Origin of the sequence: Homoserinibacter sp. GY 40078 (assembly GCF_008017545.1) — a bacterium.
Classification (GTDB): domain Bacteria; phylum Actinomycetota; class Actinomycetes; order Actinomycetales; family Microbacteriaceae; genus Homoserinibacter.
In genome coordinates this window covers 1326295-1382886 of record NZ_VRTZ01000001.1, presented here as the reverse complement: position 1 = coordinate 1382886, position 56592 = coordinate 1326295, and the positions used below count along the sequence as shown (strand labels likewise).

The following is a 56592-nucleotide window of genomic DNA, read 5'->3' as shown; positions in this document are numbered from 1 at the left end:
GAGCCTCTCGCATCCGCTCCGATCGATGTCGTCGTCGCGCGTGTCGGGCCGGCCGTGCAATGGCACCTCACCGGCTTCGGCCCGGTTGACACGTCGGAGGCGCCGGGCGAATAATTCATCGCATGGTGAATTATTCGGAGGCGGTCGTCGCGACCGGCCTCGTGATCCGCCGCGGGCGGGTCGAGGTGCTGCACGGGATCGACGTCCACGTGCCGTCCGGGCAGATCGTGGGTCTGCTCGGGCCGAGCGGATCGGGCAAGACCACACTCATGCGCACGATCGTCGGCGCACAGCGGATCACCGCGGGTGAGGTGCGCGTCCTCGGTCGTCCGGCGGGCGAGCGGTCGCTGCGGTCGGCGGTCGGATACATGTCCCAGTCACCCGCGATCTACGACGACCTGACCGTCGAGCAGAACCTCGACTACTTCCGGCGCGTCCTGCGAGCACCACGCGCGGACGTCGCCCGGGTGATCCAGGAGGTCGGGCTCGGCGAGGTCGCGACCCGCATGGTCGCGAACCTCTCCGGAGGCCAGCGCAGCCGGGTGTCGCTCGGGATCGCACTGCTCGGTACGCCGCGTCTGCTCGTGCTCGACGAGCCCACCGTCGGGCTCGATCCCGCCCTCCGCCAGGAGCTGTGGGAACTGTTCCGACGGCTCGCCGACAGCGGCGCTACGCTCCTCGTCTCGAGCCACGTGATGGATGAGGCCCGGCGCTGCGACCGGCTGCTCCTCGTGCGCGACGGGCGGATCGTCGCAGACGACACCCCCTCCGGTCTCCTCACCGCCACCGGCGCGACCGACCACGATGACGCGTTCCTGCGCATCATCGCCCACGAGACGGAGGCCGCGGCATGAGCCCCCGGCTGACGCTCGCGACGGCCGGGCGCATCCTCACGCAGGTCCGTCACGATCCCCGCACGATCGTTCTGCTTCTGGTCGTGCCGGCGCTGCTGGTGGGGCTCATCGCCTGGATCTTCGACGACACACCTGTCTTCGACGAGGTGGGTCCGGCCATGCTCGGCCTCTTCCCCTTCATCGTGATGTTCCTCGTGACGAGCATCACGACCCTCCGCGAGCGTCGCAGCGGCACCCTCGAGCGCCTGCTCGCGCTGCCGCTCGGAAAGGGCGACCTGATCGGCGGATACGCCCTCGCCTTCGGACTGCTCGCGACCCTGCAGGCGCTCGTCGCCGTCGCCTGGGCCGTATGGGTGTGCGGGCTGAGCGTCGAGGGCGAGGTGTGGCTGCTCGTCGTCGTCGCGGTCGTGAACGGGCTGCTCGGCACGATGCTCGGGCTGCTGGCGAGCGCGTTCGCCGCGAACGAGTTCCAGGTGGTTCAGTTCATGCCACTCGTCGTGGCACCGCAGGTGCTGTTGGGCGGCATCTTCCTCGCGCGCGACGAGATGCCCGACGTGCTGCACGCGATCTCCGACTGGCTGCCGCTGTCGTACTCGGTCGACGCGCTGTCGCTCGTGAGCTCCGAGTCGGACGCGACCGGAGACGTGCTGCTCGACCTGCTCGTCGTCGGCGTCTTCGCACTCGGTGCGCTCGTGCTCGCGGCGCTCACCCTCCGGCGACGCACCCGATGAGCGGATGACCGGCGCCGCACATCGGGTGGGCGCCGGTCATCCCGGGGGTCAGGCTCCGAGCACGCGGTCAAGGTACGCGTTGCGGAAGGTGCGATCCGGATCGAGGCGGTCGCGCACGGCGGTGAAGTCACCGAAGCGCGGGTAGCGATCCGCGAACACGGCGGCATCGAGGTAGTGCATCTTGCCCCAGTGCGGGCGCCCCTCGTGAGCGAGGAAGATCTGCTCCGCGGCCCGGAAGTACTCCTCCGGGTCGTCCTTCACGTACCGGTGGACCGCGATGTACCCGGACTCGCGCCCGTGGGCGGTGGAGAGCCAGTTCTCGTCGGCGGCCACAGCACGCACCTCGACCGGGAACGAGATCGTCCAGCCGGAGCGATCGATGAGCTCCCGCAGTTCGCGCAGCGCCGACGGCACCGCGTCGAGCGGCATCGCGTACTCCATCTCACGGAAGCGCACGTTGCGGGGCGCGGTGAACACCTCGTAGGAGTGGTCGGTGTACTCCCGATCGCCGTAGACACGCGTGGCGAGACGGTTGATCGCCGGCGTCAGCTTGGGCGCCATCCGCCCGATGTTGCAGGTGAGGGCGAGCGCGCCGTTCGACATGAGGCGTTCCTCGAACCAGTTCGCCACCGGGCCCACGGGCGAGCGGCCCGCCTCTGGGGCGAGGCGCGAGTTCGTCTTGGTCATGACGCGCGTCGTGTGCGGCCACCAGTAGAGCTCGAAGTGGTCCACGGCCTCCACACGCGCGCGGAACTCGTCGATCACGTCGAACGGTTCCGGGTGCTCGACAGCGCGCAGCAGGTAAGCCGGCACGCATTGGATCGTGAGTTCGACGAGGATGCCGAGCGCGCCGAGACCCAGCCGCACGGCCGGGAGCAGCTCCGGGTTCGTCTGCTCGTCGACGACGAGCACCTGGCCGTCGCCCGTGACGAGCACCGCTCCGGTGATCGTCGTGGCCAGGCCGCCGAAGGCGAGACCCGTGCCGTGGGTGCCGGTGGAGGTCGCACCCGCGATCGACTGCCGGTCGATGTCGCCCATGTTCTGCAGAGCGAGACCGTGCGGAGCGAGCAGCTCGGGCAGCTGGTGAAGCCGCGTGCCCGCCGCGAGCGTCACCCGGCCGCGTTCGGTGTCGACGGCGCGGACGCCCTGCATCCGGTCGAGGTCGACGAGGATGCCGTCGGTCGCGGCGATCGACGTGAAGCTGTGACCCGCTCCGACGACCTTCACGGGGAGCCCCCGCTCGCGGGCGGCACGGACGACCTCCTGCACTTCCGCGACGCTCGACGGCGACGCGCGGAAGGCGGGGGTCGACGCGGCGCTTCGGCCCCAGTTGCTCCAGCCGCTGGACGGACGCAGCACCTCGGAGGTGCGGTCGGGTGCGGTCGCGGTCACAGGAACACCTTTCCCTCGCCGCGGTAGGTGGGGATGCGGTCGAGGATGCGGCCGTCCTCGACGAGCACGAATTCGTCCAGATGCTCGGAGATCTCGCCCGCCTTCACGTGACGGAACCAGACGCGGTCGCCGACCCGCAGGTTACGGGCGGCCTCGCCGCGCACCGGAGTCTGCACCTCGCCCGCCGCCTCCCGCGGCAAGTACGCGAGCCCCTCGGGCCACACGGGACGCGGCAGGCGGTCGTCTCCGGGCGGACCGGATGCGATCCATCCGCCGCCCAGCACCGTCGCGATCTCGGGGGTGGGTCGGCGCACGACGCTCAACGCGAAAGCCGCAGCCGGAGCGGGTCGGAAATGCTCGTATCCGTCGAACAGCAGGGGGCCAAAGAGCCCCGAACCCGCCGCGATCTCGGTGACCGAAGGGTCAGCGTGAGTCGACTCGAGCGAGCCGGTGCCTCCCCCGTTCACGAACTCGAGGGGAGCGATCTCGCGCACCGCGGCGACCGCGGCACCGCGCCGCTCCCGGAGCTCCGCGGCGGATGCCCGCTGCATGGCCCGGATCGCGACCTTGCCCGGTCCGCGGTTCCCGACGCCGGCGATCTGCGCCTCATACGCCATCATGCCGACGAGCCGGAACCCCGGCCGACGGTCGATGGCCGCCGCGAGCGCGGAGGCGGCAGCCGCGTCGCGCACAGGCGAACGCCGCACACCCACGTGCCCGAGGATCGGGTTGCGGAAGCTCGCGTCGAGCTCGAGGCAGACCCGGATCGTGGCACGCGCGTCGGGCGGGACGACCGCGTCGACGAGGTCGAGCTGCTCGACCGAGTCGATCATGAGGGTCACCCGCGAGGCAAGCCGCTCGTCGGCCGCGAGCTGCGCGATCGCGGCGCGGTCGGCGGTCGGGTAGCCCACCACGACGTCGTCGCAGATGTCGGCGAGCCACAGCGCCTCGGGCAGTGTGTAGGCGAGGATGCCGCGATAGCCCGGAAGCGCGAGCACGGCATCGAGCACGGCGCGTACCCGCACCGACTTGCTCGCCACGCGGATCGTGGTGCCCTGGGCGCGCTGGAGCATGTCGTGCGCGTTCGCGGCGAGCGCCTCGACCGAGATGGTGCCGTAGGGCGGATCGAGCTCGGCGGTCGCCTCGGTGAGCCCAGGCCACCACGACGACGACTCACGCCACGGGCGTTCGGTCTGCGGAGAGAGCTGGATCACGGCGCCTACTTCACATCCCGCACGAGCGAGACCACGAGCGCGCCGAGCGTCGCGGCGAGCGCCGCCAGCATGAACAGGCCGCGGAATCCGCCGAGCGATGCGACGACCCAGGCACCGAGCAGCGGCGCGAGCGCCTGCGGGACCTGGAACGCGATGTTCATGATGCCGAGGTCCTTGCCGCGGTCGTGCGGATCGGGCAGCACCTGCGTGGCAAGCGCCTGGTCGACGGCGAGGAACGCGCCGTAGCCGAGCCCGAGGAGCCCGCCCGCGACGAACGTGGCCTCGTAGCTCGTGACGAACACGAGCACGAACGCCGCGATCGCCTGCGCGAGCGAGCCCCAGATCACGAAGATCTTGCGGCGGGCGAGCCGGTCGGAGAGGTACCCGACGACGAGTGCCGAGATGACGACGCCGATGAGGTACACGACGATGAGCGGAAGCAGGGCATCCTCGGCATCCTCGATGCCGATCTCAAGTCCGAACGCGAGGTAGTAGAGCAGCAGACCGGTGCCGAGGGCGTTGCCGGTGTTGACGAGCACGCGGCTCGCGAGGGTCCACGCGAAGTCGGGGTGCTTGCTCGGCGAGATCCACATTCCGCGCAGCAGCGCGCCGACCGTGGCCGGGGGCCGCTCCTGCTTCGTGATCGGAATCTCCTTGGCGGCGATCAGGATCGGGATGACAAGGATCACGAGGCCGATCGCCATCGCGAGGTACCCGGGGAGCGTGTTGACGAAGACCTCGGTGATGAGCAGCACGCCGAGGATGATGCCGACCGCCTGCGGTGCCGACATCCACCCGGAGACAAAGCCTCGCTGGCGTACCGGCACGAGGTCCGAGATCAGCGCCGTGAGAGCCGAGGCGAGCACGCAGAACCCGACGATCGCGAGCGACCAGAACACGGCGATGAGCTCGATGCCGTGCACGAGCCCGAGAGCCACGAGCGACAGCGCGAACAGCGCGGCACCGCCGATGACCCACGGACGCCGGCGACCGAGGCGTGAGGTGGTGCGGTCGGAGAGGAAGCCGGTGACCGGGAACGCGACGATGGCACACGCTCCCGCGATGCCGGAGATCACCCCGAACGCGACGACCGACTGGGTCCAGTCGCCGCCGCCGTCAATGCCCAGCTCGGTATCGACCTGCACGGGCAACAGCACCTGGAAGGGGCCGAGTTGCGCCATCCAGACGCCCAGCCAGGCGGCGGCGAACGCGGTGACCCAGGCGCCCGAGACGGCGCGCTGCGGTTCGGCGAAGGCTGCCGAGGTCGGGGTGGTGCCGATCCGTGGTGCGGTCATGCTTCCTCCAGCGGTGTGGTGCGGGGGGCGGATGGGACGGGGACAGGGGCGGGGGCGGGGTGCGCGAACGGCGCCAGAGCGGCCGTGGCGAGGTCGAGGGTGCGGTCGGCGGCTGCGTCATCGCGATCCGCGAGCCAGCCGAGGGTGACGCCGTCGGTGATCGTGACGACGAGGCGCGCGAGATCGGAGACCGGAGCACTCCAGCGGATGCCGAGGTGCTGCTCGGCCGCCGTCAGCAGCGCTTCCGCGGTCGCGTGGTAGCGGGCGTACTGGGCGGCGGGAAGGTCGGCGAGCTCGGCGGTGCGGAGCGCGTACTGGGTGAGCTCGAACATCGCCTGCTCACGCCCGGGGGCGGTGCGCACGTGCTCGAGGTAGGCGCCGAGGGTGCGACGGAGGACGGTGGGCACGTCATCTGCGCCGGCGAGCAGTTCGGCGAGAGCGGCGTCGGATTCCCCTTCGACGACGAGCGCGACGACGTCGCGGAGCAGCTCGTCGCGCGACGGGACGGCGTAGTGGAAGCTCGAGAGCGGCATCCCCGCCTCCGCGACGATCGCGCGGGTGGTGGCGGCGTGGACCCCGTCGCGGTCGGCGACGGCGAGGGCGGCGCGGGCGAGCGCGACACGGCGCTCGGCGGCGGGCATCCGGGCCACGCGACTCCCCTCATCCTGTTCACGTGAGCGTCGGGGCCCGCGCGAAGTTGGACAAGTGTCCCAGACACCCGACTCCCCCCGCTACTCCCCCATTCGAGTGAATCCGCCCGACCGCGCCCTGTCCCCCTGTCCCCCAATCCCGCGAGATGTCCGTTTTGGCACATTTCGCGCGGCGAAATGTGCCAAAACGGACATCTCGGCGGGCCCGGGTGGCGAGAATGGGGGCGCGCCCTCGTAGCCCAATCGGCAGAGGCAGGCGACTTAAAATCGCCTCAGTCTGGGTTCGAATCCCAGCGAGGGCACTGGCGACTTGCGCACCAGGCCGTGCATCACCGGCGCCGCTGAGCGCCGCTGACCCACCCCCTTACCCCGCGAGATGTCCTTTTTTGCACATCTCGGCTTGCGAGATGTGCAAAAACGGACATCTCGGCGGATGGGGGGCGACGACCGGGAGCGCTCAGCGCTCCTCGTGCTTGAGGGCGATCCCGAGAGCGAAGAACGTCGGCGCCCACTCGCCGACGAACAGACCCCAGCGGTCGGACTGGTCGCGCGGCTCCTTGCGCCCACGCGAGACCAGCCACGACACGAACGACAGCCCGATCGAGAGGAACCCCGCGCTATATGCGTGACTCGACCGCAGTCCCCAGTCGTGCAGCATCGTCACCGGATTCCAGTCGGTCGCAGCCGCCGCCTTCTTCACTTCGCGCTTCGTGTCCATGACGTCACGATGCACCGGCACACGGAAAGCGTCACCCCGCTTGACGGCCGGGCCCCTCCTCGCGAGAATCCGCCCTCGCCAACCCGGCGGGCACCCAGTGTGGACATCACCTCCTGACCTCATCCCGCGAGATGTCCTTTTTTGCACATCTCGGCTTGCGAGATGTGCAAAAAAGGACATCTCGGCGGATGGGGGTCACATGGCGGCGGGCATGCGAACGGGCCCGGGCGATACGTCGCCCGGGCCCGTTTCGTCGTGCGCTAGGCCTTGGGGCGCGACGCGAAGGTCTCGAACGCCTCGCGCGGCACGTCGCGGGCGGGGATGCCCACGAGGTCGCGCCGAAGCAGGAAGTTCAGGATCCAGTTGCCGAAGACGCGGATCTTGCGCTCCCAGAACGGGATCGCCAGGCCGTGGTACCCGCGGTGCATGACCCAGGCCACGAAGCCCTTGATGGCGAGCTTGCGCCACTGATACACGCCCACGTAGAGGCCGAGGCCCGCGACCGCACCGAGGTTCTTGTGGAAGTAGTCGACCGGCGCCTCGTCACGCATCACCGCGGTGATGTTCTTCGCGAGCCGCTTGCCCTGGCGCACGGCGTGCTGCGCGTTCGGCACGCAGAATCCGCCGACGCCCGCACCCGTGAGGTCCGGAACCGCAGCGACATCGCCGGCGGCCCACGCATCCGGGACCACCTCGCCGTTCTCATCCACGATCCGAAGGTCGGCCTTCGCGCGAAGCCGTCCGCGTTCCTCGAGCGGCAGGTCGGTGCCGCGCACCACGGGGTTCGCCATCACACCGGCCGTCCAGACGATGAGGTCCGACTCGAAGGTCTCGCCCGTGGACAGCTCGATGCGGCCGTCGACCGCGCTCGCGAGCTGCGTGTCGAGGTGCACCTTGGCGCCGCGCTTGTCGAGGTTCTTGAGCACCCAGTGGCTCGTCTTGAGCGACACCTCGGGCATGATGCGCCCCATCGCCTCGATGAGGTGGAAGTGCGTGTCGTCGAACGAGATCGTGTCGAACGACGCGACGAGCGAGCTCGCCATGCTGCGCAGCTCCGCGAAGACCTCGATACCGGCGAATCCGCCGCCGACGACGACGACCGTCAGCAGACGGTCGCGCTCCGGCCCGGCGGGGAGGTTCGACGCCTTCACGAAGTTGTCGGTGAGGCGGTCGCGGATCGACGCGGCCTCCTCGATCGTCTTGAGCCCGATCGCCTGGTCGGCGACCCCCGGGATCGGGAAAGTGCGCGACACGGCACCTGCCGTCATCACGATGGTGTCGTAATCCACCGTCCACGGCTCGCCGACGGCGGGCGTGATCTCGGCGGTCTTCGACGCGTGGTCGACCTTCGTGACCTTCGCCGTGACGACCTTGGTGGTCTTCAGGTGACGACGGTGGCCGACGACCGCGTGACGCGGCTCGATCGAGCCGGCCGCCACCTCCGGCAGGAACGGCTGGTACGTCATGTACGGAAGCGGGTCGACCATCGTGACCTCGGCTTCGCCTCGGCGAAGGTGCTTCTCGAGCTTCTTAGCGGTATAGAGACCGGCGTAGCCGCCGCCGACGATCAGAATCTTGCGCACCAGGGGGTTCTCTCCTCGATTGGAAAAAGTCGGGTCCAATCTACCGCCTGCGCGAACGCCGCCTGTACGGACCAATGGCCCCCCAGGCCACACCCGCCACGACGAACACCACGAGCGCGGCTCCGAGGAGCGGAGCGCCGACCTGGCTGAGCAGCAGAGGGCTCGGCAGCAGGACCCCGATCGGGTCGAACGAGTCCTCGGGCACCGATCGCTCGACCGGCGCCGGGCCCGGCGCGATCCCCGCCCCCTCGGCGTCCTGACGGCGGTTCACGCGGATCCACTCGGCGAGGTCGCCCATGGGGTTCTCATCGACCCGGGGCACGGATGCGGTCACGGCCGCCTCCGCGTCGAGGATGCCGAACCCGTAGGCGACATCCGGACCCGGGTCGCCCGCGTCACGCGCCGTCGCGACGAGGCGCTGGATGACGTTCGCGGCGTCGAGCTCCGGATGCGCGGCGCGCACGAGCGCCACGACACCCGCGACGATCGGTGTGGCCCCGCTCGTCCCGTTCCAGCGGACGTACGAGCCGTCCGGCATGACGCCCACGAGGTCCTCACTGGGTGCCGCAACCCCGATCGTGACCCCTTGAGTGGAGGCGAGGTCGCTCGCCCTCCCCTCGCGGTCGACCCCGGCGACGGTCAGCACCCCCGGCATCGTCGCGGGCGCGCCGACCTCGGTCGTACCGGACCCGCGGTTGCCCGCCGCCGCCAGCACGACGACGTCGTTGCGCATCGCGTAGAGGAACGCTTCGTCCCAACTCGGAGGCCAGTCGAGGGTGTTGCGCGTGAGCGACATCGAGATGATGTCGGCCCCGTTGTCGACGGCCCAGCGCACCGCATCGGCGATCTGCGCATCCGAATCGCCGCCCCCGAATCCGATCGAGATCGCGAGCACACGCGCTTCGGGGGCCGACCCGATCACCCCGGAACCGGGTCCGGTGCCCCGGCCCACGGCGAGGGAAGCGACGAGGGTGCCGTGCTCGGGGTCTGACCCGACAGGGGTGCGCCCGTCGGAACTGCCCTCGCCCGAGAAGTCGGCCCCTCCCGCGATCGCGCCCTGCAGATCCGGCGGATCGCCGACCCCCGTGTCGATGATCGCAATGGTCACCCCTGCGCCGCGGGTGGTCTGCCAGGCGTCGCGGATGCCGTAGTCGTCGAGCCAGTACTCGTTCTCGCGCACGAGATCGGCCGTGGATCCGGACGCCGTGGGGACGGCGGATGCGGGGCCGACCGGGCCGACCGCGGCGGAACCGACCGCGGCGAGCACGACCGCGAGCGCGGCGATCGGACGCGCACGCCGCATGTCAGTCCTCGAGCGCGGCGCCCGGCTCGGCGCACGTGCAGCGCTCGGGCGACCAGCTGGATCGGGCGAGTGCGGCATCGCCGATCGGGTTGACCCCGGGTCCCGCGGCGAGCGCGTGCGCGGCGAGCGCGTGCAGGCACTTGACCCGCTCGGGCATCCCCCCGGCCGAGAAGCCGGCGATCTCGGGCACCTCGAGGAGGCTCTCGCGATCCGCGAGATAGGAGGCGTGGGCGGCCCGGTAGGCGTCGGCGACCTCCCCCTCAAGTGTCGCGGCGAGCTCGGTCATCACGCCGGTCGCCTCGAGGGTCGACATCGCCGCGGTCGCACCGGGGTGGGAGAGGTAGTAGAGCGTGGGGAACGGGGTGCCGTCCGGCAGCCGCGGGCTCGTCGCCACGACGGTCGGGTTGCCGCAGACGCAGCGCGCGGCGACGCCGAGCACGCCGCGCGCGGGGCGGCCGAGTTGCGCCGAGATCACGGCGATCTCCGCCTCGGTCGGCGGAGCGAACGGCGGTCGGGTCATCCCTCATCTCCGTCGCCGGACTCGTCCGAGCCGCCCGACTCATCCGGACTGTCGATCTGGGTCGGGCTGTCGAGCTGCTCCGGCGTCGCGTCGGTCAGCCCCGCCGTGTAGACGGATGCGAGCAGCGCGTCCATCCAGTCCACCTGGGTCGACTGGATGGTGTCGCTGATCGGCTGGTCGTCGTCTGTCGCCGCGTCCTCCGCGTCGTCGATCACGAGGTAGCTCGTGTCGCCGGGGAACACGTAGTAGAGCCGGTCGCGCGCCTGCGCCTCGACGTACGCGGGGTCGCTCCACCGGGCAACCTCCGCGTCGAGCTCATCGAGGCGATCCTGGGCGTTCGCCACCTCCTGCTCGAGCTGCGCGATCTGCTGACGCTGCTCGACGAGCGTTTTGAACCGCGGCGCGAGCACCACGAGGGCGGCGACGATCAGCAGGAGAACGGTGAGTGCGAAGCCGGAGAGCCGGAAGTTCCGCAACCACAACGCACCGCGCGAGGGCTCTGCCATCGCGACGGGAACGCGTTCGGTGCGGGACTTCGGGCTCACCCGACCAGGCTAACCGGCGCTGTTGAACGTGGCCGCGCTACGCGCGGGGGAACGCCGAGCGACCCGCGAACACCGCGGCCTCGCCGAGCTCCTCCTCGATGCGCAGAAGCTGGTTGTACTTGGCGACGCGCTCGGACCGCGCGGGGGCGCCGGTCTTGATCTGGCCGGCGTCCGTCGCGACCGCGAGGTCGGCGATCGTGGTGTCCTCGGTCTCGCCCGAACGGTGCGAGAGGATCGCCGTGTAGCCGTGACGCTGCGCCTTGGAGACCGCGTCGAGCGTCTCGGTCAGCGTGCCGATCTGGTTGACCTTCACGAGGATCGAGTTGGCGACGCCGAGGTCGAGACCCTTCTGCAGGCGCTTCGGGTTGGTGACGAACAGGTCGTCGCCGACGATCTGCACCTTGTCGCCCACCGCGGCGGTCAGCGCCTGGTAGCCCTCCCAGTCGTCTTCGGCAAGCGGGTCCTCGATGGTGACGAGCGGGTAGTCGGCGATGAGCGCCTCGAAGTACGAGGTGAGCTCGGCCGAGCTGAGCTTCTTGCCTTCGAAGGCGTACACGCCGTCCTCGAAGAACTCGGTCGAGGCCACGTCGAGGCCCACGGCGATGTCGGTGCCCGGCGTGAAGCCCGCCTTCTCGATCGCCTCGAGCAGGAAGTCGAGAGCGGCGCGGTTGCTCGCGAGCTCGGGAGCGAATCCGCCTTCGTCGCCGAGGCCCGTGGCGAGCCCCTTCGCCTTCAGCAGGCCCTTGAGCGTGTGGTAGGTCTCGACGCCCCAGCGCAGCGACTCGGAGAAGGTCTCGGCGCCGAGCGGCACGAGGAAGAACTCCTGGATGTCGACGTTGGTGTCGGCGTGGGCGCCGCCGTTGATGACGTTGAGCAGCGGCACCGGGAGGGTGTGGGCGTTCGGCCCGCCGAGGTAGCGGAACAGCGGGAGGTCTGCCGAGTCGGCGGCGGCCTTGGCGACCGCGAGCGAGACGCCGAGAAGGGCGTTCGCGCCGAGACGCGACTTGTTGTCGGTGCCGTCGGCCGCGATCAGCTCCGCGTCGACGAGACGCTGGTCGCTCGCCTCGAAGCCCTCGATGGCCGGGCCGAGCACGTCGAGCACGCCGTCGACGGCCTTCTGCACGCCCTTGCCGAGGTAGCGACCCTTGTCGCCATCACGCAGTTCGTAGGCCTCGAACGCCCCGGTGGAGGCACCGGAGGGCACGGCCGCGCGCGCGACCGTTCCGTCTTCGAGAAGGACCTCGACCTCTACGGTCGGGTTGCCTCGGGAGTCGAGGATCTCGCGGGCGCCGACGGCCTCGATAGCAGACACGGGGAACTCCTTCGGAGGTGTGGTGAGCGGGCGAGTGCGCCCGAGCCGATCCTACCGACTCTGCGTGACGCCCCTCCCCCGATTCAGTCGAGCGGGCGCAGCTCGAGGAGGTCGGCGTCTGTGGAGGAGTCGGCACGGACGAAGGCGAAACTCGTGAAGCCCTGCTCGGCGAGCTGCGCCAGCTGAGTCTTCGTGTTCTTCGCCCGAGCGACGAGCCGGGCGCGGTCTCCACGACCGACGAAGGCGGACTGCAACGCGAGCAGGGTCGCGAGCGGCGCATCCGCGTCGTGCACGAGCGCGACCGCCGCGCCGCCGACGGTCGCCGGAACCTCAACGAGGTCGACCAGCCGCTCGAACCCGAGCGAGAAGCCCGTCGCAGGCACCTCGATGCCGAGGAAGCGCCCGATCATGCCGTCGTAGCGCCCACCGCCGCCGAGCGAATACGGCACGCTCGGGTGCGCCAACTCGAAGATCGGGCCGGTGTAGTAGCCCATGCCCCGCACGAGGAAGGGATCGAACGCGAGCGGCGCAGACGCATCCCCTCGGCCGGCCGCGACCGCCTCGCCGAGCGCCACGAGATCGGCCACCACGGCCCGATCCGCACCGGCGGGCAACTCGTCGAGGATCGCCGCCTCCCCGAACTCCGGGGCCTCATCCGGCCGCGGTCGCAGCAGGAAATCGCGGAGGGCACCCACCGCATCCGGATCGGATCCGCGCTCCGTGAGCTCGGTGAGCACACCCTCGGGGCCGATCTTGTCGAGCTTGTCGATCGTCACGAGCACCTGGTCGTGCGCATCCGCCGCGAATCCGAGCGCGTCGAGCATGCCGACGAGCAGCCGCCGGTCGTTGACCCGGATCGACGCCCCCTCGAGCCCCAGCGCGTCGATCGCGGCGAGCGAGGCGACCAGCAGCTCGGCCTCCGCCTGGATCCCCGGCTCGCCGATGATGTCGATGTCGCACTGCACGAACTGCCGGTAGCGCCCCCTCTGCGGGCGCTCGGCGCGCCACACGGGCGCGACCTGGATGGAGCGGAACACGGCGGGCAGCTCGGCCCGGTGGCTCGCATAGAACCGTGCGAGCGGGACGGTCAGGTCGAAGCGCAGGCCGAGGTCGACGAGGTCGAGCACGCTGCCCGCGGTGCGCAGGTCGTCGACGTCGAGGCCCCGACGCAGCACCCCGAAGGCGAGCTTCTCGTTGTCGCCACCCAGCCCGGAGTTGAGCCGCGCGGAGTCCTCGACCACGGGCGTCTCGATCTCGTCGAATCCGTGCGCTCGGTAGGTCTCGCGGATCACGCCGAGCACGCGGTCGCGCCGCGCCTTCTCGGCAGGGAGGAAGTCCCGCATGCCACGGGGGGGATTCACCTGCGTCGCCACCCGTCGATTCTGTCAGGTGCGAGCGGGACCGGCGGTGACCCGGAGTCGGCCGATCACGGGCGGACGACCCCGGGCGGACACCGCGTCATCCCGGGGAGGGATGACGCCGTCGGGCGGTCCCCGTAGGGTCGCCACATGAGCAGTGCTCCACACCACCACCTGCCCGATCCCGATCCCGCGCCCGCGCCCAGCCCAGCTCCGGCCGACATCTCGGTCGTCGCGCTCGCCCGGTCCTTCGGCGACGTACACGCCGTCCGCGACGTCACCCTCACCGCACGGGCGGGCGAGGTCACAGGCCTCGTCGGACCGAACGGCTCAGGCAAGACGACGCTCTTGCTGATGCTCGCAACACTTCTCGTGCCCGACTCCGGCGAGATCCGGATCGGGGGGCTCGACCCGGTCACCCAGAGCGCCGAGGTGCGGCGGATCCTCGGCTGGATGCCCGACGTGCTGGGGGCCTGGCCGAACCTGTCGGTGCGCCGAAGCCTCGAGCTCACGGCGCGCCTCTATGGAATGGACCGGCGGATGGCAGCCGCGCGCGCGGAGGAACTGACCGACCTCGTCGACCTCGTCGAACTCATCGACCGCCCCACGCGCGTGCTGTCCCGCGGCCAGAAGCAGCGGCTGAGCCTCGCCCGCGCGCTCGTACACGACCCGCGGGTACTGCTGCTCGACGAGCCCGCCTCCGGTCTCGACCCGGGGGCGCGGATCGCGCTGCGCGTGCTGCTCCGCCGACTCGCCGCCGAGGGTCGCACCGTGCTGGTCTCGAGCCACGTGCTCGCCGAGCTCGATGAACTCGCCGATCGCTCGGTGTTCCTCGAGGCGGGTGCGACGGTCACCGACGAGCGCATCGCGGCCGCGCGCCGCACCGCCCGGCCCTGGCGCATCCGGTCCCTCGATCCGACGGGCCTGCGCGCAGCCCTGGTCGCCGCCGGTGTTCCGGACGACGCGATCGGCGTGGACCCGCAGGGGCTCGTCGCGCCTGTGGCGAGCGACGAGGCGGCGGCGGCACTCCTCGCGGAGCTCGTGAAGGCGGGGGCGCCGGTGACGGCATTCGCTCCCGCCGTCGGCGACCTCGAACAAACCTTCCTCGACCTGAACGGGGAGGCCGGACGATGAACACGTTCTCGCAGATCTGGACGATCGCCTCGATCGAGCTGAGGCAGCGCGTACGCGGCGTCGCCTGGTACGTGCTGCTCGCGGTGTTCGTCGTGATCGTGCTCGTGGTGACGGTCCTGACGACGCTCGCGACCAGCAACACCGACCAGCCCGGCGCAGTGCTGTATTCGATCATCGTCTACTTCGTGCTGCTGCTCGGCACCCTCGTCGCACCGGCGCTGAGCGGCACGGCGATCAACGGCGACCGGGAGAACGGCACGCTCGCGACGACCCAGGTCACCCTTGTGACGACGACGCAGCTCGTGCTCGGCAAGCTGCTCGCCGCATGGATCACGGCCCTCGGCTTCCTCGTCGCCGCGTTGCCGTTCCTGATCTTCGCGCTCGCGCTCGGGGGTGCATCGCCGGATACCGCCGTGGTGTCGATCCTCGTGCTCGCCGTCGAACTCGGCGTCGTGGCCGCCGTGGGCGTCGGGCTCTCGGGTCTCATCCGGCGTCCGCTGTTCTCGGTCGTGACGACCTACCTCGTCGTGGCGGCCCTGTCGGTCGGCACGCTCATCGCCTTCGGGCTCGGCGGGTTCGTCGGGCAGGAGCGGGTGACGGTCACGAACGAGTACATCGACTGGTCCGTCGACTACGACGAGAGCGATCCGGTGACCGGACTCCCGGAGGATCCGGTGTGCGTCACCGACACCTACGAGCAGCCGGTGCCCCGATTCGACCGCGTCTGGTGGACGCTCGCGGCGAACCCGTACGTGCTGCTCGCGGACGCCGTGCCCATCCACTTCGACACGTACGGCAATCCGAAGGACGTGTTCGGTTCAATCACCTACGGAGTCCGATCCAGCCAGTCGGCGCCCGAGATCGATACCTCGTACTCGGAGTGCGACGGCGAATACTCGCCCAGCGTCGAGCCGCCGTCAGCGCGCGAGGTCATCGAGAACTCGGTTCCGAGCTGGGCGGTGGGGCTCGCGCTCCATCTCGCGCTCGCGGTGGCGCTCATCCTGGGTGCCATCTCACGCACCCACGCGCCCAGCCGACGGCTCGCGGCGGGCAGTCGGATCGCGTGATTCAGGTGGGCGATGGCGTCGCGTCGCGCGCGCTGTCGCCCACCGGGGCCACCACAGCGATCGGCTCGGTGAGCGGGAGCGGCTCGGCCAGCGCGGGCGCCTCGGATGCGGGCTCCATCCGCACGAGGACGATGCCGCCGAGGATGAGGGCCGCACCCGCGAGGGCGACCGGACCGATCGCCTCCCCCAGCACAATCCACCCGACGATGCCGGCGAAGACCACCTCGGAGAGCCCGAGGAACGACGCGACGCGGGTCCCGAGCCTCGTGATCGCGGTGATGCCCGCGACGTACGCGAAGGCGGTGGAGATGACGCCGACGACGAGCACCGGCACCCACCAGGGGGCACGACCGCCGAAGAAGCCGACCTCACCGAAGCTCGCCTCGAGCGGCGTGATCCCCACGACTCCCGCGACCCCCAAGACGAGCGCCGCGATCACGAAGCCGGCCCAGGCGAGGGTGACCGGCGGCATGTCCGCGCCCGGCCGGTCGCCGATGACGTAGTACACGGCGACGCCGATCATCGCGAGCGCCGCGAACATCACACCCAGCGGGTCGAGCGCACCGGACCCACTCGGTCCGATCACGAGCACCAGGCCACCGAGCGCGAGCGCCGCACCGACGAGGACGATCGGATGCGGGCGCCGACGGGTGCGCGCCCACATGAGCAGCAACAGCATGACCGGCGCGAGGTACTCGATGAGAAGCCCGATGCTCACCGGGATGCGCTCGATGGCGGCGTAGAAGGCCAGCTGAGTGCCCGCGACCGCGAGGGTCGCGTAGAGCAGCACGAGCCAGCGAGCGTTCCAGAGCACCCGCATCCGGCCGCGGATTGCCCAGATGCCGGGCACGGCGAGCACGATCGCGGCGACGGTCACCCGTGCGAGGACAGCCGCGGCCGGGCTCCAGCCGTCGGAGAAGAGCGGCTTCACAATGGATCCGCCCGCGCCGAACGCGAGCGCCGAGGAGAGGCCGAGGAGCACACCCGTGAGTCCGCGCGGCGCCGCTGACAGTCTCGCGCGCATGGCTACCCCTTGTCATGGTCTAAGTTGGATTCGGTCGTGACACTAGCGCCCCGCGAAGTCAGGAGTCAAATGCTTTTCACCCATGACACCGAGTTCAATCTGACCTTCCTGCAGGCGTTGGTGAACACGATCGCCGACGCATCCGAGAGCGGTGACGACGAGCTCGCGACGACCGAGCAACTCCGGGGCCTGCTGGCTCGGTGGAAGTTCACCGGACGCGTCGACGCGGATGCGCACGAGCTCGCCGAGGTGCGCGCGGCGCGTGACCGTGCGCGCGAGGTGTGGGGCGTCGGCGACGAGCAGACCGTGACGTGGGTGAATGCGATCCTCGAAGACGCGCACGCCGTGCCGCAACTCGTCGACCATGACGGGCTCGGCTGGCACATCCACGCTGTCGACAGCGGCGCGCCCCTCGCCGAACGCATCCTCGTCGAGGCGGCGATCGGACTCATCGACGTGGTCCGCAGCGGCCGGACCGACCGCCTCCGTGCGTGCGAGGCCGACGACTGCGAGGGGCTCTTCGTCGACCTGTCGAAGAACGGCTCGAAGCGCTTCTGCTCCACCCGGTGCGGCAACCGGATGGCGGTGCGCGCCTACCGGGCTCGCGCGCTCGACTGATCCGGGCGGTCCGAGCCGTCCGAGGGAGCCGGGCGCCCCGACTCCGCATCACGGATCTCGCCCTGCAGTCGGCGGAGCGCGTCGCGGAGAGCGCGCTCGGCATCGAGCCCCTCCGCGCGGGCCGCGACGACGGTCTCGAGCAATCGGTCGCCCAGCTCCGCCTCGGTCGCAGGCACTGCGGCGGCGCGATTCGGTTCGAGCCCCACCTTCTCGGCACGGCCCACGAGCTTCGCAGCGAGCGCGAGCGCCGGCATCGCCTGCGGGATGCCGTCGAGCACGCTCTCGCGGCCCGGCTTCTCAACCGCCTTGAGGCGATCCCAGTTCGCCATCACCTGATCCGGTGTATCCGCCACGGCATCGCCGAACACGTGCGGATGCCGGCCCACCATCTTCGCCGTCATGTGGGCGGCGACGTCCTCGAGGGTGAAGCGGCCCTGCTCCTCCGCGATGTCGGAGTGGAAGATCACCTGATAGAGCACATCGCCGAGCTCCTCGACGAGCTCGCGATCGTCGCCGGCCTCGATCGCATCGACGAGTTCGTAGGTCTCCTCGACGAGATACTGCACGAGCGACGCGTGCGTCTGCTCCCGGTCCCACGCGCAACCGCCGGGTGCACGGAGGTGTGCCAGCACCGCCACGAGCTCCTCGAGCTTCGGATGCGGCGTGGTGGGCACGATCGGCTCGGCGGGCTCGCTCATGCGGTGAGGCTACCCGACCTCGGCGATGGGCCCCGTGGCCGGGTCGGATGGGCCGATCGGACCCTGCTGTTCGACCGCCGTGCGACGCCCGCGCGGGATGGCGATCGTCGATGCGAACAGGAGCACACCCACGACCGCTGCGGCGATGAAGACGGCCGTCGACGCGGCGACGATCGTCGCCGGATCCGTGTCGTCGCCGCCCTGCGCCGCGATCACCGCATTCGCGACCGCACCGAGCAACGCGGCCCCCACGGCCTGCCCGGCGGAGCGGGCGAACATGTTCGCGCCCGTGACGACTCCGCGCTCCGCCCACTCGACGCTCGATTGCGCCGCGACGAGCGTCGGCACCGCCGAGAACCCGAACCCGACGCCGATCACGAACGAGATCACAGCCACCCACAGGATCGAGGGGTAGGGGCCGACGAAGGCGAGTGCAACGGTGCCGAGTGCGACCACTGCGCCGCCGATCATCGACGTGGCCCGGAATCCGATGCGCAGGTAGAGGCGACCCGACACGGACGCGGCGATCGGCCATCCGATGGTCAGGGTCGCGAGCGCGAGCCCTGCGACGAGCGGACTCGCACCGACACCGATCTGCAGATAGGTGGGCACGAAGGCGGTGAGACCGATCATGGCGACACCGATGAAGATGCCCACGAGGTTCGTGGCCCGCAGGAGCGGCCGCTGGAAGACCCAGAGCGGCAGCACCGGCTCCGCGGCCCGACGCTCCACCAGCACGAACGCGACCAGCAGCACCGCACCTGCCGCGAAGATGCCGAACGACGCCGCCGAATCCCACGCCCAGCCGTGCCCGCCCTCGAGCACCCCGAGCAGCAGAAGCGTGAGGGATGCGGTGAGAAGCAGCGAGCCCGCGTAGTCGATGCGATGCTCGCGGCGCTCGAGCTTCTCGCGGTAGTCGCGCGCGAGCAGCCAGATCGCCACGAGGCACAGCGGGATGTTCACGAAGAAGATCGCGCGCCAGGCGTCCCACTGCGCGAACAGCCCACCGAGCGCGGGGCCCGCGACCGCGGCGACGCCCCACACGCTCGCGATGTATCCCTGGATCCGTGCCCGCTCCTGCAGCGTGTAGATGTCGCCGACGATCGTGACCGTGATCGGCAGCACCGCCCCCGCCCCGATGCCCTGGATCGCGCGGAAGGCGATGAGGCTCGGCATGTCCCAGGCGAGCCCGCAGAGGATCGACCCGATGAGGAAGACCGAGAGGCCGAAGAGGATCACGCGCTTGCGGCCGATCGTGTCGGCGAGCTTCGCATAGATGGGGACGGTCACCGACTGGGTCAGCAGGTAGATCGAGAACAGCCACGGGAACTGCGAGAAGCCGCCCACATCCGCCACGATCGACGGGACCGCGGTCGCCAGGATCGTCGCATCGATCGCGACGACTCCGGTGGCGACCATCACCGCCAGCAGGATCGGACCTCGCTCGGACCGCAGCCCGACATCGCTTCTCGTCATCACCGGTATTCAAGCCCTCCCCGCCGACGTGCATTCCCGACGGACGGCAGAATGAATCCGATGGACTCGCGCCTGCTCGCTCTGCTGCTCGTGGTCGTCGCCTTCTTGGTGTGGCGCGCGGTCACCCGTGAGCGTCGCGAGTACGCCCGATTCCGGCGGCTGCGGGCGACCGGAGCGCGACAGAAGGTCATGCGGCGCTGGCTCGCGGAGTCGGTACTCGTCATGGGCGGGCTCTCGGCGGCGATCCTGCTCGCGGCGGGCGACTACGTGCCCGCGGCGCTGGCGGATGCGCAGGTGCCGTTTGCGGGGATCCGGGACTTCCTCGGCACGGCGGCCGGGACGGTCGTCGCGATCGTGGTCGGGGTGGCGGCGGTGGCGCTGCTGGTCGTGCCGGTGCTACTCCTCGGCGGCACCTCCCTCGACGACGTGCCGAAGGTGGGCGACATCGGGGCGCTGCTGCCGCGCACCCGCGGCGAGCTGCCCTACGGGACGGGGCTCGCGGTGTCCGCGGGGGTGTTCGAGGAGCTCATGTTCCGGCTCGCGCTACCGGCGCTGCTGTTCGGGCTGCTGGGCGACGGGCTGCTGTCGTTCCTGCTCGCGACGCTGCTGTTCGGTGCGCTGCACCTCTACCAGAAGGCGGTCGGGATGATCGTCGCGACTGTGCTTGGCGCGATCTTCGCGCTGCTGTACATCGTGTCGGGCACGATCCTGCTGCCGATCGTCGTGCACGTGCTCGTCGACCTGCGTTCGCTCGTGCTGCTACCGCTCGTGCTCGGCCGGGTGTGGGCGATCGACGGGAGGCCGGGCTCTCCCGCTGCGGGCTCGGCGACTATCCGGCCGAGGGATCCGTGAGCGGGATGTCGTCGGCGTGCCGCGCGAGGTGGCGCGCGTAGCGCTCGGTGAGCTGGACCATGAGGTCCGGAGTCTGCCGGTCGAGCCCGAACACGTAGCCGGGGAAGTCGAGGTCCTGCTGGATCTCCCAGATCTCGTCGTGGCGGTCGGGGCTGAGGATGCGCGCCGGATCGCCGACCGCGACCCACGCGATCGGCACCGTCGAGTCCGGCGGCAGCACCGTTCGCAGGTGCACGACTGCGTTGATGCGCACCTCGCTGCGAGTGCCGATCCGTGCCCCGTTGAAGACGCGGGAGCCGGTGGCGAGGAAGACCTCGTCGCCGATCGTCGCTCCGGAGACCGACGCCATCGGGCCGACGAGCACATGCTCGCCGATGTGCAGCGGGTCGGATGCGCTGGACCGCAGCAGCGCGTTCTCCATGACGATGCTCGAGGGGCCGATCGTGATGGGGCCACCCTCCGCGGTGATGACGGCGCCGTGCAGGATCTGGCACCCGGGCCCGATGGTGACGTCGCCGGATACGACCGCGGTGGGTGCGATGACCGCTGTGGCGTCGATGCGCGGGCTGTGCCCGAGGTGTTCGTACCGCATGCCCGCACGCTACTCCCCCGCCCCGGCCGCCCGCCCCCCGCCTGAGGGGTCGCAAACTGTCGGAGACACGGCGGGTCTCGCGCAGTTTGCGACCCCTCCCGGGAGGAGGCGACGCGGAGCGGCGCGGCGATGCGGCGAAGCCGGCCTGCGGCGAAGCCGCGCCCTAGGGGGTGGGGAGGGCGGCGGCCAGCAGGGTGCCCACCCAGGCGATCAGCTCGGCGTCGGAGACGTCCTCTGGCATCGGGACGTTCACGGCGTGCTGCGCCGCGAAGAACTTGACCCCCGGGTACATGCGCGTCAGCCGCACCTGGATCGAATCCGGCGGATCCAGCGGCGCGAGCCGCAGCCGGCCACCCATCGCGACCACCTCGCCGAGCCCCGCCTTCTGCGCGCGACGCCGCAGCCGCGACACCGCGACCAGCTGCTCCACCGCATCCGGAAGCTCGCCGTACCGGTCGGCGAGCTCCTCGATCACCCGATCGAGCGCGTCGTCCGGAGACAGCGGCGCGGCGGCCGTCGACAGCTTCTGGTACGCCTCGAGCCGCAGTCGCTCCGACTCGATATAGCCCTCCGGGATGCGCGCATCCACCGGCAGCTCGAGCCGCAGCTCCGTCTGTCCCTCGGCGACATCGCCGCGGAACACGCTCACCGCCTCGCCGATCATCCGCAAGTAGAGGTCGAACCCGACACCCGCGATGTGGCCCGACTGCTCGCCACCGAGCAGGTTGCCCGCACCGCGGATCTCGAGGTCCTTCAGCGCGATCTGCATCCCGCCACCGAGCTCGTTGTTCGTCGCGATCGTCTCCAGGCGATCCTGTGCCGTCTCGGTGAGCGGCTTGTCGGGGTCGTAGAGGAAGTACGCATACGCCCGCTCCCGGCCACGCCCCACGCGTCCGCGGATCTGGTGCAGCTGGCTGAGCCCATAGCGCTCTGCCTGGTCGATGATGAGCGTGTTCGCGTTCGCGATGTCGATGCCGGTCTCGATGATCGTCGTCGTCACGAGCACGTCGAACCGGCGCTCCCAGAAATCGACGATCACCTGCTCGAGCTGATGCTCGGTGAGCTTGCCGTGCGCGACGGCGATACGCGCCTCGGGCACGAGCTCGGCGAGCTCCGCGGCCACCCGCGAGATCGACGACACCCGGTTGTGCACGAAGAACACCTGACCCTCGCGCAGCAGCTCGCGCCGGATCGCGGCGGCGATCTGCTTGTCGGATCGCGCCCCCACGAACGTCAGAATCGGGTGGCGGTCCTCCGGCGGCGTGGCGAGCGTCGACATCTCGCGGATGCCGGTCACCGCCATCTCGAGGGTGCGCGGGATCGGCGTCGCGCTCATCGCGAGGATGTCGACGTTCGTCTTCAGCTTCTTGAGCGCATCCTTGTGCTCGACGCCGAAGCGCTGCTCCTCGTCGATGATGACGAGTCCGAGATCCTTGAACCGCACCGCGTCGGAGAGGATGCGGTGCGTTCCGATGACCACGTCGACCTCGCCGCGCTCGAGGCCGTCGAGGGTGTCCTTCGCCTCGCGATCGGTCTGGAACCTGCTGAGCGCCCGCAGATGCACCGGGAAGCCCGCGAAGCGCTCCGCGAAGGTCTCCATGTGCTGGCGCACGAGCAGCGTCGTCGGCACGAGGAGCGCCACCTGCTTGCCGTCCTGCACCGCCTTGAACGCGGCACGCACCGCGATCTCGGTCTTGCCGTACCCGACGTCGCCCGAGATGAGCCGATCCATCGGAATCGGGCGCTCCATGTCGGCCTTCACCTCGTCGATCGTCTGCAGTTGGTCGGGCGTCTCGGCGTAGGGGAAGGCCTCTTCGAGCTCGCGCTGCCACGGGGTATCGGGGCTGAACGCGAAGCCCTGGCTCGCCATCCGGGCGCTGTAGAGCTTCACGAGCTCGACGGCGATGTCGCGCACCGCCTTGCGCGCCTTGCCCTTCGCAGCCGCCCAGTCCGATCCGCCCATCTTCGAGAGCGCGGGCGCCTCGCCGCCGACATAGCGGGTCAGCTGGTCGAGCTGATCCGTCGGCACGTACAACCGGTCACCCGCCTGCCCGCGCTTCGAGGGCGCGTACTCGAGCACGAGGTACTCGCGGGTCACCTTCTCGTGTGCGGTGCCGAGCGGGCCGCGCGCGACACGACCGCCGCCCGCGACCTCGCGCGTGACGAGCTCGACGAAGCGCCCGATTCCGTGGGTTTCGTGCACGACGTAGTCGCCCGCCTTCAGCTGCAGCGGATCGACCACGTTGCGGCGACGGCTCGCGAGCCGCTTGGGCTGCCGCGAGTCGATGCCCGCAGCGCGCCCGTAGAACTCGGCTTCCGAGAGGAGCGCGAACCGGGCGTCGTCGAGCTCGAAGCCCGCTTCGACGGACCCCGTGACCAGGTAGGCGACCCCCGGCTCCGGATGCTCGGGCACCTCATCGACGATGCGCGCGGCGACCTCGCGCTCAGCGAGCACCTGCGCGGCGCGGTCGACGAGCCCGTGACCTGCCGCGGCGACGGCGACCGACCACTCCCCCTTCAGCAGCGACGCCACATGCGCGGCGGCGCCGTCCACCTGGCCGGCGAAGCTCGGGATCGCCCGCCCGTCGATGCGGACCACCTCGTCGTCGTCGGCGTCGAACGGGCTCACCGTCCACCATGTGCGGGGGCGCGCCTCGGCGCGCAGAGCGGAGACGGTCAGGAAGTCGCCCGTGTCGAGGCTCGCCTGCAGGTCGATGGGGGCGGATGCGCCCGCCGTCGCCGCCGACCACGCCGCCTCGAGGAACTCGCGATTGGTCTCCGCGAGACTCAGGGCGCGCGTCGCGACGCGCTCCGGCGAGAGCACCACGACCGCGGCATCCGTCGGCAGGTAGGAGGTGAGCGGCACGAGGCGGCCGACGAGCGCCGGCGTCAACGACTCCATGCCCTCCACCGGGATGCCCTCGGCGATCTTCGCGAGCATCGGGGCGATCGCCTCGTACTCGTGCTGCAGCTCGCGTGCGCGGTCGCGCACGGTGTCGGTGATGAGCAGCTCGCGCGCAGGCGGCAGCTCCACGGCGCCCGTCTCCTCCGGGAGCGAACGCTGGTCGGCGACCGAGAACGCGCGCAACTGCTCCAGCTCGTCGCCGAAGAAGTCGGCACGCACCGGATGCTCGGCATCCGGCGGGAAGACGTCGAGGATGCCACCGCGCACCGCGAACTCGCCGCGGCGGGTCACGAGATCGACTCGCGAGTAGGCGAGTTCGGCGAGGCGCAACGCGAGCCCACCGAGGTCGTAGCCGCGACCTCCGGGCGTCAGCACGATCGGGTCCAGCTCGTCGAGACCCGGGGCGAGCGGCTGCAGCGCGGCGCGCACGGATGCGACGAGCACGACCGGCCGATCCCGCGGCCCCTCCTGCCAGCGGCGGAGTTCGCGCAGGCTGCGGAGGCGGCGCCCCACCGTCTCGGCGGAGGGGCTGAGCCGCTCGTGCGGGAGCGTCTCCCACGCGGGGAACGGGAGGACGAGCGCGTCCGGCGCCCAGCATCCGATGGCATCGGCGACGGCCTGCGCTTCACGACTCGTGGCGGTGATCGCCAGCAGCGCCTGACCCCGGCCGGCGGCCCGGGCGCGACGCTCGAGCAGTCCCGTGAGCAGGGGCACGCGCAGCCCCTCGACGGCGGAGAAGTCGCCGTCGGCCGCGGCCCCGGCGAGGGCGTCGGCGTAGCTGCGGGCGCGCGCCAGCACGAAGGTCAACGAGGCGAGTCCCACTCGTTCGAGCTTACGCGGTGGGGCCGACGCTCCGCCCCGCGGACGACGTCAGCCGCGGGGTGCGTGCCAGCGCTGCTGCGCGGCGAGGAGACCCTCGCGCACGAGGTCCTCCGTGGCGTCGGCGGCGTCCGCCAGAAGCGAGGGCAGCGTCTCGCGCTCGGCCTTCGAGAACGGCGAGAGCACGTAGTCCGCGGGATCCTGGCGACCGGGCGGGCGCCCGATGCCGATCCGCACCCGAGCGAAGTCGGCGGTGCCGAGCGCCGACTGGATGTCGCGCAGGCCGTTGTGGCCGCCGTGACCGCCGCCGACCTTCAGCCGGACCGTGTCGAAGGGGATGTCGAGCTCATCGTGCAGCACCACGACGCGGTCGGCATCGAGCCCGAAGAACCGGGCGGCCGACGACACCGGCCCACCCGAGAGGTTCATGAACGAGAGGGGCTTCGCGAGCACGAGCTTCGGCTGGCCGGGGCCGAGCCGCCCCTCGGCGAGGAGGGTGTTCGACTTGTGGCGCGAGAATCGCGCGCCGATGCGCTCCGCGAGCACGTCGAGAGCCATCTGGCCGACGTTGTGGCGGTGCGCGGCGTAGCCGGGCCCGGGGTTCCCGAGCCCGGCTACGAGCCAGGTGTCGTCCAGGCGATTACTCCGCGGACTCCTCGGCGGCCTCCGCCGACTCCTCCACGGCAGCGGCCTCGGTCTCGCCCTCGGCGGCCTCGGCGCCCTCCTCGGGCAGGTCGGACTTCGCCGGAACCGTGACGTTCACCACGAGCACCTCGGCGTCGGTCACGAGCGTGACGCCCTTCGGCAGGGTCACGTCGCCCGCGAGCACGTGGGTGCCTTCCTCGGCGCCCTCGATGTCGATCACGAGGCGCTCCGGGATGTGCGTCGCCTCCGCCTCGACCGTCAGGGTCGTCTGGTCGAGCGCGACGATGGTGCCCGAGAAGGACTCGCCCTCGACGTGCACCGGCACGTCGACGGTGACCTTCTCGCCCTTGCGGATGACGATGAGGTCGATGTGCTCGATGATCTGGCGCACCGGGTCCTTCTGGACGTCCTTCACGAGCGCGAGCTGGTGCTCGCCCGCGATGTCGAGCTCGAGCACGGCGTTCGCCTTGCGGATGAGCAGCATCGTCTCGTGGCCCGGCAGGGTCAGGTGACGCGGCGCGGTGCCGTGGCCGTAGAGCACGGCGGGGATCTTGTCGGCGGCACGGATCTTGCGGGCCGCGCCCTTGCCGAACTGGTCGCGGACCTCCGCGACGAGCTTCTGGTCGTCAGACATGATGTCTCTCCTTGGTGGGGCTGGGCCCCGTCAGATGTGTGGTGTCAACTCGAACGCGCAACAGCGTGAGGAAAGACCTGGGCCTGCCCACCGCGTCGATCACGGATGCCGCACGCGACATCCCTCGCCGAAGTTCGCGGGGAAGTCTACCCGATCGCGCTGGGGGCCTCACCCCGGGCCGTCAGGTCAGTAGAACTCGCGCGTATCGACCACGTTGCGCAGCTCGCGCCCATCGAGCAGACGGGATGCGTTGTCGGCGAACAGCTCGGCGATGAGCCGCGGCTCGTGGGCGCTGATCGCCGCCGTGTGGGGCGAGAGCACGACATTCGGCAGATCCCACAGGGGGCTCTCCGCGGGCAGCGGCTCGACCGCGGTCACGTCGAGCACCGCGAGACCCACGCGGCCGTCCTCGAGCGCCTCGATCAGCGCGGGCTCGTCGACGGTCGACCCGCGTCCCACGTTCACCACAGTCACGCCCGGGCGCACCGCGGCGAGCACCTCGGCCGAGAGCATGCCGCGCGTGGCGTCGGTGCCGGGCAGCGCCAGCACGATCGCGTCGGCCGAGGCGGCGGCATCCGCGAGCTGCTCCACCGGGACGATGCGCTCGACATCCGCCTCCACCTCGCGGCGGTGCACCCCCACGACTCGGCAGCCGAGCGCGGTGAGCTTCGACGCGGTGAGGCGGCCGATCGATCCGAGGCCCACGATGAGCACGGTCGTCTCGCCGAGGAGCCCCAGCTGCTCCCGCGGACCCCACTCCCGCGCCCGACGCTTGCCCTCGAGCCACGGCAGCCGCTTGGCGCCCGCGAGCACCCCGAACACGGCGAACTCGGCGAGCGGGGTGGCGTGCACCCCTGCGGAGGTGGTGAAGACGATCCGCTCGAGATCGTCTTGAGCGAGTCCCGCCGCGCGCACCTGCTGGCCCCCGCCCGCCGGGATCGTGTGCACCCAGCGGAGGCGCGGATTCGCCGCGACGGTGCGCGCGAGCGCCCGGCCCGACTGGTCGGGCACCCCGAAGAGCGCATCCGCCGAGTCGAGCAGCCGCTCATAGCGCTGCTGCTCCTCGGGCGTGCGCTGCTTCACCCCGACCATCCAGTCGATGTCGGGATCGTTGAGCAGGGCCGGCTCGTGGACCACCTCCAGCCGCTCGTCGCGGGCGATCAACGCCACGAGATCCTCAGGCAGAGGCGTCGCGATCACGACGCGCAGACGGTCGGTCACGCTTCCTCCAGATCGGGGCTGCCGCGAGAGGCAGGCACTCCCGCCCGATCCTACGACTCGGGTGAGTGCCCCTCGGGCCACACCGCCACGACCACCTTGCCGGAGCTCGCGGAGTCCTTGGCTGCGGCGAACGCATCCTCGATGCGGTCGGCGGGGAACTCGTGGGTGATGACGGCCTCGATCTCGGGATGCGCATCGAGCAGGCGAACCGCCTCGTCGATCTCGTCGTGGAAGCGGAAGGTGCCGAAGACCCGCAGCTCCTTCGAGATGAACGGCGCGAGGTTCACCGGGCGCGGCTCGTCGGGCACCATCCCGACCTGCACGACCACCCCGGCCGGACGTGCCGCCCGGAACGCGACCGACACGGATGCCGCGACGCCCGAGCACTCCATCACGATGTCGTAGGACGAGGCCGGCACGTCTTCGCTCGTGACGTCGAAGACACGAACCGCACCGAGCTCACGCGCCCGGTGGAGCGGCCCCGGCAGCACATCCGTCGCGTGGACCTCGGCGGCCCCCGCGGCGACGAGCGCCGCGATCGCGAGCAGCCCGATCGGCCCGGCGCCCGTCACGAGCACCCGCTTGCCGGCGACACCGCCGGTCTTGGCGATGCCGTGCAGGGCGACGGCGAGCGGCTCGGCGAGCGCGGCGCGACGCACCGGCAGCGTCGGCGGGAGCACCCGCACCATGTCGCGCGCCACGACGAGCTGCTCGGCCAGAGCACCTTGTGTGTGCGGCCAGGTCGATGCGCTTCCCAGATACGATCCGCCGGGCCAGAGATGCGGCTGGTCCTCGGCCCCCTCGATCGGCGTGCCGAACCGGGCGGGATGCACCGTCACGGGGGTGCCCGGTGCGAGCTCACCGCTCGGGTCGAGATCGACCCGGCCCGAGAGTTCGTGACCGGGGATGAGCGGCTCGCGCACGACGAACGCGCCGTTCGCGCCTTCGGAGAAGTAGTGCAGGTCGGAGCCGCAGATCCCGACGAAGTCGACGCGGATCCGCACCTCGCCCTCACCCGGCTGCGGCACCGGGGTCTCGCGAATGCTCAGGGTCTCACGGGCGTCGATGTAGGCGGCCTTCATCGGATTCCTTACTGTGTGTGGAAGAACTGTGCGCGCATGACGGTCAGACGACCGCGGTCATGCCGCCGTCGACGAACAGGTTCTGGCCCGACACGAAGCTCGAGGCATCCGAGGCCAGGAACAGCAGCGCGCCGTTGAGCTCCTCGAACCGTCCCCACCGCGCGGCGGGCGTGCGCGCCGTGAGCCACGAACTGAACTGCTCGTCGTCCACGAGGGCGCGGTTCATCTCGGTCGCAAAGTAGCCGGGCGAGATCGCGTTTACCTGGATGTCGTGCCGGGCGAGGTCGGCGGCCATCCCCTTCGTCAGCTGGGCGACCGCTCCCTTCGTCGCCGAGTACGGGGCGATCGTCTGCCGGGCGAGCAGCGACTGCACCGAGGCGATGTTGATGATCTTCCCCGAGCCCCGCTCCACCATCCCGGGCGCGACGTACCGCGAGACGTAGAAGACGCCGTCGAGGTTCGCGGCGACGAGGCGATCCCACTCCTCCACGGGGAACTCGGCGAAGGGGCTGCGGTACTGCACACCGGCGTTGTTGACGAGGATGTCCGGCACACCGAGCGTGTCGATCACCTCGGCGACACCGCGTTCGACGGCGGCGTGGTCGGTGACGTCGAACGCGACCGACGAGGTGGTCGCCCCCGTCTCGTCCGCGACCGCGGCGGCCGTCTCGGCGGCCACCGCGGCATCGCGGCCGTGGATGACGACGCTCGCCCCCGCCGCACCCAGGGCCGTGGCGAGCGCGCGGCCGAGGCCGCGGGTCGATCCGGTCACGAGTGCGGTGCGCCCGGAGATGTCGAAGAGCGAGGTCGTCATTCGGGAGATCCCTTCGGATGCTGGGTCAGAACGCGGACGCGAGAGCGAACACGAGAAGCGCGAACACGAAGCCCGTGACCGACTCGAGCGTCTGCTGAACGGTCCACGTCTTGAGCGTGGTCTTGACGTCGAGGTTGAGCAGGCGGCTGACGAGCCAGAAGCCGGAGTCGTTGACGTGACCGGCGAACACCGAACCGGCCGCCGTCGCGAGCACCACCGCGGCGAGCTGGAACTCGTTGAAGCCGGCAAGAGCGACCGCCGGGGCGATGAGTCCGGCTGCGGTCGTGAGTGCGACCGTCGCCGAGCCCTGGGCAACGCGCAGCACCACGGCGATCACGTAGGCGGCGAAGATCACGGGCAGGCCCGAGTCCTGCAGCACATCCGCCAGGGCGTCGCCGATGCCGGAGGCGCGCAGCACGCTTCCGAACATGCCGCCGGCACCGGTGATGAGGATCACCGACGCCACCGGACCGAGCGCCGAGTCGACGAGCTTCTCGAGCGCGGAGCCGGTCGTGCCGCGGCGGGCGCCCAGCACGACGAGCGCGACGAGGAGGGTGATGGCGAGTGCAACCGGCGACTGCCCGATGAACGTCGCGACGAGGTAGAACCACGACTCCGAGTCGATGACACCGGACGAGGCGAGGGCCGAGACACCCGTGTTGAGGAAGATGAGCACGAACGGCAGCAGCAGGATCGCGATGACGGTCGAGACGCGCGGCGGGTTGGTGGGCTGGTCGTCATCGACGGTGCCGAAGAGGTCGGGAACCGGGATCTGGAAGCGGCTGGCGACGAACCGACCCCAGAGGTAACCGGAGAGGTACCAGGTGGGGATCGCGATGACCAGGCCGACGAGGAGGACGATGCCGAGGTTCGCGCCGTAGAACTGGGTCGCGCTCACGGGGCCCGGGTGCGGCGGCAGGAAGACGTGCATGACCGAGAACGCGGCGACCGAGGGGAACGCGAACAGCAGGACGTTCTTCGCGCTGATGCGGCGCGCGATGGCGAAGATGATCGGCAGCATCATGATGACGCCCGCGTCGAAGAACATCGGGAAGCCGAGCAGCAGCGATGCCACGCCGAGCGCGAGGGGTGCGCGCTTCTCACCGAAGACGGCGACGAAACGCTCCGAGAGGGCTTTCGCGCCGCCGGAGTGCTCGATGAGACGCCCGAGCATCGCCCCGAGACCGACGAGCAGCGCGACGCTTCCGAGTGTCGATCCGAAGCCGGTGACCGCGGTCGACACGACGCCGCTGAGCGGAATGCCCGCGACGATACCGGTGAGGAGCGACACCACGATGAGCGTGATGAAGGCGTGCAGCCGGAACACGATGATGAGGATCAGGATGAGCGCGATCGCGCCCGCGGCGATCGCGAGCAGCGGGCCCGCGGTCAACGTCTGTGTCCAGTCGTCCATACGAAATCTCCGTTGAGTTCGAGTCGGGGCCGGGGTGGTCTCCGACGAGTGTCAAGATGGGTTCGCCCGCGTGGAGACCACGCGAACGTCGCGGCATAGCGTCGCACAATAGTCTTACTTATTGCAACATGTAGTGATACTTATCACGAGACGGGACCCGATGGCGGATCGCACGCACCGAACACTCCTCGACGCCCTCGGGGAGCGCATCGCCGCGGGCGAGCTCGCGGCGGGCACGGTGCTGACGCTCGCCGGCATCGAGGCGGAGTACTCCGTCTCGCGCAGCGTCGTCCGCGAGGCCGTTCGAGTGCTCGAGGCGATGGGGCTCGTCGAACCGCGCCGCCGTGTCGGGGTGACCGTCCGCCAGCGCATCCACTGGCACGCTCTCGACCCGCGCCTCATCCGCTGGCGCCTCGCCGGCGCCTCGCGCAACCAGCAGATCGTCGCGCTCACCGAACTCCGCCTCGCGATCGAGCCGACCGCCGCGCGCTTCGCCGCGACCCGTGCCGGCGCCGACGAGCGGGAAGGGATCCTCCGGCTCGCCAGGCGTCTCGACGAGCTCGGCCAGGCAGGTGCAGGCGCGACCGACGAATACCTGCGCGTCGACGTGGCCTTCCACCAGGAGATCCTCGCCGCGAGCGGCAACCTCATGCTCGCCGCGATCTCCGAACCGATCTCGGAGGCGCTCTCGGGGCGACACGCCCTGGGGCTCACCCCGGCCGACCCGACCCCCGAGAGCCTCCACGACCACCTCGCGACAGCCGCGGCCATCGCGCGCGGCGACTCCGCCGCCGCCGAGAGTGCGAGCCGCAGCGCCCTCGAGGGCATCCTCGACGAGGTCAGGCGCCTGCTCTGACCCGCCCCTCGGGCTCCTCGCCCGCGAGCACCGCCAGGATGTTCCGGACGGCGGCACGCGCCGTGCGATCCACCGCCTCGAGCGTGTGCGCCCCCGAGTGCGGCGTCGACACGACATGCGGATGCCCGACGAGCACCGAATCGGTCGGCGGCTCGGTCTCGAACGCGTCGAGACCGACACCGAAGAGCTGACCGTCATCGAGCGCCGCGAGCGCGGCCACCTCGTCGATCAGCCCGCCGCGCGCGGTGTTCACCACGATCGCCCCCGGTCGCAGCAGGGCGATCCGGCGCGCATCGATCACCTCGCGGGTCTCATCGGTGAGCGGCAGGTGGAGGCTCAGCACGTCGCTTCCGGCCAAGACCTCGTCGAGTCCGCCCGGCTCGACGCCCGCTTGGGCGAGCACCTCGTCGGGCACGAACGGGTCGTAACCGCGCACGTGCATCCCGATCCCCGTCGCCGCCGCCGCGACCCGCCGGCCGATCGCCCCGACCCCGAGGACGGCGAGCGTGCGACCCGCGAGCTCGATCCCCGAGCTCCGCGGCCATCCGCCGCCGCGCACCTGCTCGTCGAGACGCGGGATGCGCCGCGCGACCGCGAACATGAGCCCGATCGCGAGCTCGGCGACACCGGATGCGTTGGCACCCGGCGTGATCGCGACCACGACCCCGCGCCGCTCAGCCGCGGCCAGATCCACCCGGTCGTAGCCGACGCCGAAGCGAGCGATCACCCGGAGCATGTCGGCGGCGGCCAGGGCGTCCTCGGCGAACTCGTCGAGACCCGCGAGCACACCGTCGATGCCGGGCAGCATCGCCGCGAGCTCGCTCGCCGTCAGCGGGCGCCCCGCATCGCTGAACACGAGGTCGACGCCCGCATCGCGCAATGGCGCGAGCGCCGGGTGATCCCTCTCGCGGCACAGCGAGGTGGCCGTCACCAGGACGCGCGTCACGCCCCCGTCACCGCCTCGTCGGACGACGGAACCGTGCGCTCATAGGCGTCGAGGTAGCGATCGAGATCCCCGCGCAGCCGCTCGGTGCGCTCGAGATCCGGGGTCAGGATGCGCGCCTCCCCCTCGTCGAAGGCGGGCGGGTCGTCGTCGAGATCGAGCGTGCGCAACGCCATCCGCGTCGCCCCCACGACCGAGCTGTGCTGCCGGGCCGACGTCTCCATCTCGACGCCGAAGGCATCCACCGTGAACTGCGACCAGAACGGCGACGAGAGCACGCCACCCGAGAGCACGATGCGGCGAGGGAAGCCGTTGATCGCCGTGAGCTCCTTGAAGCAGTGGACGAGCGAGAAGGTCACACCCTGCAGCACCGCCTGGTACAGGTCGACCCGAGCGTGCCGGGGCTGCATGTCGAGGAAGCCACCCTGGCGCTGGTCCTGCCAGCCGGGGCTGCGCTCGCCGAACAGGAACGGCAGGAACACCGGCAGGTCGCGACGGTCGTCGCGCAGCAGCGGCTCGATGTCGGCGTAATCGGCTGCCTCGCCGAAGAGCGTGCCCTTCGCCCAATCGACGCAGTTGCCGCATCCGCTCGTCGCCGCACCGCTCAGCCAGCCGATCGGCGAACGGTACGTCCACGTGCTCATCGTGGGAGAGAACGACGGATGCGGCACCGCGAACCGCAGCGCACCGCTCGTCCCCATCGAGAACGTCATATCGCCGGGGCCGTCCGCGCGGTCGCCGACCTGGCTGAGGCCTCCGTCCGGGCTCGCGACGAGCACCGGCACGCCCGGCCGCACGCCGAGCAGGGCCGCCGCATCCGCCCCGAGGGGTGCCGTGTCGGTGCTCTCGTGCAGTTCCGGCAGGCGCACCCGCGGGAGACCGAGGCGCTCGAACACCTCGTCGTCCCACTCGTTCTCGCCCGCCGCCAGCAAACCGGTGCCGGACGCCGACGAGCGGCTCATCCACACCTTGCCGGTCATGCGGGCGAAGATGAGGCTCGCCTGGTCGAGCGCCAGCGCATCGTCGAGGCGCACGCCCTGCTCGGCCAGCATCGCGAGCTTGAACGCCGGATAGATCGCGTTGACCATGCATCCGGTGTGGCCGTAGAACCACGAGGTGAAGTCCTCATCACGCCGCAGACGCGCCGTGAGGCTCTGCGCTCCGGTGTAGGACCACTCCATGACGGGCGTGCGCTGGCGCAGGTCCGACTCGCGCAGCGTGAGTCCGTGCCAGGTGCCGGAGAGCGCGATCGCGTCGATCTGGCGACCCTCGGCGGCCTCCCGCCCGAGCGCCATCAGCTGACCGTAGACACTGTCGCCGTCACGAACGGCGCCGTCCGCGCCGCGGGATTCGAGCGAGCGCGAGCGCACCTCGACCTGCTGGGACTCGGTGTCGAACACCAGCGTCTTCGCGGATGTGGTGCTCGCCTCGAGCGCGAGAATCAACAACTTGCTCTGCCTCCTTGGCCGTCCGCGACGGCCTCGGGCCGCCCCGCCGCGCCAATGATATGCTTAATCACGATGGGCACCAAGAGCGGCGATGATGCGCTGAACGCACTCGCGACACACCGCCTCGTGCCCGTGATCGCGCTCGACTCAGCCGAGCAGGCAGACCCCCTCGCAGCGGCCCTCGTCGCAGGCGGGCTCCCCGTCGCCGAGGTTACCTTCCGCACGGCGGCGGCCGCCGAATCCATCCGGATCATGTCCGAACGCGGCGACGTGCTCGTCGGCGCCGGGACCGTCATCACCCCTCAGCAGGTCGACACGGCCGTCGACGCGGGCGCGCAGTTCGTCGTCTCCCCCGGGCTGTCGGCGTCGGTCGTCGAACGCTGCCGCGAGCGCGGCATCCCCGTGCTCCCCGGAGCGGTCACCGCCACCGAAGTGCAGGCCGCCCTCGAGCTCGGGATCGAGACCGTGAAGTTCTTCCCCGCCGGCACCTCCGGCGGAGCGCGCGCCATCGCCGCGCTCAGCGCCCCCTTCGGTTCGGTGCGTTTCGTGCCCACCGGAGGCATCGGCGTCGCCGACCTCGGCGACTACCTCGACATCCCGCAGGTGATCGCCGTCGGCGGATCGTGGATGGTGCCCGCCGACGCCATCCGCGGCGGCCAGTGGGACCGGATCTCCACCCTCAGCGCCGACGCCGTCGCCGCCGCACACCGCGCGCGCCCGTAGGCTAGACGTCGCTCCCGCACGAAAGGACCCCACTGTGACCCAGGCCAACATCGGAGTCGTCGGACTCGCCGTCATGGGGTCGAACCTCGCCCGCAACCTCGCCAGCCGCGAAGGCAACACGGTCGCGATCTTCAACCGCAGCTACGAGAAGACCCAGACACTGCTCGACGAGCACCCCGAGGCCGGCTTCCTGCCCGCCGCCGACTACGCCGAGTTCGCCGCGACGCTCTCGAAGCCGCGCACCGCGATCATCATGGTGCAGGCCGGCCGCGGCACCGACGCCGTCATCGACGAGCTCGTGAAGGTCTTCGAGCCGGGCGACATCATCGTCGACGGCGGCAACGCACTCTTCACCGACACCATCCGCCGCGAGAAGGCCGTGCGCGAGACGGGCATCAACTTCGTCGGCGCCGGCATCTCCGGTGGCGAAGAAGGCGCGCTCAACGGGCCCTCGATCATGCCCGGCGGATCCGACGAGTCGTGGGTCACCCTCGGCCCGATCCTCAAGTCGATCGCCGCCGTCGCCGAAGGCGAGCCGTGCGTCACCCACGTCGGTCACGACGGCGCGGGCCACTTCGTCAAGATGATCCACAACGGCATCGAGTACGCCGACATGCAGCTCATCGCCGAGGCGTACGACCTCATCCGCCGCGGCACCGGCAAGAGCCCCGCCGAGATCGCCGACATCTTCGCCGAATGGAACCGCGGCGAACTCGAGAGCTACCTCATCGAGATCACCGCCGAAGTGCTGCGTCAGGTCGACGCCGAGACCGGCGCACCGCTCGTGGACGTGATCCTCGACCAGGCGGGCGCCAAGGGCACCGGCGCGTGGACCGTGCAGTCGGCACTCGACCTCGGCATCCCCGTCTCCGGAATCGCGGAAGCCGTGTTCGCCCGGTCGCTGTCGTCGAAGCCCGCACAGCGCGCCGCCGCTGCCGAGCTCCCCGGGCCGTCGGATGCCTGGACCGTCGCCGATCCCGACGCGTTCGTCGAAGACGTGCGCCGCGCGCTCTACGCCTCGAAGATCGTCGCCTACTCGCAAGGCTTCGACGAGATCGTCGCCGGCGCCGAGCAGTACGGCTGGGACATCAAGAAGGGCGAGATCGCGAAGATCTGGCGCGGCGGATGCATCATCCGCGCCCAGTTCCTCAACCGGATCACCGACGCGTACGACGCGGACCCCGGACTCGTCGCCCTCCTCACCGCGCCGTACTTCCGCGACGCGCTCGTCGACAGCCAGGAGGCGTGGCGGCGCGTGGTCGTCGCAGCCACCCAGGCCGGCATCCCCAGCCCCGCGTTCTCGTCGTCGCTCTCGTACTACGACGGACTGCGTGCCGAGCGGCTCCCCGCCGCCCTCGTGCAGGGACAGCGCGACTTCTTCGGCGCCCACACCTACAAGCGCATCGACAAGGACGGCACGTTCCACACCCTCTGGTCGGGCGACCGCACCGAGGTGCAGGCGGTGGATTCGCACTGATTCTTTGGCGCCGCGATAATCCGCGGCGCTGCGCCGGGCGCGCGCACGAGCGCGGTCGCGCACGCGCCCGGGGGTGCGCACATAGGCAACAAACGAGGGCGAAGCCGCTGATTCGTTTGGCGCCGCGATAATCCGCGGCGCTGCGCCGGAACCGCGCACGAGCGCGGTCGCGCACGCGCCCGGGGTGCGCACAGAGGCGACAACTGACGGCGAAACACCGCGGTAATCCGCGGCGCTGGGTCGCGCGGCTACCAGGTGGGGTTGTCGGCGCCGAAGGCTCGGGGGGCGCGGTCCCAGCCGACGCGGGTGCCGGGCACGTCGAACGGCGGGGGCACGATCCGCACCGGACCCCACTGCGCCTGCATCAGCTCCCCCTCCTCCGGCTCGGGCGCGGCGAACCGCGCCGCACGAGGCAGACCGCGCGCTTGCTCCAGCAGCAGCGCCGTCCGGGCCAACGACAGCCGCGCCTCGCGACCCGTACCATCCGTCACCCGCGCGACCAGCCCCGCAAGCACCGCGGCAGCCATCAGATATCCGGTCGCCTGATCGAGCGCCTGCACCGGCAACGGCACCGGCCGGTCCGCGGCCGCAGCGCGCATGCCCGCATCCGCGATCCCGGACGACATCTGCACCAGGCTGTCGAACCCGCGCCGCGCGGCCCACGGTCCCGTGAACCCGTACGCGTCGAGCGACACATCCACGAGACCCGGCCGCGCCTCACGACGCACCTCCAGCCCGAGTCCCAGCCGTTCGAGCGCATCCGAGCGATAGCCGTGCACGATCACGTCGGCGCGACCCAGCAGCCGCACAGTTCGCGCGAGCGACTCCGGATCGTGCACGTCGACCCGTGCCGTGCGCTTACCGAGCGTCATCTCGTGGGCGAGCGCCGGCTCATCCCACGCCGGCGGGTCGATCCGCAGCACCTCCGCGCCGAGACCTCCGAGCATCCGCGTCGCCACCGGACCTGCGAGCACCCGCGTCAGATCGAGCACGCGCAGACCCCCCAGCGGACGCTCCGCAGTCGGACGCCAGTCGGATGCCGCTTCGCCGTGGGTGTCAGCCCACGCGACGAGCGGCTCCGCTGCCACAGCCTGGCCCTGCGGGTGACGCTTCCACTCGTCGACGGTGTGCATCACTGCCGCGCATCCGCCCTCGTCCACGACCTCCGTCTCGAGCTGCTCGGCCTTCCAGATCTTCACGGCGCGGGCGATCTCGGCGCGCTCCGCATCCACCCCGAGCACCCGCAGCGCGGCCTGCCGATGTGCGGGGGCGTTCGTGTGCAGGCGCACCCACCCGTCGGATGCCTCGTAGTCGCCCGCGATGGCATCCCACGGCTCCGGCGCGAACCACCCCACCGGTCGCACGCCGGCGCGGAACCATGCGTCGGCGAGTTCCCGGCGCACCGTCGCGCCGCCCTCCCCCACACCGCACGCCGCGCGCAGGGCGACGACGCCGGCCCCGACCGCGGCGACCGACGCGGCGGCCAGATCGGAGACCGGGTAGGGCGACTCGAGGGTCGCCGTTCCCGTGACGTTGACGGCGGCGACATCGAGGCCGAGCGCCGCGCCGATCTCGTTCCGCAGTTGCGCGTCCGCTGAGCCCGCCATCCCCCGACGCTACGCCGCACGCCGCGCGGCCACCACCGCCCGAACCGCGAACCCAGCCACCAACACGGATGCGGCCACGAGCAGCGCGGCGGGCGGCGCCCACAACGCGAGACCGATGCACGCCACTGCGCCCACCGCGGCGATTGCCCGACCCGCGGCGCCGCCGAGGCGCCAGGCGAGGGTGTGCGAGATGGCGTAGTAGCCGAGCACGGCGCCGGCTGACGCGCCGATCAGCACCGCTGACGGCAGCAGCAGGGCGGCAGTCGCGGCGACCACCGCGACGACCGCATCCGCCCGGATCGGGGTGCCGGTGCGCGGATGGATCGGGGCGAGCGCGCGGGGCAGCTCCCCCGCCTGCGCCATCGCCTGCGCGGTGCGACTGAGGCCGGCGAGCACTCCGAGGGCCGAGCCCACACAGGCGACGACGACGGCGATCACGACGACGGGACGCCATCCGGGCCCAGCGAGATCCGCGAGTGGTGCCGAGCTTGCAGCAAGCCCAGCGGTGCCGAGCCCGAGGAGCAGGATGACGGCGGTCGCCCCGGCGAGGACCGCGACACTCACGAGCGAGACGGCGACCGCGACCGGCAGGGTGCGACGCGGGTCGCGGACCTCGCCGCCGAGCGTCGCGACGCGCGCGTACCCGGCGAAGGCGAAGAAGATGAGCGTCGCGGCGGGCAGCAGACCGGCGGGTGCGTCGGGCCAGTCGAGCGGATGCGGGTCGGAGATCCGGGTGACTCCGACGAGGTCGGCGGCGAGCAGGAGGGCGACGACGATGCCTGCGGTGATCGTGCTGGCGACGGCGGTGCTGCGGACGCCGCTCGCGTTGACGGCGGCGAGGGCGAGGATGATGCCCGCGGCGAGGGGACCGGTGCCGAGCGGACCCGCGGCGTCGGGCGCGAGGTAGTCGGCGGCGACCCGCGCGATGGCGGCGGCGGATGCCAGCTTGCCGACGAGGAAGAGGGCGCCTGCCGCGAAGGCGAGCCGGGGCGCACCGAGCGCTCGGCCGAATGCGAAGACACCGCCGGACTCCGGATAGGCGCGGGCGAGTCGGGTGGTGCTGGTGGCGTTGAGCGTGGCGATGAGGAGGGCGATGCCGAGAGCCGCGAGGATCCCCGCTCCGGCGTGTGCGGCGGCGGGTGCCCAGACGGCGAACACGCCGGCACCGAGCATGGCGGCGAGTCCTACTCCGGTCGCGGTGGGCACCCCGATGATCCGCCGATAGCTCACGGGCGGATGCTAGCGGGGCCGGGTGAACGCGCAGGTGGAAGACTGTGGGGGTGCAGCCGGACGACGACGAGATCCCGCCGGAGCTCGCGGGCTACGAGCCGGGCGAGGGCGGCGCGTTGCGGGGGCGTCGGATGCGGCAGATGGCGCGTCTCGTGGTGGTGCTCGCGGTGGCGGGGCTCGTGCTGCCGGGGGTGCTGATCGGGATCGGGACGGCTGCGCGCACGGCGGACCTCGCGTGCACGGTGGTGGGGGCGTCTCGGGCACCGGATGCGGTCGCGTTGGAGGCCCGGTTCGAGCTCTCGGGTGGCGACGGGCCCGGCTGGTATTGCTGGGCGACGGAGTTCGGTGGGCGTGAGATCCAGCTGCAGTTCTTGGGGTTCATCCCCGAGGTGCGGGTGGTGGAGTCGCCGGGGAACCCGGTCTAGCTCAGGCGGCCCCGTCGAACATCGAGGTGACCGACCCGTCGTCGAACACCTCGTGGATGGCGCGGGCGACGAGCGGCGCGATGGGGAGCACCGTGAGCCGGTCCCAGCGCTTCTCGACGGCGAGGGGCAGTGTGTCGGTGACGACGACGCGGTCGATGAAGTCGGACTGGAGGATTTCGACCGCCGGGTCGGAGAACACCGCGTGGGTGGCGCCGACGATGACGTTCGTCGCCCCGTGCGCCTTGAGCGCCTCGGCCGCCTTCACGATGGTGCGGCCGGTGTCGATGAGGTCGTCGACGATGAGGCAGGTGCGCCCCGCGACGTCGCCGACGATCTCGTGGACGCTCACCTGGTTGGGCACGAGCGGGTCGCGCCGCTTGTGGATGATCGCGAGCGGCGCGCCGAGCTTGTCGCTCCAGATGTCGGCGACGCGGACGCGGCCCATGTCGGGGCTGACGACGGTGAGCGTGGACGGGTCGAGGCTGCCCTGGAAGTGCTCGAGGAGCACCGGCATCGCGAAGAGGTGATCGACGGGGCCGTCGAAGAAGCCCTGGATCTGGGCGGCGTGGAGGTCGACGCTCATGATGCGGTCGGCGCCTGCGGCCTTGAACAGGTCGGCGACGAGTCGGGCCGAGATCGGCTCGCGGCCGCGCCCCTTCTTGTCTTGACGGGCGTAGGGGTAGAAGGGCGCGACGACGGTGATGCGCTTGGCGCTTGCGCGCTTGGCCGCGTCGACCATGATGAGCTGCTCCATGAGCCACTCGTTGATCGGCGGGCAGTGGGACTGGACGATGAAGACGTCCGCCCCGCGAATCGACTCGCCGAAACGGGCGTAGATCTCGCCGTTGGCGAAGGTGCGCGCGTCGGTCTCGACGAGTTCGGTTCCGAGTTCGTTGACGATGTCGACGGCCAGCTGCGGATGCGCCCGCCCCGAGACGATGACGAGCCGCTTTTCTCCGCTGATCTTGATGCCGGACACTGTCCCCGTTACCCGCTCTTCCTTGGCGACTCGCCCACACGAGTCTAGTCGGTCGGCACCCGGCTCCCCGATTGCGTTGTCGTACGGCGCCGCTCGGCCCCCACCGAGTCCGGCCCCGTGGGCATCCGCTGCGGTCATGCGCTTGCCCGGAGTCGGTCGGCGGCGGGGCTGTGGGCGGGAAGCGGCGTACCGCGCACGACGCCGTGCTCGTCGGGGCGCTGAAGCTCGTAGTCCGCGCCGTGGCGCACGATCCGCCAACGGCGGTTGTGCAGCAGCAGGTGGCAGAACCGGCACAGCAGCACCCCGGATTCGACGTCGGTGCGACCCCGGTGCTCGTCCCAATGGTCGATGTGGTGCGCCTCGCACCAGGAGGGTGGTCGGCCGCACATGCGGCATCCGCCGTCGCGTGCCGCCATGGCCGTGCGTTGAGCTGCGGTGAAGAGCCGTTGGGTTCGCCCGAGGTTCAGGACCTGGCCCTCTGAGTCGAAGAGGATCGGTACGGCACCCGTGCTGCAGATGTAGCGCTCCGCCGTGCTGATCGACACCGGCTCGTGCTGACCCTCGAAATACGCGGCGCCGACGCGGTGGCCCGCGGGGCCGGCGGGAGCTTCGAGGTCGGTCTTCGTGACCAGCAGGCGAACAGCCGGGGGTCGGGCCCCGGGCAGGTGCTGCCCGTCGACACGGGCGCCGAGCTGCACGAGCTCGACGAGAGCATCGAGCGCCAACTGTTCGGTGGTGCGCTCCTCGCGTACGAGCTCGTCGGCACGCTGCACGTCGCCGGGGTCGACGAATCGCGGCCCGCCCCGCCGGGGCGAGGTCACGGCGTCGAGCACAGGCACCACGATGGCCGCCGACTCCGGGTCGAGCAGGGCGCTCACGCGCGTCATGCCGTCGAGCTGGCGAGTGACCCGCAGGAAGCGCCGGTCGTGAAGTTCGTGCTCACGCCGCGCGATTCCCGCGGCATCGAGGTCATCGCGCACGCGGGAGGCCCGGACAGCGAGTTGTTCGAGCGTGAGGGTCGAGGCGAGGGCGACGAGACGCTCCGCGGCGGCAGCGAGCGCAGCCTCGATCGCGACGCGCGATTCGTGTGACTCAACGGACGCCGCTCCCGCAGCGGACAACCGAACCCGAACGACATCCGCCGCCTCGGGCGAAAGCGCCGCCCGGGCGACGGCTTCACCGACGATCGACGCCCAGCGCGGCACGGATGCCGCCGCTCCACCACGAGCCGCCTCCCCCGCCGCTGCTGCCGACCCGCCGAGGAGTTCACCCGTCTTCACGAGCGTGCGCGCCTGACGCGCGGACCCACCGGTCAGTGCCGAGATCAACCCCTCGGCCGTGCGCTGCCCGCGGGATTGAGCGAGCCCGTCGTGCCCCAGCTCGCGCCGGGAGCGATGCGCGATCTCGGCAGCGAGCTGAGCCGCGAGAGCATCGAGCCGACGACGGACCTCGGCGATCGCGCGTTGGCCATCGATCAGCTCCCCATCGCGCATGCCTGCGACCTGGGGCAGCGCGAAAGGCGCCCCGAGATCGCCGACGACGGCGAGGTAAGCGGTGAGGGATGGCATACGTCGATCTTCTCAAGGATCGAACATATGTCCGAGGGTTTGGGCGAATCTCCGGATAAGTCGTCGGCCCAGCGGGTGGGGAGGAGTGGCGGACGCTACTCCGCGGTCGGCGCAGCTTCTCCCGCAGCCGCCGCAGCAGCCGCATCCGCAGCAGCCGTCCCCGGCCGGTTCGCCGCGACCCACCCTTCGAGGTTGCGCTGCGGCGCGACGTTCATCGCGAGCGAGCCCGCGGGCACGTCCTTCCGCACGACCGTCCCCGCACCCGTGTACGCCCCGTCGCCGATGGTCACGGGCGCGACGAACACGTTGTGCGATCCGGTGCGCACGTGCGACCCGACCGTCGTGCGGTGCTTGTTGACCCCGTCGTAGTTCGCGGTGATGGTGCCCGCCCCGACGTTCGAGCCCTCCCCCACCTCGGTGTCGCCGATGTAGGAGAGGTGCGGCACCTTCGATCCGCGTCCGATATGCGCGTTCTTTGTCTCGACGAAGGTGCCGATCTTGCCGCCGCCTTCGAGCTCGGTGCCGGGTCGGAGGTAGGCGAACGGCCCGACTTCGGCGAACGCCTTCACGACCGCGAGGGTCGCATCCGTGCGCTTGATGACGGCCCCCTCGCCGACCTCGCAGTCGACGAGCGTCGTGTCGGGGCCGATGACGGCATCCCGCTCGATCGTCGTCGCTCCCGCGAGGCGCGTGTTGGGGAGGATCTCGGTGTCCTGTCCGATCGACACGGTGAGGTCGATCCAGGTGGTCGACGGGTCGAGGATGGTGACCCCGTTCAGCTGGTGGCCCCGCACGATCATCGCGTTGAGGCGCGCGGCCTGCTCGGCGAGCTGGGCACGGTCGTTGACGCCCGCGACGCGCCAGTTCTCGGTGACCGGCATCGCCATCACGGGGTCGGATGCCGCCCGCAGCATGGCCACGACGTCGGTCAGGTACTTCTCGCCCTGGGCGTTGGCGGTGCCCACGCGCGGCAGGTGCTCGCGCAGCGCGGACACCCGGAACACGTAGCTGCCGGAGTTGATCTCGGTGATGGCGAGCACGGCCTCGTCGGCATCCTTGTGCTCGACGATCGCCGCAACCCCGCCCGCGTCGTCGCGCACGATGCGCCCGTATCCGGTGGCGTCGTCGAGCACGGCGGAGAGGATCGTGGCGCTCGCGCTTGCTGCGCGGTGCTGCTCGACGAGCGCTCCGAGGGTGACGGCGTCGAGCAGGGGCACATCCCCCGAGACGACGACGACGTCGCCGTCGAAGTCGGCGGGCAGCGCCGCGACGGCGAGTTCGACGGCTCGCCCGGTGCCCGGCACGTCGTCCTGGTCGACGATGATCGCTTCGTCGGCGTACTCCTCGACGGCGCCGACGACGGCGTCGCGCTGGTGCCGCACGACCACTTCGATGTGCGCGGGATCGAGGTGGCGCGCGGTCGCGATCACGTGCGCCACCATCGGCAGGCCCGCGATCGGATGCAGCACCTTGGCGCGGCGGGAACGCATCCGCGTGCCCTCTCCGGCGGCGAGGACGATGACGGCGAGGTGCGGATCGGTCATGGGTCCATTGTCGCCCGTCGACCCATCCGGGCCGCGCAATTGCGTCTTGCAACGTGTGCAAATCTGCGGCATGGTGGAACCGCGTTGGCGCGTCTCTCGAAAGGCTCGGGTATGACCACCATCGCACGACCTCGACGTCGAGTCGTCCTGCCAACCGTGTTGGCCGTCGCCGCAGCGCTGTTGCTCGCGGCGTATCCGCCCACCGCGCCCGCCGCATCCGCGACGCAGGCGGGGCAGATCCTCTACTCCCCCAACCTCAGCACCTATCCGAACGGCACCGCGGGTTACCCCCGCGCGATCCGCCTCGACCACGACGGCAGCTCGAACCAGACGATGCTCGCCACCTTCGCGAAAGCAGGCCACGGCGCGGCCGGATCACTGCCGATCTACCGCAGCACCGACGGCGGCTCGAGCTGGAGCCAGGTCTCGACGATCACCTCGCACACCTCCGGGTGGGACATCGAGGCGCCGACGCTCTTCGAAGTGCCACGCAACATCACGGGGCTGAACGCGGGCGACATCCTCGCCGCGGGCACGGCGTGGAGTGTCGGCAACTACACGACCCAGAAGATCGAGGTGTTCCGCAGCACCGACCACGGCAGCACGTGGAGCTACCTCTCCGACTGCACGTCGACCTCCGGCCTGCCGAACAGCTGGGGGCACGGCATCTGGGAGCCCGCGTTCCTGGTCGCCGACAACGACACGCTCGCGTGCGTCATCTCCGACGAGCGTCCGGCGAACAGCAGCACCAACAACCAGGTGATCGGGCACTACACCTCGACGAACGGTGGTGCGACGTGGAGCACCACGCTCACCCAGGATGTCGCCTTCCCGAGCGACAACCTCGCGCGGCCGGGGATGCAGACCTTCGCCGAGCTGCCGAACGGCGACTTCGTCATGTCGTACGAGATGTGTCGCGACGCCACGAACGCTGATCACGCGTGCGAGGTCTACATCAAGTTCAGCTCCGACGGCCTCAACTGGGGCACGCTCGGTACGGCGGGCACCCTCGTGCAGACGACCGACTCGCGCGGCCTGCTGCACACTCCCTACATCAGCTGGGCGCCGGGCGGAGGGCCGAACGGCACGCTCCTGCTCTCGGGTCAGCGCGTGACCGCGGGACCGACCGGAAGCAAGACGGTGCTCGTCGAATCGGGCTCGGTGCTCTTCGCCAACACCTCCCTCGGCTCCGGAACCTGGACCGAACTGGAAGCACCCGTGACGGTCAACCCCACCGGTAGCTACGGCTCGGGGAACCCGTCGTGCCCCGGCTACTCCACCCCGGCGATCCCGCGGGAGGACGGCACGAGCTTCGTCTACTTCGCGGCCACCTGGCGCGGCACCGGCAATCTGTGCGAGCTGCGCTTCGGACTCGGCACGATCCCCGGGCCGACGGGTCAGATCACGGGTCCCGCCGGCAAGTGCGTGGACGTCGACACCAACACCGCGGATTCGGGGCGCGTCGTGCAGCTCTACACGTGCGGCATTGCGACCGGCCAGCGCTGGACCATTGAGGCCAACGGCACCATCCGCGCGTTCGGGAAGTGCCTCGACATCACCGCGAACGGCACGGCCAACTTCAGCCCGGTGCAGCTCTGGGACTGCCTGCCGAATGCCGGTGCTCAGCAGTGGCGACCGCAGGCGAACGGCAGCCTGCTGAATCCGCAATCGGGTCGGTGCCTCGATCTGCCGTCCAACAACACCGCGGATGGCACCGATCTGCAGATCTACGACTGCAACGGGACCTCGGCGCAGGTCTGGTCGCTGCCGGGTCAGCCGACCGGTCCGATCGTGGGGCCCGCGGGCAACGGCCTGTGCGTGGATGTCGACACGAATACCGGGGTGAACGGGCGTGCGATCCAGATCTGGACGTGCTCCGGGGTTCAGGGGCAGCAGTGGAGTCGTTACCCGGATGGCACGCTCCGCTCGTTCGGCAAGTGCATGGATCTCGACGGTTCGGGCACCGGCACCGCCAACTCGACGAAGGTCGAGCTGTGGACGTGCGACGGCAGCGCCGGGCAGCAGTGGATCCCGCAGTCGAACGGCTCGATCCTGAACCCCGGCTCGGGACGCTGCCTCGATCTGCCCGCAGGCAACCTGACGATCGGCACCGATCTGAAGATCTGGGACTGCAACGGCCTGTGGCCGCAGCAGTGGTCGGTTCCGGTCTGATCACCGCACCGATAGTCGTGCCCCGTCTCGTCACCGAGGCGGGGCACGATGCGTTCAGCTGCCGAGCGTGCTCTCGCGCGGGATGACGGCGTGCGGGGCGACGATCTCCGCCGCCTCGGCATCGGGGTCGTCGATCCGCGCGACCACCCGCGCGACCGCATTGCGCGCGATGAAGGGGGTGTCGAGCGACACGGTGCTGAGCGACGGGCGCGCGTACCGCCCCTCCTCGATGTCGTCGATGCCGATGATGGCGACGTCCTCGGGCACCCGGAGGCCCGCGTCGAAGACCGCGCGGAGGGCACCCATGGCGAGCAGGTCGGAGTAGCAGAAGATCGCGTCGGGGCGCGGGTCGCGGTCGAGCAGGGCGCGCGCCGCCTGATAGCCGTCGGCGCGTCGGTAGTGCGCGGCCGCCTCGATCCGGATGGGGGCGAGACCGGCGTCGGCGAGCGCCGCCTCGAATCCGGCGGTCCGCTGCTGTGGGGTCGAATACTGCTCGTCCGGCTGGGCGCCGATCGCGGCGATGCGACGCCGGCCGAGTCCGATGAGGTGCGCGGTCGCGTCGCGCGCGGCCTGGACGTTGTCGATCGCGACGTGGTCGAACCGCCCGTCGAACTCGTGCTCGCCGAGGAGGACGAGGGGCATGGAGCTGCGCTCGTTCATCGCGAGGAGTTCGCCGCGCGTGACGAGCGGGGAGAACAGCACCCCGTCGAAGAGCATCGTGCGGTCGGCACCGGTGAGGAGTTCCCGCTCGCGGTCGTGATCGTGGCCGGTCTGGTCGATCATCACGCGATAGCCGACCTCTGCGGCGGCGTTGATGACATCCCGTGCGAGCTCACTGAAGTACGGCACGTCGATCTCGGGGACGACGAGCGCGAGCATCCCCGTGCGCCCGGTGCGGAGGGTGCGTGCCACCGGATTCGGGCGGTAGTCGAGTTCGGCGATCGCGTCGAGGACCTTCTGGCGCATGCGATCGCTCACGTGCGCGTAGCCGCTCACGACGTTCGAGACGGTGCGCATGGAGACCTGTGCGCGCTCGGCGACGTCCCTCAGCGTTGCAGGCATCGCACCTCCCTGATCCTCACCGATCGTAGCGTTTGCAACGTGTGCAAGCATCCTGTACGGTTTTGCATACGTTGGCAAACGTCCCGCACAAAGGAGTGTCCCCATGCACCAGCGCATCACCCGAGTCGCCGCGCTCGGCGGGCTCGCCGCGCTCACCCTGAGCCTGACGGCCTGCGGCCCGACGATCGGCGACAGCGACAGCACCGCCGATCCGTCGAAGCTCCAGGCCCCCACCGAGGCGTCGCCGTCCGGCGAAATCACCATCTGGGATCGCGAAGGCGATCTCTTCGAGGTGTTCGACGAGGCGATCGCCGCGTTCAACGAAAAGTACCCCGACATCGTCGTGCACCACGAGGCGGTCGACATCGCCGCCAAGCTGCAGAACACCCTCATCACCGGCAGCGACGTGCCCGACGGCGTGTTCCTCGACGACCAGCTCGTCGCCGGATACGCGGACCACCTGTGGGACCTGAGCGACGTGCTCGCGCCCTACGCCGACGACATCGCCCCGCAGAAGCTCGACGTGAACTCGCAGGACGGCGGCATCTACGGCGTGCCGTTCGACCTCGACCCCGGCCTGCTCTTCTACAACGAGACCGCACTCGAGTCGGCCGGCATCGACGCGGAGTCGATCGAAACCTACGACGACCTGCTCGAGGCGGCGCGCGCATACAAGGAGGCTGTGCCCGACGCCGGCCCGATCCACCTCGAGCAGAGCCCGTTCCTCGGCCAGCTGCAGCTCGAGATGTACGCGAGCCAGCTCGGCACCGCGATCACCGACGCCGACGGCGAACTCCGCCTCGACTCCCCCGAGTACGAGCAGATCCTGACCTTCCTCGACACCGTCAGCACCGAGGGGCTCGGCACACGCGCCGAGTACCTCTCGCCGACCGACATCGAGACGCTCGACGCGGGCAAGCAGGTCTTCTACCCCTGGGCCCTCTGGTTCGACTTCGCACCCCAGCAGCTGCTCGAGGACACCTCGGGCGACTGGCGGGCCATGCCGCTTCCCGCATGGACCGACGGCGGCGCGCGATCCGGCGCGATGGGCGGATCGTCGTTCATCATCCCGAAGGACGGCGAGAACTCCGAGCTGGCCTGGCTCTTCTACGAGTTCCTGATGTTCGACGAGGCCGGATACTCCGCCGTGTGGGGGCCGAACTCGGTCTACCCCGAGGGGCTCAACACCTCGATCCCGAGCTACGCGCCCGCCGCCGACCCCAGCACCCCGCTGTTCCAGCCCGTCGACGCGTTCGGCGGCCAGGACCTGTGGGCCATCGCGACAGAGGCGGGAGCCGAGATCCCGGGCGGAGTGCCGACCCCCAGCTGGTGGGCGGGAGCCGTCGACTACCTGGGCAACAACATCCAGCTGATGCTCGACGGATCGCTGACCCCCGAGGAGGTCATCGACAACTCGACGGCCGACATCCAGGCGAACCTGATCGACCGGCAGTAGCCGAGTCCGTCATCCGCTGACCACCACCGAGATCGGGAGCCCCGTGACCACGACATCGCTTCCACGCCCAGCGCGCCCGCGGCGCCGCGGCGCGGGGCTCCCGATCACGCGACGACTCGCGCCCTACGTCTTCGTCGCCCCCTTCGTCGCCCTGTTCCTCGCGTTCGGCATCTACCCGATGCTGTTCACCCTGCGCCTGAGCTTCACGAACTGGCACGGCGCAGGCTCGGCCGAATGGGTCGGCTGGGACAACTACACCTACCTGCTCACCAGCCCGGCTTTCTGGAACTCGCTCGCGAACTCCGCGGTGCTGTGGCTGCTGATCATCCCCGTGCAGCTCGTCATCGCCCTCGCGGCGGCGATCCTGCTCGACAACGCGAAGCTGCGGATGCGGGGCTTCTACCGAACCGCGTTCATTGTCCCGTTCGTCACGCCGCTCGTCGCCGTCGCCCAGATCTGGGTCGTGCTGTTCGACCAGAACTACGGCGCCGTCAATGCGGTGCTCGGCGCCCTCGGGCTGCCCGACATCGCCTGGCTCACCTCGAGCGAGTGGGCGAAGCCGACGCTCGCCCTGCTCTTCATCTGGAAGACCACCGGGTTCATCGTCGTGATCCTGCTCTCGGGGCTGCAGTCGATCGACTCCACCGTCTACGAGGCCGCGGAGCTCGACGGCGCGGGCCGGCTCCGCCGGATCTGGAGCATCACCGTGCCCCTCATCCGACGCACCCTGATGTTCGCGATCGTGCTGCAGACGCTCGCCGTGTTCCAAATGTTCGCCGAGCCGTTCGTCGTCACCCAGGGCGGTCCGTACTCGTCGACCACCACTGCCGGTCTCTACCTCTACAACCACATCACCCGCGGCGATCTCGGCACGGGCGCGGCGAACTCGTTCCTGCTCGTGATCCTCGTGATGGCCCTGTCGCTCGGCATGGTGCGCCTGCTGAGGGCGAAGGACTGATCATGACCCTCACCACTCGGGCCGGCGAGCGCCGGCGCCCGCACATCGGCTCGCACGCGTTCCTCATCGTGCTCGCCGTCGCCTTCCTCGCGCCGGTCGTGTGGGCCGTGCTGTCGGCGTTCAAGCCGGCGAACGACATCATCCGGCATCCGCTCGCGTTCGATCCGAGCACCTTCGGCCTCGACAACTTCATCGGGATGTTCGAGGACGTGCCGATCTGGCACGGCTTCCTCAACACCGCGATCGTGCTCGTGCTGAAGGGCTCCATCACGCTCTTCTGCGCGCCGCTCGCCGCCTACGCCTTCGCCAAGTACGACTTCCCGGGCAAGAACCTGCTGTTCGGCACGGTGCTGCTGACCCTCATGCTTCCAACGATCGTGCTGATCATCCCGCTCCTGCTGGAGATGAAGGAGCTCGGCTGGGTCAACACGTACCAGGCGCTCGTGCTGCCGGGGGCGGTCGACGCGTTCGCGATCTTCTGGATGCGGCAGGTGATCGCCGCCGTGCCCGACGAGCTGCTCGACGCGGGGCGCGTCGACGGATGCGGCGAGTTCGGCCTGTACTGGCGGATCGTCGTGCCGATCATCCGCCCCGGACTCGCGGGCCTCGCCGTGCTGACCGTCATGAACATCTACAACGACTTCGTGTGGCCCGTGGTGGTCGCGAGCTCGGAGCGCATGGCGACGCTGCAGGTCGTGCTGTCGACGCTCGCCTCCACGATCTCCGGCAACAAGATCGGCGCGGACTACGCGACCGTCACCGGCGAGCTGCTCGCGGCGAGCACCGTGGCGCTCATCCCGCTTCTCGTCATCTTCTTCCTCCTTCAGAAGCACTTCATCAACGGCATCCTCGCCGGAAGCGTGAAGGGCTGAGCCATGGAAAGGCACCGCATGACCATCCCCAAGCCCGACTACCCGCGCCCGGATCGCGACCGCTCCGACCGGTGGCTGCCGCTGAACGGCGAGTGGGGGTTCGAGACGGACGAGGGAGCGACGAGCATCACGGTGCCGTTCGCGTGGGAGACCCCCGCCTCCGGGGTGCAGCGCAGCTGGCTCGAGCACGGCGTGTATCGGCGCGAGGTGCCGGCGACGGACTGGCCGCGCACCTACCTGTGCTTCGGCGGCGTGCACCATCACGCCCGGGTGACGCTCAACGGGACGCTGCTCGGGGAGCACGTCGGCGGGAGCGTGCCGTTCGAGTTCGAGGTCACGGGCCTCTCGGGCGAGCTGGTCGTCGAGGTGACCTCCCCCGCCGACAAGCGCGAGATCGTGCACGGCAAGCAGCGCTCGATCCCCCGCGACGACTACGACGGCGTCTCGTTCACCCCGACCTCGGGGATCTGGCAGTCGGTCTGGCTCGAGGGACGCGGGCGGGAGGAGATCCGCTCGGTGGTGGTGCGCGGCGACTCGCTGACCGGGTTCGACGTCAGCGGCGAGGCGGATGCGGCCGAGGTGCGCATCGACGGCGTGCCGTTCCCGGTTGTGGACGGGCGCTTCGCGGCGCGGATCGACGTGACCGAGCCGCGACTGTGGTCGCCGCAGGATCCGCAGCTGTACGAGATCGAGGTGTCGACGGCCGACGACCACGTGGTCGTCACCGCTGGGCTTCGCCGCATCGAGGTGCGGGGCGAGCAGCTCTACCTCAACGGCGAGCGGATCTACCTACGCGGGGTACTCGACCAGGGCTACTGGCCGAGCAGCGGGCTGACCGCGCCGGACGACCAGGCGCTCGTCGCCGATCTGGAGCTCGCCCGCGACCTCGGCTTCACAATGGTGCGCAAGCACATCAAGCTCGAGGAGCCACGCTGGCTGCACTACGCGGACCGGATGGGGATGCTGGTGTGGGCGGAGCCGCCCGCTCCGAGCCGCTGGACCCCGGCATCCGCCGAGGCGTTCCTCGCCCAGCTGCCCACGATGGTGGAGCGCGACGGCAACCACCCGTCGATCGTGGTCTGGGGGCTCTACAACGAGGAGTGGGGTCTCGACTGGGACATCCCCGGGAGCCCCGAACGGGCGGCCGCGGCGGTCGACGCGTACGAGGCGATGCGCGCGCTCGACGCGACCCGGCCGATCGTCGAGAACTCCGGCTGGAACCACGTGCGCACCGACCTCGTCGACTGGCACTACTACGACGAGGACGCCGAGTCGTGGGCGCAGAACCTCGCGGACCTCGCCTCGGGCGAGCGCGAGGACTGGCCGGTGAAGCTCGGCCCGGACTTCATCGTCGACAAGAGCCTCTACGGCTCCGCGGACTTCCCGCGCACCGGCGTGCCGATCGTCAACAGCGAGTACGGAGCCGGGTTCACCAGCCTCGAGCGCGCGTGGCATTCACGCTGGCAGACGCAGGAGCTGCGGCGGCACGACCGCTTCGCCGGCTACGTCTACACCGAGCTGACCGACGTCGAACACGAGATGGCAGGGGCGGTCGACGCGGATCGGCGACCGAAGGATGCGGGCGGGCTCGACTACGCGTCCGTCCACGCCGACACGGTGCTCGTGGTCGACGTGATCCCACGGCACGCGGGCGCTGACATCGAGGTTCCGGATGCGCCCCTCGCGATCGACGTGCACGTCTCGCACCACGGGCCGTCGCCGCTCGCGGGCGTGGTGCACGCGGCCTGGGGCGCGGCGGGCTCGGCGTTCCGGACGGATGCCGCTCCTCTCGCAAGCGCGCCGATCGCGGAGGTCGCGCCGTTCGCGCTGAGCGAGGCCCTGACCCTCGAGGTTCCGCCGCCGGGGGCCGCCGCGCGTCTGCATCTGTGGCTGACGGATGCAGAAGGCGCTGTGCGGGCACGCACCTTCGTGGATGCGGCGCCCATCGAGACTCCGAACCGCCGAGGAGCGCGCCCGGAGTGAGTCGTGGCGCGCGTCGGTTCCGCCAACGTCCGGCGCGCGCCACCCGCTTGCGTCGCGCAGCATCCGCCGACGCGCTCGCGAGGCGTGCGGAGTTCAGCCCCGCGGGGCGAGGAGGCCGTCTATCGCGACGCCGATGATGCGCTCCCGCTGGTCCGGGTCGGCGTACACGGCGCCCGCGACGCTTGAGATGAGCCGAACGGCGTCTTCGATGGTGACATCGGTTCGCACCTCGCCCGCGCGCTGCGCCTGTTCGAGCAACGGCTGACCGGCACCGAACAGCACGCCCCGGCATGCGCTGAGGGTCGGCGAATCCCGATTGATGCCGTCGAGCAGCACGTGCTTGGCGGCGGCGAAGTCGGCGTAGCGCCGCATCCAGGCGACGAAGGCGGCACCGGGCGGCGTGCCGTCGAGCTGATCCGCGTATCCGGCGATCGCGGCGACCTCGCCGAGGTAGACGTTCTCGACGAGCTCGTCGCGTGAGGGGAAGTTTCGGTAGAGCGTGCCGATGCCGACCTCGGCGCGGCGGGCGATGTCTTCGAGGGAGGCGTCGAGGCCGTGCTCGGCGAACGCGTCGCGTGCCGCGACCAGCAGAGCGTCGAAGTTGCGGCGGGCGTCGGCACGTGTCGGGCGACGCTCGTCGAGGAGCTGCTGCGCGCTCGAATGCATGTGGACCTCCTGGGGGCTCCGCGCCGCGCGATCCGGCGCGACTTGCAAAACGGAGGCAGCCTCCGCTACTGTCTAAACGGAGGCGCCCTCCGAACGGAGCCTACCTCCACTCTACTCCGGCGTCATCGATGCCGCATCTGCGCCATCCGCGCACTCACACCGTCGAAAGGCCACCCATGCCTCGCCCTGCCCGACCCCGCCTGGCGTTCGCCGCGATCGCCGCCGCGTTCGCCGCTGTCTCGTCACTGCAGTCGCTGCTCATCCCCGTGCTCTCGGTGCTCGGAGACGACATCCACGCCGACCAGGTCGGTCAGACGTGGATCATCACCAGCTGGCTCATCACCGCTGCGGTCGCCACACCGCTGCTCGGCCGCGCCGGCGACCTCGTCGGCCGTCGCCGCGTCTTCCTGGCCGCGATCGTCGCCGTCGCCGTCGGCACGGTGCTCGCAGCGCTCGCCCCGAACCTCGTCGTCATGCTCCTCGCGCGCGTCCTCCAGGGACTCGGCGGCGCGATCTTCCCGCTCGGGTTCGGGATCGCCCGCGACGCCTTCGAGGCGCGCCGCGTGCCCTCGGTGATCGGCGCGCTCTCCGCGATCCTCGCCGTCGGATCCGGCATCGGCACGGTCATCTCCGGCCCCATCGCCGAGGCGTTCGGGTGGCGCGCCCTCTTCGTGCTGCCCCTCGGCCTCGCGCTGATCGCCGGGGCGCTCGCCTTCCGCATCGCTGATGTCGGGGAGCGCGCGACGGGAGGCATCAACATCTCCGCCGCGGTACTGCTCTCCGGGTGGCTCGTCGCGCTGCTGCTGCCGCTCAGCGCCGGCAACCAGTGGGGCTGGGGGTCGCCGTGGGTCGTCGGCCTGCTCGTGCTCGCGGTTCTGCTCATCGTGGCGTGGATCGCGGTGGAGCTGCGCTCACGCGTGCCGCTCGTGGACATGCGGATGATGCGCATCCCCGGCGTCTGGACCACCAACCTCACTGCTCTGCTGACCGGCGCCGCCATGTTCGGGGTGTGGGCGTTCCTCCCCCGGCTCGCCGAGACGCCGACCTCATCTGGATTCGGGATCGGCGCGAGCGTGAGCCTCACCGGCCTCATCATGCTGCCGATGCTCGTCACGATGGCGACGATCGGGTTCGTCGTCGGGCCGCTCAGCCGCCGGATCCCGTTCCCCGCGCTCCTCGCATCCGGGGCGGCGATCTCGGCGCTGTCGATCCTGTCGATGGCTGTCTTCCACGACTCTGCGTGGCAGCTCGCGATCGCGACGGGAGGTCTCGGCATCGGAACGGGTCTCACCGTGTCGGCCACGCCGAACCTGATCGTGCAGTCGGTACCCGCCACCCAGACCGGAATCGCGACCGGGATCAATGCGAACGTGCGGACCATCGGCGGCGCACTCGGCACCACGATCTTCACCGCCGTAGTCGGCTCGACGGTCGTCGCCGGGCTCCCCGGCGAATCCGGCTACATCGCCGCGTTCGTCGTCGGGGCGGTGCTCGCGGGTATCGGCGCGATCGTGCCGCTGCGGCTGCTCAACGTCCGCCCGCGGCGCCCCCGGGCGCGCGCGATCCCGATCATCGAGACGGGACTGCCCGAGTCCGAGGCCGCCTGACGCGGCCCTCATCGGCGACCGGCACCGACGGCTGGGGTCACCTGCGCGTCGCGCTCGTGGCCTCAGCCGTTGAGCTTCGCCTCGTACTCGCGACCCGCCTGCCGCATCTCGTCCTCCGTGACGAAATCGGAGTCCGGCAGGAGGATGGGGCGCTTGCTCTCGAACCCGCGCGTGCAGAGCACGTCGTCGTGCCAGTCGTCGTTGTAGGTGGGAGCCCAATTGCACGACCAGAGCCCACCGGGCTCCTCCTCGGCGTCGGACGACTGCTGGTCACTCGCCGGCTCGAAGTCGTCGCTCGTGGCGGTGGGATGCGCGGGCCCGGCGAGCAACGGCGGACTCGCGGGAAGCCACCCCGAGTACCAGGCGACCGCCACCACGAGCGCGACCAGAACGAGCGCACCGAACAGGCGTCCGGGCACGCCGGATCCGCCGCGGCGCGGCGATGGTGAGGTGCTGTAGCGGGTCATCGGGTGGACCTCTCGGCACGAATGGTGGTGCCTGGACGCTACCGAGCATCGCTCACGCAAGGGCAGCCCCCGTTCGGGGCGGGGTGCGAAACAGCGAGGAGCTCCGTCGTGTTTCGGAGCGTCGCCGAGATAGACGAGAATCACCCTCATGTCCTACGACTTGACGGTCTACTTCGAGACAGATCCGACCGATGCGCTCATCGAACTGATCGAGGCAGAACCTGATCTCTCTGTCGCAACCGACGGGCCTGGGTGGGTCGTCACCCGGGGCGCAGGAACCTACTGCTGTTCCATCGCGCGGCCCGTGCGGGTCGAAGAGGAGGACCTGCCGGATGAGGTCGTCAGCCGCTCCGTTCGGTTCTCGTTCCAAGTCGACGTGCTCGTGGAGGGCAGTACCTCCGCATCGATTGCACGAACCCGGAAACTCATTCGCGCCATCGTCCGGGCCCTCGGGGGCATGAGCTGGGACCCACAGACCGATGCGATCGATCCGGCCGGTGCTCGGAGGTCGACGACCCCAGAACCTGCGGGGCTCGTCGACCTCGTGGAATTCGGGTGGTATGCACCTTCCCGCATTGACGTCGCATCCCAATATTTGGCATCGGTCGGCCGCTATCTGCCCGAGGCCGCTCCACGCCGCTTCGGATCGTTCGAACCCCTGCAGTACCGCCTCGACCGTGACGGTCCATCCCGATTCATCTCGGAGTCAGCCGACGACGACCTGCTGCACTTCTCCGGGACGAAGCCCGTACTCGATGGCTCGATCGGTGCGGGGAGCCGCGGCACCACCGTGCATCTCAGCGTGCTCGCCGCAAGCCTCCACGAGGCACAGTGGCGCGACCCGCTGCAGGCGTTGTTCCTCGATCTGGCACAACGACTCGATTGCTTCTTCGCCGTGGCCGAGGTCGTCAGGAACTTCACATGGTCGGGCAGTCAGATCCGGGTAGGCCCGGAAGTGGAACGGAAATTCCGCCCCCGCTCGAATGAAGGCTGGATGGGCCTGCCGCCACATCCGGTCTGGTGGGCGTTCCTTGGTTCGCAATACTCGACGCTCATCGACGCCACCACGAACGGGGCCCGGACAATCGGTGCCGGCACGTTCATCGAGCTCTCCACCGAACCCCTCAACCGCGACGCTCTCGCAGAGGCGCTCCCTCGCCGCGGTCTTCTCCATCGAGACCCGGCCCCCTGGATCTCCCCCGACCTGCAGATGAAACCGGTCGAGGGCGAGCACCGTCGGATGCCCCCACCTGCAATCCGCGCGAATGTCATCCCCGACGGACTCGGAGTTCAGATCGCGCCGCCCGGGTACCTCATGTAGTCGGGCCGTGGGCGAGACCGCCGCCGCCCCCGCAACCGATCACTGCTCCGCCCCCAGGATTCGAACCTGGACCTCACGGCTCCAAAGGCCGTCGTGCTGCCGTTACACCAAGGCGGATCGCGCAGAGCGCGCTCTCCATTCTGTCAGCGCGTCCCCCGGTCGACTGTCCACCCGCGCCTCGATAATGGGCGGATGCCTGAGAACGACGAGGTCGACCGGATCGTCGCCGCCTGGCAGCGTGCCCATCCGGGGCTCGACTTCTCTCCGTTGCAGGTGCTGTCGCGGGTCGCCCGACTCGCGAGGCACCTCGATCGCGCGCGCCGGGACGCGTTCGCCAGCTCGCGTCTCGAGCCGTGGGAGTTCGACGTGCTCGCCGCCCTGCGACGGGCTGGAGCGCCCTACCAGGCCAGCCCGAAGACGCTGCTGCAGCAGACGCTCGTCTCGAGCGGCACGATGACGAACCGCATCGACCGGCTCGTGCGGCGCGGGTTCGTGGAGCGCAGCACCGACCCGCACGACGGACGCGGGGTGCTGGTCTCGATGACCGCCGCGGGCCGGGAGGCGGTCGACACCGCCATCCGCGAGCTCGTCGCCCGCGAGGCAGAACTGTTGCGGGGCCTCTCGGCGTCGGACCAGGAGCGGCTCGCGGGCCTGCTGCGCAAACTCAGCCTCGACTTCGACTGACGAGCTCCCCGGTCATCCCCGACCTCACGCCAGGACGACGAACACCAGCGCCAGCGCGTTCGAGACCGCGTGTG

General features: G+C 70.5%; 51 protein-coding genes and 2 tRNA genes (1 of these 53 only partly in view). 20 read left to right on the top strand and 33 right to left on the bottom strand.

From position 1 onward, the window contains the following. The 3 genes in view from FVQ89_RS06625 to FVQ89_RS06615 are tightly spaced (at most 8 nt apart) and all read left to right on the top strand, a layout consistent with a single transcriptional unit that may run on beyond the window. Positions 1-114: the 3' end of a TetR family transcriptional regulator gene (locus FVQ89_RS06625; RefSeq protein WP_255513461.1), read on the top strand. Its footprint begins 519 nt before the window's first position; only the last 114 of its 633 coding nucleotides appear in the window; the start codon falls outside the window, past its left edge; its stop codon occupies positions 112-114. 8 nt (positions 115-122) lie between these two features. Next, on the top strand, positions 123-854 hold the full coding sequence (locus FVQ89_RS06620; protein ID WP_147901050.1) for an ABC transporter ATP-binding protein: 732 nt from the start codon (positions 123-125) through the stop codon (positions 852-854). Then, complete coding sequence (locus tag FVQ89_RS06615) at positions 851-1585, top strand: ABC transporter permease (RefSeq protein ID WP_147901049.1); 735 nt, start codon at positions 851-853, stop codon at positions 1583-1585. The genes FVQ89_RS06620 and FVQ89_RS06615 overlap by 4 nt, the downstream gene beginning before the upstream one ends. A 48-nt stretch (positions 1586-1633) precedes the next feature. Here the strand turns inward: FVQ89_RS06615 and FVQ89_RS06610 are convergent, their stop codons facing one another. From FVQ89_RS06610 to FVQ89_RS06595, 4 genes are read right to left on the bottom strand one after another with little or no spacing between them, the layout of a single operon-like run. Then, positions 1634-2977, bottom strand: a complete 1344-nt coding sequence (locus FVQ89_RS06610; RefSeq protein WP_255513460.1) for a D-arabinono-1,4-lactone oxidase — start codon at positions 2975-2977, stop codon at positions 1634-1636. Further along, positions 2974-4188, bottom strand: a complete 1215-nt coding sequence (locus tag FVQ89_RS06605; protein WP_147901538.1) for an amino acid deaminase/aldolase — start codon at positions 4186-4188, stop codon at positions 2974-2976. Before FVQ89_RS06605 ends, FVQ89_RS06610 begins: the two co-directional genes overlap by 4 nt. Before the next feature lie 8 nt (positions 4189-4196). Beyond that, the gene (locus FVQ89_RS06600) at positions 4197-5486 is read right to left on the bottom strand and encodes an MFS transporter (protein ID WP_255513459.1); all 1290 of its coding nucleotides are present in this window, start codon (positions 5484-5486) and stop codon (positions 4197-4199) included. Next, entirely contained in the window at positions 5483-6127 is a 645-nt protein-coding gene (locus tag FVQ89_RS06595; RefSeq protein WP_255513510.1) for a TetR/AcrR family transcriptional regulator, read from the bottom strand. Before FVQ89_RS06595 ends, FVQ89_RS06600 begins: the two co-directional genes overlap by 4 nt. Before the next feature lie 237 nt (positions 6128-6364). On the opposite strand from FVQ89_RS06595, the gene FVQ89_RS06590 reads away from it, so the two are divergent. Beyond that, a tRNA-Leu gene (locus FVQ89_RS06590) sits at positions 6365-6438 on the top strand. Between the two features lie 155 nt (positions 6439-6593). Here the strand turns inward: FVQ89_RS06590 and FVQ89_RS06585 are convergent. The 7 genes from FVQ89_RS06585 to FVQ89_RS06555 all read right to left on the bottom strand — a co-directional run bounded on the left by FVQ89_RS06585 (position 6594) and on the right by FVQ89_RS06555 (position 13460). After that, positions 6594-6854 carry a hypothetical protein gene (locus tag FVQ89_RS06585; protein ID WP_255513458.1) on the bottom strand — a complete coding sequence of 87 codons (261 nt, stop codon included), beginning with the start codon at positions 6852-6854 and terminating at the stop codon, positions 6594-6596. Positions 6855-7114: 260 nt separating this feature from the next. After that, positions 7115-8437 carry an NAD(P)/FAD-dependent oxidoreductase gene (locus FVQ89_RS06580; protein ID WP_147901047.1) on the bottom strand — a complete coding sequence of 441 codons (1323 nt, stop codon included), beginning with the start codon at positions 8435-8437 and terminating at the stop codon, positions 7115-7117. Positions 8438-8477: 40 nt separating this feature from the next. Next, positions 8478-9740 carry a S8 family serine peptidase gene (locus FVQ89_RS06575; RefSeq protein ID WP_147901046.1) on the bottom strand — a complete coding sequence of 421 codons (1263 nt, stop codon included), beginning with the start codon at positions 9738-9740 and terminating at the stop codon, positions 8478-8480. A gap of 1 nt (position 9741) precedes the next feature. Next, the gene (locus FVQ89_RS06570; RefSeq protein ID WP_147901045.1) at positions 9742-10260 is read right to left on the bottom strand and encodes a DUF501 domain-containing protein; all 519 of its coding nucleotides are present in this window, start codon (positions 10258-10260) and stop codon (positions 9742-9744) included. After that, positions 10257-10805: a septum formation initiator family protein gene (locus tag FVQ89_RS06565; protein ID WP_255513457.1), complete on the bottom strand. Its 549-nt coding sequence runs from the start codon at positions 10803-10805 to the stop codon at positions 10257-10259. Before FVQ89_RS06565 ends, FVQ89_RS06570 begins: the two co-directional genes overlap by 4 nt. A gap of 37 nt (positions 10806-10842) precedes the next feature. Then, positions 10843-12117, bottom strand: a complete 1275-nt coding sequence (gene eno, locus FVQ89_RS06560; protein ID WP_147901044.1) for a phosphopyruvate hydratase — start codon at positions 12115-12117, stop codon at positions 10843-10845. Between the two features lie 83 nt (positions 12118-12200). Next, positions 12201-13460 (bottom strand): HisS family protein, encoded by a 1260-nt coding sequence (locus tag FVQ89_RS06555; protein WP_222706072.1) that lies wholly within the window; start codon positions 13458-13460, stop codon positions 12201-12203. Positions 13461-13625: 165 nt separating this feature from the next. Between FVQ89_RS06555 and FVQ89_RS06550 the strand changes: the two genes are divergently transcribed. Further along, complete coding sequence (locus tag FVQ89_RS06550) at positions 13626-14609, top strand: ABC transporter ATP-binding protein (RefSeq protein WP_147901042.1); 984 nt, start codon at positions 13626-13628, stop codon at positions 14607-14609. Further along, positions 14606-15676 carry an ABC transporter permease gene (locus tag FVQ89_RS06545; protein ID WP_147901041.1) on the top strand — a complete coding sequence of 357 codons (1071 nt, stop codon included), beginning with the start codon at positions 14606-14608 and terminating at the stop codon, positions 15674-15676. The genes FVQ89_RS06550 and FVQ89_RS06545 overlap by 4 nt, the downstream gene beginning before the upstream one ends. Before the next feature lies 1 nt (position 15677). Here the strand turns inward: FVQ89_RS06545 and FVQ89_RS06540 are convergent, their stop codons facing one another. Continuing rightward, entirely contained in the window at positions 15678-16700 is a 1023-nt protein-coding gene (locus FVQ89_RS06540; protein ID WP_222706048.1) for a DMT family transporter, read from the bottom strand. 69 nt (positions 16701-16769) lie between these two features. Between FVQ89_RS06540 and FVQ89_RS06535 the strand changes: the two genes are divergently transcribed. Further along, complete coding sequence (locus tag FVQ89_RS06535; RefSeq protein WP_187264938.1) at positions 16770-17318, top strand: CGNR zinc finger domain-containing protein; 549 nt, start codon at positions 16770-16772, stop codon at positions 17316-17318. On the opposite strand, the gene FVQ89_RS06530 is transcribed toward FVQ89_RS06535, so the two are convergent. Next, positions 17294-18016, bottom strand: a complete 723-nt coding sequence (locus FVQ89_RS06530) for a YabN family protein (RefSeq protein WP_147901040.1) — start codon at positions 18014-18016, stop codon at positions 17294-17296. The genes FVQ89_RS06535 and FVQ89_RS06530 overlap by 25 nt on opposite strands. A gap of 9 nt (positions 18017-18025) precedes the next feature. Then, complete coding sequence (locus FVQ89_RS06525; protein ID WP_187264937.1) at positions 18026-19492, bottom strand: MFS transporter; 1467 nt, start codon at positions 19490-19492, stop codon at positions 18026-18028. Positions 19493-19552: 60 nt separating this feature from the next. Between FVQ89_RS06525 and FVQ89_RS06520 the strand changes: the two genes are divergently transcribed. Then, on the top strand, positions 19553-20344 hold the full coding sequence (locus FVQ89_RS06520; protein WP_187264936.1) for a CPBP family intramembrane glutamic endopeptidase: 792 nt from the start codon (positions 19553-19555) through the stop codon (positions 20342-20344). Here the strand turns inward: FVQ89_RS06520 and FVQ89_RS06515 are convergent. The 8 genes from FVQ89_RS06515 to FVQ89_RS06480 all read right to left on the bottom strand — a co-directional run bounded on the left by FVQ89_RS06515 (position 20322) and on the right by FVQ89_RS06480 (position 30470). Then, on the bottom strand, positions 20322-20936 hold the full coding sequence (locus FVQ89_RS06515) for a gamma carbonic anhydrase family protein (protein ID WP_147901037.1): 615 nt from the start codon (positions 20934-20936) through the stop codon (positions 20322-20324). The genes FVQ89_RS06520 and FVQ89_RS06515 overlap by 23 nt on opposite strands. A 163-nt stretch (positions 20937-21099) precedes the next feature. Beyond that, on the bottom strand, positions 21100-24663 hold the full coding sequence (mfd, locus tag FVQ89_RS06510) for a transcription-repair coupling factor (RefSeq protein ID WP_147901036.1): 3564 nt from the start codon (positions 24661-24663) through the stop codon (positions 21100-21102). A gap of 48 nt (positions 24664-24711) precedes the next feature. Further along, positions 24712-25296: an aminoacyl-tRNA hydrolase gene (gene pth / locus FVQ89_RS06505; RefSeq protein WP_147901035.1), complete on the bottom strand. Its 585-nt coding sequence runs from the start codon at positions 25294-25296 to the stop codon at positions 24712-24714. 4 nt (positions 25297-25300) lie between these two features. Then, on the bottom strand, positions 25301-25939 hold the full coding sequence (locus FVQ89_RS06500; protein WP_147901034.1) for a 50S ribosomal protein L25/general stress protein Ctc: 639 nt from the start codon (positions 25937-25939) through the stop codon (positions 25301-25303). A gap of 186 nt (positions 25940-26125) precedes the next feature. Then, positions 26126-27160, bottom strand: coding sequence for a D-2-hydroxyacid dehydrogenase (locus FVQ89_RS06495; protein ID WP_255513456.1), 1035 nt, complete (start codon positions 27158-27160; stop codon positions 26126-26128). Between the two features lie 50 nt (positions 27161-27210). Further along, complete coding sequence (locus FVQ89_RS06490; protein ID WP_147901033.1) at positions 27211-28242, bottom strand: zinc-binding dehydrogenase; 1032 nt, start codon at positions 28240-28242, stop codon at positions 27211-27213. A 43-nt stretch (positions 28243-28285) separates the two neighbouring features. Continuing rightward, on the bottom strand, positions 28286-29056 hold the full coding sequence (locus tag FVQ89_RS06485) for a glucose 1-dehydrogenase (RefSeq protein ID WP_147901032.1): 771 nt from the start codon (positions 29054-29056) through the stop codon (positions 28286-28288). Positions 29057-29081: 25 nt separating this feature from the next. Beyond that, positions 29082-30470: a GntP family permease gene (locus FVQ89_RS06480; protein WP_147901031.1), complete on the bottom strand. Its 1389-nt coding sequence runs from the start codon at positions 30468-30470 to the stop codon at positions 29082-29084. A gap of 160 nt (positions 30471-30630) precedes the next feature. Here FVQ89_RS06480 and FVQ89_RS06475 point away from each other — a divergent pair, with 160 nt between their 5' ends. Beyond that, positions 30631-31326: a FadR/GntR family transcriptional regulator gene (locus FVQ89_RS06475; protein ID WP_147901030.1), complete on the top strand. Its 696-nt coding sequence runs from the start codon at positions 30631-30633 to the stop codon at positions 31324-31326. Here FVQ89_RS06475 and FVQ89_RS06470 read toward each other — a convergent pair. Next, positions 31310-32272: a phosphoglycerate dehydrogenase gene (locus FVQ89_RS06470; RefSeq protein WP_147901029.1), complete on the bottom strand. Its 963-nt coding sequence runs from the start codon at positions 32270-32272 to the stop codon at positions 31310-31312. The genes FVQ89_RS06475 and FVQ89_RS06470 overlap by 17 nt on opposite strands. Next, positions 32269-33717 carry a gluconokinase gene (locus FVQ89_RS06465; protein WP_147901028.1) on the bottom strand — a complete coding sequence of 483 codons (1449 nt, stop codon included), beginning with the start codon at positions 33715-33717 and terminating at the stop codon, positions 32269-32271. The genes FVQ89_RS06470 and FVQ89_RS06465 overlap by 4 nt, the downstream gene beginning before the upstream one ends. Before the next feature lie 72 nt (positions 33718-33789). On the opposite strand from FVQ89_RS06465, the gene eda reads away from it, so the two are divergent. Together eda and gndA are read left to right on the top strand one after the other, a co-directional pair. Then, the gene (gene eda / locus FVQ89_RS06460) at positions 33790-34440 is read left to right on the top strand and encodes a bifunctional 4-hydroxy-2-oxoglutarate aldolase/2-dehydro-3-deoxy-phosphogluconate aldolase (RefSeq protein ID WP_147901027.1); all 651 of its coding nucleotides are present in this window, start codon (positions 33790-33792) and stop codon (positions 34438-34440) included. A 34-nt stretch (positions 34441-34474) separates the two neighbouring features. Then, complete coding sequence (gndA, locus tag FVQ89_RS06455; protein WP_147901026.1) at positions 34475-35917, top strand: NADP-dependent phosphogluconate dehydrogenase; 1443 nt, start codon at positions 34475-34477, stop codon at positions 35915-35917. Between the two features lie 248 nt (positions 35918-36165). Here gndA and FVQ89_RS06450 read toward each other — a convergent pair whose 3' ends face one another. Further along, positions 36166-37524 (bottom strand): CoA transferase, encoded by a 1359-nt coding sequence (locus FVQ89_RS06450; protein ID WP_147901025.1) that lies wholly within the window; start codon positions 37522-37524, stop codon positions 36166-36168. A gap of 9 nt (positions 37525-37533) precedes the next feature. Continuing rightward, positions 37534-38754, bottom strand: a complete 1221-nt coding sequence (locus FVQ89_RS06445) for an APC family permease (protein ID WP_147901024.1) — start codon at positions 38752-38754, stop codon at positions 37534-37536. A gap of 50 nt (positions 38755-38804) precedes the next feature. On the opposite strand from FVQ89_RS06445, the gene FVQ89_RS14420 reads away from it, so the two are divergent. After that, positions 38805-39179 (top strand): hypothetical protein, encoded by a 375-nt coding sequence (locus tag FVQ89_RS14420; RefSeq protein ID WP_187264935.1) that lies wholly within the window; start codon positions 38805-38807, stop codon positions 39177-39179. A 1-nt stretch (position 39180) separates the two neighbouring features. Here the strand turns inward: FVQ89_RS14420 and FVQ89_RS06435 are convergent, their stop codons facing one another. The 3 genes from FVQ89_RS06435 to glmU all read right to left on the bottom strand — a co-directional run bounded on the left by FVQ89_RS06435 (position 39181) and on the right by glmU (position 43270). Beyond that, positions 39181-40158: a ribose-phosphate diphosphokinase gene (locus tag FVQ89_RS06435; protein WP_147901023.1), complete on the bottom strand. Its 978-nt coding sequence runs from the start codon at positions 40156-40158 to the stop codon at positions 39181-39183. Positions 40159-40292: 134 nt separating this feature from the next. Continuing rightward, complete coding sequence (locus tag FVQ89_RS06430) at positions 40293-41726, bottom strand: HNH endonuclease signature motif containing protein (protein ID WP_147901022.1); 1434 nt, start codon at positions 41724-41726, stop codon at positions 40293-40295. Between the two features lie 95 nt (positions 41727-41821). Further along, positions 41822-43270: a bifunctional UDP-N-acetylglucosamine diphosphorylase/glucosamine-1-phosphate N-acetyltransferase GlmU gene (gene glmU / locus FVQ89_RS06425; RefSeq protein ID WP_147901021.1), complete on the bottom strand. Its 1449-nt coding sequence runs from the start codon at positions 43268-43270 to the stop codon at positions 41822-41824. 111 nt (positions 43271-43381) lie between these two features. Here glmU and FVQ89_RS06420 point away from each other — a divergent pair, with 111 nt between their 5' ends. Beyond that, positions 43382-45442, top strand: a complete 2061-nt coding sequence (locus FVQ89_RS06420; RefSeq protein ID WP_147901020.1) for a sialidase family protein — start codon at positions 43382-43384, stop codon at positions 45440-45442. 54 nt (positions 45443-45496) lie between these two features. Here FVQ89_RS06420 and FVQ89_RS06415 read toward each other — a convergent pair whose 3' ends face one another. Next, entirely contained in the window at positions 45497-46504 is a 1008-nt protein-coding gene (locus tag FVQ89_RS06415) for a LacI family DNA-binding transcriptional regulator (RefSeq protein WP_147901019.1), read from the bottom strand. Positions 46505-46607: 103 nt separating this feature from the next. Here FVQ89_RS06415 and FVQ89_RS06410 point away from each other — a divergent pair, with 103 nt between their 5' ends. From FVQ89_RS06410 to FVQ89_RS06395, 4 genes are read left to right on the top strand one after another with little or no spacing between them, the layout of a single operon-like run. After that, entirely contained in the window at positions 46608-47960 is a 1353-nt protein-coding gene (locus tag FVQ89_RS06410; RefSeq protein ID WP_147901018.1) for an ABC transporter substrate-binding protein, read from the top strand. 43 nt (positions 47961-48003) lie between these two features. Continuing rightward, positions 48004-48918 carry a carbohydrate ABC transporter permease gene (locus FVQ89_RS06405; protein ID WP_222706046.1) on the top strand — a complete coding sequence of 305 codons (915 nt, stop codon included), beginning with the start codon at positions 48004-48006 and terminating at the stop codon, positions 48916-48918. A 2-nt stretch (positions 48919-48920) separates the two neighbouring features. Then, positions 48921-49790: a carbohydrate ABC transporter permease gene (locus FVQ89_RS06400; RefSeq protein WP_147901017.1), complete on the top strand. Its 870-nt coding sequence runs from the start codon at positions 48921-48923 to the stop codon at positions 49788-49790. Positions 49791-49808: 18 nt separating this feature from the next. Continuing rightward, positions 49809-51773: a glycoside hydrolase family 2 protein gene (locus FVQ89_RS06395; RefSeq protein WP_147901016.1), complete on the top strand. Its 1965-nt coding sequence runs from the start codon at positions 49809-49811 to the stop codon at positions 51771-51773. A gap of 93 nt (positions 51774-51866) precedes the next feature. On the opposite strand, the gene FVQ89_RS06390 is transcribed toward FVQ89_RS06395, so the two are convergent. Next, positions 51867-52439: a TetR/AcrR family transcriptional regulator gene (locus FVQ89_RS06390; RefSeq protein ID WP_147901015.1), complete on the bottom strand. Its 573-nt coding sequence runs from the start codon at positions 52437-52439 to the stop codon at positions 51867-51869. Positions 52440-52615: 176 nt separating this feature from the next. On the opposite strand from FVQ89_RS06390, the gene FVQ89_RS06385 reads away from it, so the two are divergent. Continuing rightward, entirely contained in the window at positions 52616-54046 is a 1431-nt protein-coding gene (locus FVQ89_RS06385) for an MFS transporter (protein WP_187264934.1), read from the top strand. Positions 54047-54108: 62 nt separating this feature from the next. Here FVQ89_RS06385 and FVQ89_RS06380 read toward each other — a convergent pair whose 3' ends face one another. Then, on the bottom strand, positions 54109-54513 hold the full coding sequence (locus tag FVQ89_RS06380) for a hypothetical protein (RefSeq protein ID WP_147901013.1): 405 nt from the start codon (positions 54511-54513) through the stop codon (positions 54109-54111). Between the two features lie 148 nt (positions 54514-54661). Between FVQ89_RS06380 and FVQ89_RS06375 the strand changes: the two genes are divergently transcribed. Further along, positions 54662-55834, top strand: a complete 1173-nt coding sequence (locus tag FVQ89_RS06375) for a hypothetical protein (protein ID WP_147901012.1) — start codon at positions 54662-54664, stop codon at positions 55832-55834. Between the two features lie 45 nt (positions 55835-55879). On the opposite strand, the gene FVQ89_RS06370 is transcribed toward FVQ89_RS06375, so the two are convergent. Further along, a tRNA-Gln gene (locus FVQ89_RS06370) sits at positions 55880-55951 on the bottom strand. A gap of 75 nt (positions 55952-56026) precedes the next feature. Here FVQ89_RS06370 and FVQ89_RS06365 point away from each other — a divergent pair. Further along, positions 56027-56518 carry a MarR family winged helix-turn-helix transcriptional regulator gene (locus FVQ89_RS06365; protein ID WP_147901011.1) on the top strand — a complete coding sequence of 164 codons (492 nt, stop codon included), beginning with the start codon at positions 56027-56029 and terminating at the stop codon, positions 56516-56518. Positions 56519-56592: the final 74 nt, after the last annotated feature.

Bases quoted from the DNA above. Each gene is read 5' to 3' on its own strand.
- FVQ89_RS06620 (WP_147901050.1), top strand. From the start codon at position 123: ATGGTGAATTATTCGGAGGCGGTCGTCGCGACCGGCCTCGTGATCCGC.
- FVQ89_RS06615 (WP_147901049.1), top strand. From the start codon at position 851: ATGAGCCCCCGGCTGACGCTCGCGACGGCCGGGCGCATCCTCACGCAG.
- FVQ89_RS06600 (WP_255513459.1), bottom strand. From the start codon at position 5,486: ATGACCGCACCACGGATCGGCACCACCCCGACCTCGGCAGCCTTCGCC.
- FVQ89_RS06595 (WP_255513510.1), bottom strand. From the start codon at position 6,127: ATGCCCGCCGCCGAGCGCCGTGTCGCGCTCGCCCGCGCCGCCCTCGCC.
- FVQ89_RS06585 (WP_255513458.1), bottom strand. From the start codon at position 6,854: ATGGACACGAAGCGCGAAGTGAAGAAGGCGGCGGCTGCGACCGACTGG.
- FVQ89_RS06575 (WP_147901046.1), bottom strand. From the start codon at position 9,740: ATGCGGCGTGCGCGTCCGATCGCCGCGCTCGCGGTCGTGCTCGCCGCG.
- FVQ89_RS06570 (WP_147901045.1), bottom strand. From the start codon at position 10,260: ATGACCCGACCGCCGTTCGCTCCGCCGACCGAGGCGGAGATCGCCGTG.
- FVQ89_RS06555 (WP_222706072.1), bottom strand. From the start codon at position 13,460: ATGCGGGACTTCCTCCCTGCCGAGAAGGCGCGGCGCGACCGCGTGCTC.
- FVQ89_RS06550 (WP_147901042.1), top strand. From the start codon at position 13,626: ATGAGCAGTGCTCCACACCACCACCTGCCCGATCCCGATCCCGCGCCC.
- FVQ89_RS06545 (WP_147901041.1), top strand. From the start codon at position 14,606: ATGAACACGTTCTCGCAGATCTGGACGATCGCCTCGATCGAGCTGAGG.
- FVQ89_RS06540 (WP_222706048.1), bottom strand. From the start codon at position 16,700: ATGCGCGCGAGACTGTCAGCGGCGCCGCGCGGACTCACGGGTGTGCTC.
- FVQ89_RS06535 (WP_187264938.1), top strand. From the start codon at position 16,770: ATGCTTTTCACCCATGACACCGAGTTCAATCTGACCTTCCTGCAGGCG.
- FVQ89_RS06530 (WP_147901040.1), bottom strand. From the start codon at position 18,016: ATGAGCGAGCCCGCCGAGCCGATCGTGCCCACCACGCCGCATCCGAAG.
- FVQ89_RS06525 (WP_187264937.1), bottom strand. From the start codon at position 19,492: ATGACGAGAAGCGATGTCGGGCTGCGGTCCGAGCGAGGTCCGATCCTG.
- FVQ89_RS06520 (WP_187264936.1), top strand. From the start codon at position 19,553: ATGGACTCGCGCCTGCTCGCTCTGCTGCTCGTGGTCGTCGCCTTCTTG.
- FVQ89_RS06515 (WP_147901037.1), bottom strand. From the start codon at position 20,936: ATGCGGTACGAACACCTCGGGCACAGCCCGCGCATCGACGCCACAGCG.
- FVQ89_RS06500 (WP_147901034.1), bottom strand. From the start codon at position 25,939: ATGTCTGACGACCAGAAGCTCGTCGCGGAGGTCCGCGACCAGTTCGGC.
- FVQ89_RS06490 (WP_147901033.1), bottom strand. From the start codon at position 28,242: ATGAAGGCCGCCTACATCGACGCCCGTGAGACCCTGAGCATTCGCGAG.
- FVQ89_RS06485 (WP_147901032.1), bottom strand. From the start codon at position 29,056: ATGACGACCTCGCTCTTCGACATCTCCGGGCGCACCGCACTCGTGACC.
- FVQ89_RS06480 (WP_147901031.1), bottom strand. From the start codon at position 30,470: ATGGACGACTGGACACAGACGTTGACCGCGGGCCCGCTGCTCGCGATC.
- FVQ89_RS06475 (WP_147901030.1), top strand. From the start codon at position 30,631: ATGGCGGATCGCACGCACCGAACACTCCTCGACGCCCTCGGGGAGCGC.
- eda (WP_147901027.1), top strand. From the start codon at position 33,790: ATGGGCACCAAGAGCGGCGATGATGCGCTGAACGCACTCGCGACACAC.
- FVQ89_RS06450 (WP_147901025.1), bottom strand. From the start codon at position 37,524: ATGGCGGGCTCAGCGGACGCGCAACTGCGGAACGAGATCGGCGCGGCG.
- FVQ89_RS06430 (WP_147901022.1), bottom strand. From the start codon at position 41,726: ATGCCATCCCTCACCGCTTACCTCGCCGTCGTCGGCGATCTCGGGGCG.
- glmU (WP_147901021.1), bottom strand. From the start codon at position 43,270: ATGACCGATCCGCACCTCGCCGTCATCGTCCTCGCCGCCGGAGAGGGC.
- FVQ89_RS06420 (WP_147901020.1), top strand. From the start codon at position 43,382: ATGACCACCATCGCACGACCTCGACGTCGAGTCGTCCTGCCAACCGTG.
- FVQ89_RS06415 (WP_147901019.1), bottom strand. From the start codon at position 46,504: ATGCCTGCAACGCTGAGGGACGTCGCCGAGCGCGCACAGGTCTCCATG.
- FVQ89_RS06410 (WP_147901018.1), top strand. From the start codon at position 46,608: ATGCACCAGCGCATCACCCGAGTCGCCGCGCTCGGCGGGCTCGCCGCG.
- FVQ89_RS06400 (WP_147901017.1), top strand. From the start codon at position 48,921: ATGACCCTCACCACTCGGGCCGGCGAGCGCCGGCGCCCGCACATCGGC.
- FVQ89_RS06395 (WP_147901016.1), top strand. From the start codon at position 49,809: ATGACCATCCCCAAGCCCGACTACCCGCGCCCGGATCGCGACCGCTCC.
- FVQ89_RS06390 (WP_147901015.1), bottom strand. From the start codon at position 52,439: ATGCATTCGAGCGCGCAGCAGCTCCTCGACGAGCGTCGCCCGACACGT.
- FVQ89_RS06385 (WP_187264934.1), top strand. From the start codon at position 52,616: ATGCCTCGCCCTGCCCGACCCCGCCTGGCGTTCGCCGCGATCGCCGCC.
- FVQ89_RS06380 (WP_147901013.1), bottom strand. From the start codon at position 54,513: ATGACCCGCTACAGCACCTCACCATCGCCGCGCCGCGGCGGATCCGGC.
- FVQ89_RS06375 (WP_147901012.1), top strand. From the start codon at position 54,662: ATGTCCTACGACTTGACGGTCTACTTCGAGACAGATCCGACCGATGCG.
- FVQ89_RS06365 (WP_147901011.1), top strand. From the start codon at position 56,027: ATGCCTGAGAACGACGAGGTCGACCGGATCGTCGCCGCCTGGCAGCGT.